This is a genomic window from Planotetraspora phitsanulokensis (assembly GCF_016863295.1).
GTDB classification, from domain to species: Bacteria; Actinomycetota; Actinomycetes; order Streptosporangiales; family Streptosporangiaceae; genus Planotetraspora; species Planotetraspora phitsanulokensis.
The window spans coordinates 55145-112684 of record NZ_BOOP01000013.1 but is presented as its reverse complement, the minus strand read 5'-3'; the positions used below and the strand labels follow the sequence as shown (position 1 = coordinate 112684).

The window sequence follows — 57540 nt, the reverse complement described above, 5'->3', positions numbered from 1 at the left end:
ACATCGCCAGGGAGTCGGCCTGCGCCGAATCGGACGGCATCGAGCTCGCCAGGCTGGTGGAGGACCGGCTGGTCAACGACCCTCCGCCGGACACCAACGGGTCCCGCCCGCCGGTGAAGGAGAGCGGCTGGCTATGTAACGGGGCACGGTCACCGCAGGTGGGAACCGTACAGGCCATGGGAAAGGCCAACCGGTGGGCGCCGCCGCTGCAGAACGCCAAGCGCGGCCACTCCATCTTCGTGGACGTGGAGTTGTGGGACGAGAACGGCGGGAAGCGCACATGGTCGTGCCCGTTCCTGGCCGCGGTCTGGCAACTCCTGCGCCTCGGGCTGCTGCGCACGGACGGACGGCTCCCGCTCCGGCCGGTCATGCGTGAGGACGCCTTCCCCGACGACTGGGAGTCCCTCCCCGCCGTCATGCAGTTGAACCCGGCAGCGGCGCCGTTCAGCGCGTACACCACGTTGTCCGTTCTCTCTCCTCGTTTCCTGCCCGTCGAACTGGCCGTGCGCACGATCCTGAGCCAGGTGGCGGTGGACGGCGACGTCCTGAAGCAGGTGGTCGCGCGAAGCGGCGGCGAGGGCATCCGGCTCGAAGAAGAGCTCGTGGATCGCATCTCCTACGTCTTCACTTAGGAGCCTTCGAGCTGATGCTTGTAATGGGGGAAGTACACACCGGGCTGCTGCAGAACTCCGGGGAGATACCCGAATCGACCTGCCGGGACGTGCTCCAGCTCCTCTCCGGCGAGAGGGTGCGCGTCTCCCGGCGGCCCATCGTCTACGCCGTGTCGCCGGATCTGCTGACCGGAGTCGACTGCCGCCTGCCGTCGGCGTCACAGTCGCGGATCAGGGGGGCCGGAACGGTTCTGTCCCGTTCCTCCATCACCGGCGGGCGGGTCGTGCAGGGTTCCTCACACACCCGGATCGAACGCAGCGGATCCGACCGCAGGCAGCCGTGGTCGCACTACCTCGCCCGGCCGGGCGTGGTCGAGGCGCTCGGCAAGGCCAAACCCCGGGACCTCGCCGACGGGTTCGCCGAGGAACCGTCCGCGGACGGTCTCGACCTCGGCGCCATCAGCGCACGTTTCATGGACGTGGTCCAGTCGTCCCCGCTCCTCGACAGGCGGGCGCCGTTCAAGATCGCGCGTACGCGGCTCCGCTGGGTGGCGGAGCCCGGCGAGCCGGCCATCCACTTCACCCTGCACTCCGATCAGATGCGCACGGTGCGGCTCGTCCACACCGGCGAGTTCACTCCCGCCGTCGTCGACCTCTGCGAGGACCTCGCGCTGCACGACTGGCTGCTGACCGCCCTGCTGGTCATCATCGAACGCGCGCGCATCGGCGGCACGCCGGGGCCCGAGGCGGCGGCCAAGCTCGCTCCCGCGGTGGACCACCTCCTGCATCTGTGGATGCCGTCGGCCCGAGTCGACGATCTGCTGAGCCCCTACTGGGAGAGCCTCGACCGGCGCCCGGGATTCACTCGTCAGTGGCAGTCACTGGTCGACCGCGTCCGCGACCAGCTCGCTGTCCACACGTTGGCCTTCTTACGAGAGAAAAGCGGGGGCGGGGCCCGGTGACGGTGAAGAGCAAGCTGACGCGCGAGATCATGCCGCCTACCCTCAGGAAGATCCTCATCACGGCGGCGGTCGGGGTCCCGACCTATTTCGTGACCGACGACAACGGCCCGTTCCTCAGCGCCGGCGCGGAGCCCCAGGCGTGGGGTCTCATCCTCACCGTCCTCATCAGCGCCGTGGTCACCGTCGTCCAGTACCTCATCGACGTCGACAAGCAACTGGAGGCGACCCGCCGCGAGGTCGTGGACGGCCTGTCGAGAATCAACGAGGCGACCGAGCTGTTCGGGCTGGTGGAAGCGTCGGCCGTACAGACCGACGTGGTCACCCAGCTCGTGCGCAACGCCACGAGGGTGGACAAGGGGATGCCGGCGCTCGTCCAGGCGTTCGCCCAGACGGAGATCGCCAGAATCTCCACGCTTCTGCGCGAACTCGGCGAGGGGAACGTCATCTACGAAGGCGAGGACCGCGACTGGCTCCTCGGCCTCACCGCGAACACGCGGCGCAGCCTGGACGCCCTGAGCCTGAACATGGTCGACCAGGGGATCACCGAGTTCGACGGCGGGTTCTGGACCACCGACGCCGGCCAGCGCTACCTGGAGGCGCAGCGGGACCGCATCCGCGAAGGCGTGCGCATCCGCCGCATCTTCTTCGTGGATCGTTCCGAAGTGGAGTCGGAGAAGTTCCGCCGCATCTGCAAGATGCACTCCGAGATCGGCGTACAGGTGCGCGTGCTCACGCCGGACACGCTTGTCACGCCGCTGGGACTGTTCGACTTCATCGTCTTCGACGACGTCGTCAGCTACGAAGTGACTCCGTCTCCGCAGGTGGGTGAGATCACCACGCACACCTTCGTGCACACCCTCCTGGTACTCGAGCCGCCGCAGGTGAAGCGGCGGACCGACCGGTTCAGTGAGCTGTGGGAGCTGTCGTCTCCGCTGGCGTAGCCGGGACGAACTTCCGGTCGGGCCGGCAGATGCCGAGGAGCTTGCGCGTCTCCGCGTCGACGTCATGGCGGATGAGGGCCGAGACCATCTCCGCCGTGACGGGCGCGAGGGTCACGCCGAGGCCGCTGTGGCCGGTGGCCGCCAGGACCCGCTCATGGGCGTCGACGAAACCGATGATCGGCATGTGATCCGTGCTCCCCGGGCGCAGCCCGGCCCAGCGCTTCTCGATGGGCCAGCTCGCGGCGGCCGGCATCAGCGCCGCCACACCCCGCATGATCTCGTCGCGCGCGCGGTCGGTCACCTCCGCCTCGCTGACCCGCGGCTCGTAGGTGACGCCGACGGCGACTCTGCCGTCGTGCCGCGGGACGAGGTAGGGGTACCCCTCGTAGCCGTCCTCGATGATCTCGGTGAAGACGTGGTGCCGCAGCGGGTATTCGGTGGCTCCGGGCGGCCGCATGTCGAAGGCCTCGCCCTTGATCGGGAACAGGTGCTCCCTGAGCTCGGGCAGGAAGTGCGCGCTGTGATGCCCGGCGGCCACCACCACGGTGCCCGCCGAGATCCGCGAGCCGTCGGCGAGCTCGACGTCCACACCGTTCGGCGTCGACACGAGGCCGGTGGCGCGCGAGCCCAGCCGTACCCTGACGGGAGCGCCTCCTGCCGTCAGCGCACCGCCGAGGGCGACCATGAGCTCGCGCGGGTCGAGCGCCAGCTCTTCGGGGAGCAGGAATCCGCCGACGACCGCGTCGCTCAGCAGCGGCTCGAGCTCCTTGGCGTCGGCGGCGGTGAGGCGGACGACGGCGAAGGGCGAGTTCTTCCACTGCGGCAGGACGTCGGTCTCCAGCCGCGTCATCGCGTCGTCGTCGAGCGCGACCTGGATGTCGCCGCCGTCCAGCACATGGACCGCGGCGCCGGAGATCGAGGTGAGCTCGTCGAGCCATTCCTGGTACATGTCGCGGCTGCGCTTGATGACCGTGCTCAGCGGGCCGAGGCAGGCGGGTTCGGTCTGCGTCAGGATGCCGCCCATGGCCGCGTCGGAGGCGCCGAGGCCGAGGCGATCCCCGGCGTCGACGAGGACGACGCTGCGCCCTTCAGAACCGAGGCGGTGAGCGATCGCGCATCCGATCACACCACCGCCGATGATCGCGACATCGCAGGTTTCAGGCAACCCGGGCTCCTCAGTGCTTCCGCGCGATCCCCTCGCTTCGACGGTAGGCGAGGCAGCGCCGTTCTAGAAGGTCACAGACTCGTGGCCTTGGTGGGTCACTGTACCGCGCGGGAATCTTGAAAGCGCGGAAAACGGAGCGAGTTCCCGCTGCGCCGAGACACCTTCGCCGCGGCCGCGGGCGCGTTCGTAAAATGGGACGCCTGACGCGCCGCCCCCGGCCCGCGCCTCGTGACGGACCTGCTCCGATGGGAGGGAGCCGACATGGCGAAGACAGCGATTGTCACCGGAGGGTCGTCCGGAATCGGACGAGCGCTCGCCGTCGAACTGCTCCGCCTCGGAGTCGACGTCACCATCGCCGACATCGCGGACGCCGACTCCACCGCCCGTGAGCTCGGCTGCGCCGGCGCCCGCCTGGACGTCACCGACGCGGCCGCCGTTGAGGACCTGGTCAGAGGCGTCAAGGCGGACCGGGGACGGCTGGACTTCCTGTTCAACAACGCCGGCATCGTGGTCGCGGGCCGGACCGACGAGCTGACCCTCGACCACTGGAACCGCATGATCGACGTCAACCTGCGCGGGGTGGTGCACGGCGTCCACGCGGCATACCCGATCATGGTCGAGCAGGGCTACGGGTACATCGTCAACACCGCCTCCCTGGCCGGGCTGATCCCCGCACCGCTGATGTTGCCGTACACGACCACGAAGCACGCCGTCGTCGGACTGACCCTGGCGCTCCGGGTGGAGGCGGCGGCGCACGGGGTCAAGGTGAGCGCGATCTGCCCCGGCTTCGTCGACACCCCGCTCCTCGACCACGCCAACCCGGGCCTGCCGCAGACCGAGATCGGCCGCCTGGCCAAAACGATCGGCGCCAGGGTGCAGAAGCGGCTCTACCCTCCCGACGCTGTGGCACGCGATGTCATCCGCGGCATGGAACGCGGCCGGGCGCTCATCGTGATGCCGTCGTTCGCCAGGCGGGCGTGGAGTCTCGTACGGCTCTCGCCTGACCTGGCCGTCCGTGTGACCCGCCAAGCCGCCCGCCGAGCCCTCCCCTGACCGCGATCCGCAGTGTTCGTGATCATTCATAGCTTCGGCGGGGGCAGGGCGTCGTCCCGGGGAAATCACCGGGGAGGGCCGGACGCCGACCTGCCCAGCCCTCCACACGGCTTCGAAATTTTCGGATCTTTCCCGAATGTTTCGTGACCCGGAGAATAAATAAGCCGAACTACACCGTCAAGGGGCGCCGTGGGAGCGATCCCACCGCGCTATCCCGTCGCACCGGCCCTACCCTGCGGGAAGGCCACCGAAAGTTTTCGGATACGCTCTGACTCATGCCAGCAAAAAGGCGGGTGACGATCGCCCTCATCGCACAAGAGGCCGGGGTCTCCGTACCGACCGTCTCCAAAGTGATCAACGGGCGTCCCGAGGTCGCCCCGGACACCCGGCAGCGCGTCGAGCGTCTGCTGCACAAGCACGGCTACCAGCGCAGGACCGGACAGGGCGACGGGCCGGTGGGCCTGCTCGACCTGGTCTTCGCCGAGATCGAGAGCCCGTGGGCGATGGAACTGGTCCGGGGCGCCGAGGCCGCCGCCCACGAAGCCGGCGCAAGCGTCGTCATCTCGGTCCTGCACACCCACGCCGGCCCCGGACGCGACTGGCTGGAGCGCATCGCCGCCCGGCGGACCGACGGAGTGATCATCGTCGGTTCCCGGCTCTCCGTCCGGCAGCAGGGGCAGCTCAGCGCCCGTTCGATCCCGTTCGTCGTCGTCGACCCGGAGGGCGAACCGGCCTCCGGCGTGGCGTCCGTCGGCGCCACCAACTGGCACGGCGGTCTGGCCGCCACCCGTCACCTTCTCAGCCTCGGCCACACGAGGATCGGCATGATCGGCGGGCCGGCCGACATGTTGTGCAGCCGGGCCAGGATCGACGGCTATCGCGCGGCACTGGAGACCGCGGGCCTCGGCATCGATCCCGAACTCATCAGGAACGGCGACTTCCTCGTCAACTCCGGCCATGTCCAAGCCCACAACCTGCTGTCGCTGCCCGAGCCGCCCACCGCCATCTTCGCGGGAAGCGACCTGCAGGCGTTCGGCGTGTTCGAGGCCGCCCGCCAGCGGGGCCTGCGCGTACCCGAGGACCTGAGCGTCGTCGGCTTCGACGACCTGCCCCTCGCCCGGTCGGCATGGCCGCCGCTGACCACGGTCCGGCAGCCGCTCCAGGAGATGGCCGCCCTCGCGGCCCGCATGGTGCTCGCGATGGGGCGCGGAGAAGGGTCCGAAGCCCCCCGCGTCGAGTTGGCGACCGACCTCGTCATCCGCGAAAGCACCGAGCCGCCTCGCTGACGATTCCCTGAGGACCACAGAAAACCCTCGGAAATCCCCTCAGCTCGGGAAACCCGCCGATAGGCGATTCCCGCCGCTTAGACGCCTCGCTCGTACGGCCATGGCCGTACAAGCGGGGCACGAGGGAGGGACCGCCGGAAGCGGTGGCCGATCGGAGCGGGAAAATCCAGGGCTTCCGGCCGACGTGTTCCGGCTCGTCCAGCTTCATTCGCGTTCGATCCCTTTGCTCAGACCGTGTGCTGTTCGCGCTATCGTTTCTGCAAAATTGCAGGGTTTTCGTGAAACGAGGCTGACGGTTGCAGGGCGTACGAGGAGCGGCCGTCACGGCGTTTGTCGCAGCACTTGTTCTGACTCTTCTCGGCATTCCGGGCGCACAGGCGGACGCGCATGCCGCGCGGATCGTAGTCGCTCCAACGCCGCAGGTCACCCCCACGCCGCACGTCACCCCGACGCCGCAGGTCACACCCCGGACAACCGGCCCAGCCTCAAGCACGGCCACGCCTCAGGCCACCAGCAGCGCGGACCGGACCGCACGCCCGAATACGCGGACCGCTCAGACGATGCCCAAGGCGACCGGCACCGGCACCGCGACGCAGGCCCGTGTAGAGCAGCGGCCCTGCCCCCTGCGGCTTCCGGCGGGAACCATCTGCGGCGTCCTCGTCGTCCCCGAACGGCGCGACATGCCGTCCGGACGGACCATCAAGGTCGGCTATGCCGTCCACTACGCGGAGGGACCCGCCCGCAAGGCCGACCCGGTCGTCTACATGGGCGGCGGACCGGGTGCGTCGTCGGAGCAGGTGATCCCGTTCCTCGCGGGGATGCTGCCCGACCGTGACGTCGTCGCGATCGAGCAGCGCGGCGATCGCTACTCCGAGCCGCGCCTGCAGTGCCCGGAGATCGCCGAGAGCCTCGTCCAGGTGCTCCAGACCACCGGCCAGGCCGCGCAGGAGAGCGCGCTGCTGGCCAAGGACGGCCTGGCCTGCCAGGCCCGCCTGGCGCAACAGTCCTCACTCGCCGGGTACCGGACCTCCGAGATCGCCGCCGACGTTGTCGATCTGCGCAAGGCGCTCGGCTATCCGAAGTGGAACCTGCTGGGCGTCAGTTACTCCACCCGTGTGATGCTCCAGGCCGCCGCCAAGGACCCGCAGGGCACCCGGAGCGTGGTGCTCGACTCGCTGGTCCCGGGCCGGGTCGGACCGGACGGCGACGGCTGGCCCCGGCTCGCCGCGACCATCGCGAAGCTGGACATCACCACCCGATTCGACGCGATGGTCGCGCGGCTGAACGCGCAGCCGGTCTCGCTCCGCACCCGTGACCCGCTCACGGGCGGTGAGGTCACAGTTGTCCTCGACGGAGCTGATGTGGCCACGATCCTGGCGGAATCCCTCCAGGAGCCCGGAGTCATCCCGATCATCCCCGCGCTCGTCGACGGCGTCGCCGACGGCCGTACCGGGCTGCTTCAGCCCCTCGTGGACGGCGTGGGAGACGAGCTGTCGTCGCACGAGTGGGGCCTCTACTACGCGGTCAAGTGCCAGGACCAGCCGCCTACGGCAACGAAACCGGGTATCCGGCCGCTGTTCACCGACGCCGCGGACGCCGCGGTGTGCTCCGCGTGGCCCGTGCCCGAGAAGACGACGGCCGCCTCACCCCCGACCGGTACGGCCGGCACGAAGTCCGGCACCAGGTCCGGCTCAGGCGGTAAGACCACCGACCGCGCGAACACGTCCACAGGAAAGGGCACGACCGGCAACGGCGGCTCCGCGACCGGGACGGGCACTCCCCAGGGCGGCACCCAGGGCCAGACGACTCAGAGCAAGTCTCCCCAGGGTCAGACGCCCCAGGGCAAGACTCCTCAGGATCGGACTCCGAGGACCCGCACGACACCCGGAACGACCGGAACGACCGGATCCGGCACCACGCGAACCGGACGAGCGGGCAGGACCAAGACTCCTCGCCTGCCACGGACACCCACGCGCAAGCCGGGCCTCAGCGCGCCGGTCCTCGTCGTGGGCGGCCAGTTCGACGCCACGACCCCTCCCGAGGCCGCCCGCGAGATCGCGCTGCGCACGCCGTCCGCGCGCTTCGTCGAGTTCGCCGGGGTGGGCCACGGAGTGTTGTTCAGCAGCCATTGCGGCCAGCGTACGATCGCGACGTTCCTCGACGACCCCGCCGCCGGCGCGCCCTGCGACCCGGCGGAGGCCCCCCGGCCGATGGTCCGGCCCGGCACGATCCTCCTCACCTCGTCCGCGTACGAGATCGCGAAGCACCCCATCCTGCTGGTTCCGCTGGCTGGGTTCGCCCTCGTGTCGGTTCTTCAGTTGCTGCTCGGGCTGGTGGCGCTGGTCCGCCGCCGCGGCGACTGGCTCGCCGTCCTCGGCGGCCTGCTGGGGCTGGCGTTCGTCGTGCTCGTCGTCCACAGCGTGCGCGGCTTCGCCGTGACGACGTTGTCGATCGGCCTGCCGGAGGAAGTCCCCTGGTACGGACTGATCGCCGTCGTCGCCTGGCTGGTGTCCACCGTGTCCGCGTTCCGGCTGCGGGCCCGGGCGTTCGCGATCCTCCCGTGCCTGGCCGGACTGGCTTTCATCACCTGGATGTACGGCTGGGTGTTGGCGTAGCGCCTCAGGACGACGATCGCTCCGGAGTCCATACACGCGTAGGGCGCCGGCTCGAGTTCGTGCATGATCACGCTCGGAGTTCACCCTGGTCGTACGGCATGCCGCCGAACCTGTACATGATCACCTCTGGGGGTTCATGATCACGCCCGAGAGGTGGGGTTAAGGGGGGCTTAAGGGAGGATCAAGAGCATAACTATCAGGAAAGTTTCTTTATAGAGAGCATTGACTCGCCTGGTCATACCGGCTTACTTTCCGATCAACCCCTGGGGGCGGGGTGTTGTCATGACTGGCACTTCGCCTATCGGAGGTGGCCCTGTGCGCCTGCGCTCAGCAGCAGCAGCGGGAGCGGCGTCGCTCGCTCTCATCGCCGGGATCCTGACCGGCGGCATCGGCGGCGCGGCAGGCGTCGCCAGCGCCGCCGTGGACAACGAGACCTGCCGCCCGGACGGGCTCTACCGGACTCCGGGGGTCGACGTCCCCTACTGCCTCGGCTACGACGAGAACGGCAGGGAGAAGAACGGCACCGACCACCAGCGGCGCATCATCGGCTACTTCACCGGCTGGCGTGACGGCGCCAACGGCCAGACGCGCTACCTGGTGAACGACATCCCCTGGGGCAAGGTCACCCACATCAACTACGCGTTCGCCCACGTGGGCCCGGACAACAAGTTGTCGGTCGGCTCGAACACCACGGCCAACCCGGCGATCGGCGAGACCTGGCCTAGCGTCCCCGGCGCGGAGATGGACCCCGCCTACGCCTACAAGGGCCACTTCAACCTGCTCAGCAAGTTCAAGAAGCAGTACCCGGACACCAAGACGCTCATCAGCGTGGGCGGCTGGGCCGAGACCGGCGGCTACTTCGACGACGCGGGCGACCGCCAGTCGAACGGCGGCTTCTACTCGATGACCGTCAGCCCCGACGGCTCGGTCAACCAGGCAGGGATCAACACCTTCGCCGACTCCGCCGTGGCGTTCCTCCGGACGTACGGATTCAACGGGGTCGACGTCGACTACGAGTACCCGACATCGATGAAGGACGCGGGCAACCCCCTGGACTGGACGATCGCGAACGCCAAGCGCGCGAGCCTGATGAAGGGCTACGCGGCGCTGATGAAGACCTTGCGCCAGAAACTGGACGCCGCCTCGGCCGCCGACGGCAGGTACTACCTGCTCTCGGTCGCCGCGCCGTCCTCCGGCTACCTGCTGCGCGGGATGGAGACCTACCAGGTCACCCAGTACCTCGACTACCTCAACATCATGTCGTACGACCTGCACGGCGCCTGGAACCGGTTCGTCGGCCCCAACGCGTCCCTCTACGACGACGGCAAGGACGCGGAACTCGCCGCGGCCGGGGTCTACACGACGTCCCAGTACGGCGGGATCGGCTACCTCAACACCGACTGGGCCTACCACTACTTCCGCGGGTCGATGCCGGCGGGCAGGATCAACATCGGCCTGCCGTACTACACCCGCGGCTTCAAGAACGTCACCGGCGGCACCAACGGACTCTGGGGGACGGCCTCCAGCTCCACGTGCCCGGCCGGCGCGGGCCTGACGACCTGCGGCGACGGAGCGGTCGGCATCGACAACCTGTGGCACGACCTGGACACGGCGGGCAAGGAGTCCCCCGCGGGCTCCAACCCGATGTGGCATGCCAAGAACCTCCAGCAGGGGATCCTCGGCGACTACCTGCCGTCGTACGGGATCCCTGACACCGCGCTGACCGGCTCCTACACCCGCAACTACAGCGCGGCGCTCGTCGCACCCTGGTTGTGGAACTCCACCAAGAAGGTCTTCCTGTCCACCGAGGACGACCAGTCGGTGGCGGCCAAGGCCGACTACGTGGTGTCCAAGGGCCTGGGCGGCACGATGATCTGGGAACTCGCCGGCGACTACGGCTGGAACGCGGCCAAGGGCCAGTACGACCCCGGCTCGACCCTCACGACGGTCCTGTACGACAGGTTCAGGACGGCCGCGCCGTACGGGAACACCCGGGCGACCACGCCGATCCCGAGCCAGAAGCTGGACGTGTCGGTCGAGTTCCGCGACTTCGCCCTCGGCGACAACAACTACCCGATCAACCCGAAGATCCACATCACGAACAACTCGTCCGTGACCCTTCTGGGCGGCACGGAGTTCCAGTTCGACTACGCGAACTCCGCTCCGGGCAACGCCGCCGACCAGTCCGGCTTCGGCTCGTCGGTGATCAGGAAGGACCACACGGCGGCGAACAACGTCGGCGGGCTGAAGGGCGACTACAACCGGGTCTCCCTCAAGCTGCCGAGCTGGCAGACCCTCGCGCCGGGCGCCTCCGTCGACGTCGCCTTCGTCTACTACCTGCCGACCTCGACCCCGTCGAACTGGACGGTGACGTTCGGCGGCGCCACCTACGGCCTCCTTCAGGACTACGCGCGCGGCGGCACGGTGGTGACCCCCTCGCCGTCCCCGACGGCCTCCCCGTCGCCCACAGGGTCCTGTACGGCCGCCGCCTGGTCCGCCACGCAGGTCTACACCGGGGGCGGCCTCGTCTCCCACAACGGCCACACGTGGCGGGCCAAGTGGTGGACACAGGGCGAGACCCCAGGCACGGCTCAGGTCTGGGAGGACCAGGGCGTCTGCTCGGGCGGGACCCCCACCCCCACGCCGACTCCCACACCCAGCCCCACGCCGACCCCCACTCCCACTCCCACGCCGACACCCACGCCGACACCCACGCCGACGCCGACGCCGACGCCCACCGTTCCCGGCACGAGTCCCGCCTGGGCGGCGGGGACGGCCTACGCCGCCGGAGCCAAGGTGACCTACGGCGGTTCGACCTACCAGTGCCTGCAAACTCACACGGCCATCACCGGCTGGGAGCCCCCGAACGTCCCCGCCCTCTGGAAGTGGCTCTGACCCCACGGCATGCCCGCCACGACGGGTGACCCACCCTGACGGCGGGCGCACGCCCTCCGGGCCGTGTGAGACCGGTGACGCTCACGCGGCCCGGAGCCCCCCGGCCGGTGCCCGGCGATCCCACGGCGGATCGCCGGGCATCGGCGTTCCCGGCGACGGCGCCGGGCCCCTGGCCCGACCGCGCACGATCAGTGGGACCATGGCTGGAACCCACGACTCACCCACATTCACCCGAATTCACGAAGACTCACCGGGTCTCGCCGAGGCCCGCGAAGCGGAGGTCGACTCAGGTGTTCCAGGTCGCGCGTGCCGGGACGTCCGGCCGCAGCCCGATCATGCGCGTGGCCGCCGTCGCGTTGGTCGCATGTGCCGCCACCCTGCTGATCGCGACGCCCGCGCGGGCGCACAACGTGCTGATCGGCAGCGATCCCCGGCAGGGTGCGGTGCTCGCGACGATGCCCGGGAAAGTGACCCTGACCTTCGACCAGGCCGTCCGGCGCGACTTCGCGCGGATCGCCGTGACGGGCCCCGACGGAGCCCGCTACGAGCAGGGCGACGTGGGAGTCAGCGGCAACGGCATCTTCGTCGCCCTCCGCGGCCAGGGTCCGTCGGGGACGTACTCCATCGGCTACCGGATCGTCTCCAACGACGGGCATCCCGTCACGGGCACCGTCTCCTTCGCCGTCGGGAACGCCACGACCGGCCAGACCGGTGCGAGCGGCGGTCTCCCCGGCCCCGGGACGACCATGGGACCCGCGACGGGCGGCATCGTGGCCTCCGGGGTCGCACCGCCCGTGAGCGCCTCCAGCGGCGCCTGGGTCTGGGGCCTGCTCGCCGCCACCGCGGCGCTGCTGGCCCTGGCCGCCTTCGGGCTCATACGTCACGACCGTCGTGTGGGGAGCGGCGCATGACGACGACGGCCACCCAGCGGCGGGAGCGAGGCGGCGTCCCGGAGACGTCCCGGTCCCGGTTTCCCGTCGCGGGAGCCTCCGCGGCCGGGCTGCTCGCCGTCCTGATCGCGACGTGGGCCACACGGCCGGGTCCGGCGGAGGGGATCCCCATGCCGAGCGGGCTCGTCGAGTACGGCCTGCCGGTCGCCCGGCTCGTCCTCGACCTGGCCGCGACGGGCGCCGTCGGCCTGAGCCTGCTGCCCAAGCTCCTCGGCTTCGACGACCCGGAACGGACCGAGCCGATCGCCCGCAGGGCCAGGCACTGGGCCGTGATGTGCGCGCTGATCTGGTGCGCCGCCGCGCTCGTCGCCACGATCCTGAGCGCCGCCGAGGTCCAGCCGGGCGAGTTCCCCGACGTCGCCACCTATGTCGACCGCATCGGCTCCGGTCAGGGCCTCATCATCAGCGCGTCCTGCGCCCTGGTCAGCGCGACCGTGGGCATGCTGGCCGTGCGGTTCGGCGAGAAGGTCCCCGCGGAGCTGCGCGTGCTCGTCGCGGCGTTCGGCCTGCTGCCCCTCCCCGTCACCGGCCACGCCTCGAACTGGTACTGGCACGACCTGACCATGGTGTCGATGGAGCTGCACGTCATCGGGGCCGCCGTCTGGACCGGCGGCCTGGGGGCGCTCGCCGTGCTGCTGGTGCGCGACCGCGGGCTCCTCGCCCGCACTCTTCCGCGCTTCTCCCGGCTCGCCACGGTGGCCCTGCTCGTCGTGGGTCTGTCCGGCGTGTTCAACGCCGTGGTCGAGTTGCTGCTCGCGCCCGGCCACAGCTTCCCCGAGTCGCTGGTGACCACGCGGTACGGCTGGCTCGTGGTGGCCAAGACCGTGTTCGTCGTCGTGATCGCGCTGCTCGGCGCCAACATCCGCTGGCGGCTGATGCCCGCCGTCACCCGGCAGGCGCCCACCGCGTTCGCGGCGTGGGCGGCGTTCGAACTGGCCGTGATGGGCCTCGCCTTCGGCGTCGCGGTGGCGCTCACGAGGGCGCCCATCGCCTGACACGCGCCGTCAGGCGTTCACCGCCTGACCGCGCCGTCTGGCGCTCACCGCCTGACGCCACCGTCTGGCGGTGATCGCCCGACGCTCGTCACAGGGCCGGCGGCGCGCCCCACCCGAGGCGGAAACGGCGGCAGCCCGGCAGGCGTGTGGCCTGCCGGGCTGCCTGCGCCGGTGGTCTGCGCCAGCGCGCTACTGGTCGGTTCCGTCGGACGCGGATGCCGTACCCGCGTCACCCGCGGGCGCGGTGGTCGGCACGGGCTCGGCCTCCATCGCGCGCGGCGAACCCTCCCCCGTGTCCGCCCCTGTGTCGGGCCCAGCGCCGGCCCCTGTGCCGGTCCCCGTTTCCGCGGGCGTCGCCTCCTGGGACGCGGCCGACGCCTGGCGCCTGCCCACGAGCCACTCGGCGACCAGCCACGCCGCCGCCAGGAGGGCCGCGGTCACCGGCCAGGACGCCGCCGCGTACGGCGGAGCCTCCAGCAGCCGGTCCTGGACGGCGAGCCCTCCGTACACCCCGGCCGTCACGAGCACCGCGCCCAGGACCGGCCTGAAGTACGGGATCCGCACGAAGAAGGCCAGGTCGACGGCGAGCCCGGCGAGCAGGAAGAAGAACGGGATCGCCGACGGCGGGAAGGTGGCCCCGACGAGAAGCGGCCACACCAGGCAGCGGTAGGCGATGTAGAGCGCCGCGAGCGACGTCGCCGTCCAGCGCTTGCCGACGATCAGCCGCGCGACCACCAGGATGATCATCCCGGCCACGCCCGCGTAGACCGGGTAGACGTAGTCGGGCACCGGCAGCGAGAACTTGAAGATCATGGGGCGGTCCACCGCGCGGCCCATCTGGTTCGCCGCGAACTGGAGCAGGCTCGGCTCGGCGTACGGCTGGCCCCGGTCCCAGGAGGCCAGTTCCAGCACGCCGTACTCCTGGTGCTGCTCAGGGAAGTGCACGTTCTCGAAGAAGAACGTGAAGAGCACCCCGAGCACGACGGTCCGCCGCCGATCGGTGATCACGCCGTACGACGCGGCCCCCAGGTACCAGCCCCGGATCACACCGGCGATCATCAGGGCGGTCCCGATGAACAGCAGGGCGTGTGAGGGGCTCCAGGCCGTGATGTCGAGGCCGTTGACCCGGTGGTTGATCAGGTCCAGCGGGATCGCGATGAGGAAGATCCCCGTGCCCCACTGGATCAGCCGGGAGGCGAGGCGATCGACGCCGTACCCCGTGTACCAGTGCACGATCGCGAGGCCCACGGCGATGACCGTGCCGACGGTGTTGAGCATGTGCGGGGGGGCGAGGTCGTCGCGCAGCCACTTGAAGTGCCACGAGACGTCCCAGGTCGACCCGAGCACCTTCAGGACGAACGCCGCGAGCCAGCCGAGATAGAGCACCCTGAACAGATCGGCCGGGGTCTGCCTCCCCGCCTCCCCCCTCGTCCAGTAGGGGAGCGCCCACGCGATGACGCGAGCGGGGACCTGCTTGAGCGTCGTTCCTGTCGTCACGCGCGAAATGATGCCGGTCCGCCGGTTGTGGGCGCAATCGGGGATGTCCCGGAGAAGTCGCCCCGGAGGCCTCGCGCGGGCGCCTCGCATCCCCGCGAGCAGCGGGCCAATGGGACGCCGTGGCTCGATCGATACCCGGGCGGCCGAAAATCCCGGCTCGCGCGGATCGATCTCCTCTGATCGCTCAGTAGCATCGCGATATGACGTTTCCGGGCGGGCGGCGGGCCCTGACTGCCGTGGTCGCGCTGGTCCTCGTGGTCGTGGGCTGCCTCGCATGGGCGTTGTGGCCCTCCGGGAAGCCGGTCCGGGGCCAGGACACGGCCATCTCCGTGGTGGACGGCCCCGCGGACGACCAGCGGGTGACCCTCGACGCCACCTTCTTCCCGCCCGCCACCGGCGGGAAGGCCCCCGCGGTGCTGCTGGCACACGGCTTCGGAGGGAGCAAGCAGAGCGTCCGCGACCTCGCCGTACGGCTGGCCGGGCGGGGCTACGCCGTGCTCACCTGGTCGGCCCGCGGATTCGGCCGCTCCACCGGTGAGATCGCGCTGAACTCCCCCGACTACGAGGTCAAGGACGTCCGCCAGCTCGTCGACTGGCTGGCGAAACGTCCCGAGGTGCGCCTCGACGGCGCGGGCGATCCGCGCGTCGGAATCGCGGGCGGCTCGTACGGCGGGGCCATCGCCCTCATGACCGCGGCCTACGACAGCAGGATCGACGCGATCGCCCCCGAGATCACCTGGAACGACCTCGCGGACGCGCTCTTCCCCGACGCGGGCGGCAACGGCCCCATCAACGGCGTCTTCAAGAAGATGTGGGCGGGGATCTTCTTCAGCTCCGGCGGCAGCGGCCTCGCCCCCGACGGCGGCCTCGACGCGCAGGGCCTGGCCGGGCTGTCCGGGCCGTCCGGCCCCGCCCAGGCCCTGACTCCGCAACAGGTGCAGTGCGGGCGGTTCCTCCCGGCGATCTGTGACATGTACCAGACCGTCGCCTCCACCGGACGGGCCACGCCCGAGGCCATCAACCTGCTGCGGCGGTCCAGCCCTTCCTCGGTGCCGGACAAGATCCGCATCCCCACGCTCCTGATCCAGGGGCAGCGCGACTCGTTGTTCCCCCTCGGACATGCGGACGCCAACGCGCGGCAGATCGCCGCGACCGGCGCGCCCGTCGAGGTGGCCTGGATCAACGGCGGGCACGACGGCGGCGACAACGAGCCCGACTGGGTCTTCGACCGCACGGCCGACTGGTTCGACCGCTGGCTCAAGAACGGCCCCGGCTCCACCGCGACCGGCACGGGCACGAGCGCGAACGCGGGCGCGGGCACGGGCACGGGCACGGGCACTGGGACAGCTAGCACGAGGACGGCGGGCGCGGCCGCAGGCGCCGCGGCCTTCACCGTGAGCCGCGACGGCGGCCGCGACCCCGGCACCCGCCAGACCGTGCTCGTGCACGCCACCGCGAACGGCTATCCGGGGCTGTCCGGCACCACCAGGACGACGGTGCGGCTCTCCGGGCCCGAGCAGCAGATCGCGAACCCTCCGGGCGGCTCGCCCGCCTCCATCTCCTCGGTCCCGGGGTTCGGCAGCCTGCTCCGCAGCGGTGGGGGCCTCGGCGTCTCCCTCGACATTCCGGGCCAGGCGGCCGCGTTCGAGTCCGCTCCCCTGACCGCCCCCGCGCACGTCACCGGCAGTCCCACCGTCCAGGTCAAGGTGTACGGCACGGGCGAGGCCACGTTGTTCGCCAAGCTCTACGACTCCTCGGGCGGACCGGTGGCCGTGCTGCCGTCCAGCCTGGTCGCGCCGTTCCGGGTCACCGCGACCGAGGAGGGCACGCCGGTCACCGTGACGCTTCCGGCCATCGACAGGACGTTCGACGCCGGCCATCGGATGCGGGTGGTGATCTCGGCCACCGACCTCGGGTTCAGCACGCCGGCGACGCCGGCGGTCTACCGGATCGGGCTGGCCTCCCCCGAGCTGACCGTGCCCGCCGACCCGGCGCTGGTGACTCCGGCGACCGGCCCGGCCTGGTGGACCTGGGCCCTGCCGCTCGCGGCGACGCTGGCCGCGGCGGTCCTCGTCCTGACCCGGCGCGCCCGTCCCGCCAGGTCCACCGCAGACCGCCCCGACCTGGCCGACGTCCCGCTGGTGATCACCGGACTGGGCAAGCGGTACAGCAACGGCGAGAAGGCGGTCGACGACCTGTCCTTCCGGGTGGAGCGAGGGCAGGTGCTCGGCCTGCTCGGCCCCAACGGCGCCGGCAAGACCACGACGATGCGCATGCTGATGGGGCTCATCCTCCCCGACGAGGGAGAGATCCGGATCTTCGGGCATCCGGTGGTGCCCGGCGCGCCTGTGTTGTCCCGTCTGGGGTCGTTCGTGGAGGGGCCCGGCTTCCTCCCGCACCTGTCGGGGCGGGCCAACCTCGAGCTCTACTGGCAGGCCACGGGACGGCCGGCCGAGGACGCGCACCTGGAGGAGGCGCTGGAGATCGCCGGTCTGGGGGCAGCCCTGGAGCGCGCGGTGCGCACCTACTCCCAGGGGATGCGGCAGCGGCTGGCCATCGCCCAGGCCATGCTCGGCCTGCCCGACCTCCTGGTCCTCGACGAACCCACCAACGGGCTCGACCCACCCCAGATCGCGGAGATGCGCAAGGTGCTCAAGGCGTACGCCCAGGGCGGCCGTACGGTGATCGTCTCCAGTCACCTGCTCGGCGAGGTCGAGCAGACCTGCAGCCACGTGGTCGTCATGCACCGCGGACGGCTGGTGTCCGAGGGACCGGTCGACGGCCTGCTCGGCGCCTCCGCGTCCTCCAACGGCTCCGGCCACCGCCTCGAGGACGTCTTCCTCGATCTGATCGGAGAGAGCAGATGAGCGTCCCCGTGAGCCCCGCCGCCGGCGAGGACGCGCTGGGCTACGCCCGGGGGTACGCGCCCGGGCGGACCCTGCCGCTGCGTGTTGAGATCGTGCGCCAGTTCAGGCGGCGCCGGACGCTGGCGATGTTCGCCCTGCTGCTGGCCCTGCCGTGGGTGCTCGTGGTGGCCTTCCAGTTCGGGCCGGGATCGAACGGCGGCAACTCGCTCAGGTTGTCCGACCTGGCCACCGCGGGCGGGCTGAACTTCGCGGCGTTCGCGCTGTCGGTGTCGGCCAGCTTCCTGCTCGTCGTCGCCGTCGCCCTGTTCTGCGGCGACACGGTGGCGAGCGAGGCGAGCTGGTCATCGCTGCGCTATCTGCTGGCCGCGCCGATCCCCCGTGACCGGCTGCTGCGCCAGAAGCTGATCGTCGCGCTCGGATACTCGGCGGCCGCGGTGACCGTGCTGCCGTTGATGGCGCTGCTGGCCGGCACGCTCGCGTTCGGCTGGCACGACATCCGGGTGCCGGGCACCGGCGAGATCATCGCGGCCACGGACGTGCTGCCCAAGTTCGCCCTCGTCATCGGGTACGCGCTGGTCAGCCAGCTCGTGGTCGCGTCGCTCGCGTTCCTGCTCTCGGTCAGCACCGACTCCCCTTTGGGCGCGGTCGGGGGCGCCGTGGGACTGGTGATCGTGAGCAGCATCCTGCAGGCGGTCGAGGCCCTCGGCTCGTTCCGCGAGTTCCTGCCCACGTTCTGGAACACCGCGTGGCTCGACGCGCTGTCACCCCAGCCGGACTACAGCGGGATGATCAAGGGCGTGTCGGTGTCGGTGACCTACTCGGTGATCCTGATCGCGTTCGCCTTCCGGCGCTTCCGCCGCAAGGACGTGGTGTCCTAGACGCGATGTGCCGCGGCCGCCGGCGCACGAGCGTGCGCCGGCCGTTGCGCGGGGAGCCGCTTCGGGGAGGGGCCTACTCCCAGTGGGGCGGGCGATCCTCCAGGAAACGGGAGTCGTCGGAACCGGGGCTCCATTCGCCCCAGCCGAGATCGGTGTCGTCACTGGTCTGGTCGGGAAGCACCGGCAGTCCCTCGTCGAAGAGGTCCACCGGACGCAGGTCATCCGGATGCTGCTCAGTCACGGTCCAATGCTATCCGGCCGTGTCGCCGGGGCGCGGCCGGACCGGTCCTCCTCTTCAGGCCGGACCGCTCCCAGCTTGAGACCGGACGCTCCCCCGCACCCGGTGACCGCGGCGGCCTGAGCGGGCCCCTCTCCGGGCGGGAGCGGCGCCGGACGGTGCCGAGTCGGTCGTCCCGTGCGGGGGCGGGGATCCGGACCGCGCGTGGGGTGTTTTTCCCCCGGGGCGGAAACCTCGCGACCGCACATCCGGACATCTATCGGTCGCCAAAGGTACGATGCGGGAACAGACAGCACGCCGGACGATCCCCCCGTGAGGCGGCATGGCAACGCCATCAGGATGGCGACGAGAGGGCAACCTGCCCACCGAGCTGACCAGCTTCGTGGGCCGCACGCGCCTACTGGCTTCGCTCAGGCAGCGACTTCAGGAATCCCGGCTGGTCACCGTGACCGGGATCGGCGGAGTCGGAAAGTCGCGGACCGCCCTGCGCATCGCCCACCAGATTCGCGGAAAGTACAAGGACGGCGTCTGGTACGCCGATCTCGCCCGGCTGCAGGACCCGGGCATGGTGCACCACGCGATCACCTCGGCTCTCGGCATCGCCGACCAGTCGTCCAGGGACGAGGCTGACACGCTGGCCGAGTGGCTGGCCGACCGCGAGCTCCTGCTGATCCTGGACACCTGCGAGCACCTCGTCGAGGCCTGCGCCCGTCTGGCCGACCAACTGCTCGACCGTGCGCCCAACCTGCGCATCATCGCGACCAGCCGCCGATCGCTCAACGCGCGCCACGAGTACACCCTGGCGGTCCCGCCGCTGACCGTCCCCAGCGACGACCCGGCGGACAACCCGTACAACAACGAGGCCGTCGAGCTCTTCAGCGAACGCGCCTCCGTCGTCGTGCCCGACTTCGTGCTCGACGAGGACAACGTCGTCGCCGTGGCCGAGTTGTGCCGCCGCCTCGACGGCATCCCGCTGGCCATCGAGCTCGCCGCCGTCCGTCTGCGGACGTTGTCGGTCGAGCAGATCCTCGCGCTGCTGGCCGACCGGTTCAGCCTGCTCGCCGGGGCCAGCCGTACGGCGTTGCCGAGGCACCAGACGCTCCGCGCGGCCATCGGCTGGAGCCACGAGCTGTGCGAGCCCGCCGAGCGCCTGCTGTGGGCCCGGCTGTCGGTCTTCTCGGGAGACTTCGAACTGGAGGCCGCCCGATCGGTGTGCGCGGGCGACAACCTCGCGCCGGCGACCATCGCCGACGTTCTGTCCGGCCTGGTCGACAAGTCGGTGCTGCTCAGCTTCCCCACCGCGGCCGGCCAGCGGTACCGGCTGATCGACACGCTCCGGCAGTACGGCGGGGAGTGGCTCGACAAGCTCGGCGAGACGGCCCAGCTGCGCCGCCGCCACCGCGACTACTACCTCCAGCTGGCCGAGCGCAGCGAGAAGTCGTGGTCGGGCCCGCGGCAGGTGCACTGGTACACCCGGATGCGCCAGGAGCACGACAACATCCGCATCGCCGTCGACTACTGCCTGACCACACCGGGTGAGGCGCGGATCGGCCTGGAGCTGCTGTCGTCGCTCTGGTTCCTGTGGGTCGCGTGCGGGTTCGCCAGAGAGGGCGCCCTGTATCTGGAGCGGGCGCTGAAGAACTGCCCGACCCCGAGCCAGGAGCGCTGCAAGGCGCTGTGGGTGCTCGCCTATCTGCGCAGCGCACAGGGCGACATGGCGGGCGCGCTGTCCGCTGCCGAGGAGTGCAGCACCGACGCCGTCCAGGTGGGCGACTCCGTCGCGGTCCTGCTCGCCACGAAGATGCAGGGCACCGCCGCCATGCTGCAGGGCGACGCCAAGAAGGCGACCGCGCTGCTCGGCGTCGCCATCGAGTTCCACCGCGGCGGACGCGAGCTCAACCCCGGCCTGCTCCCGGCGATCGTCGAGCTGTCGATGGTCCTGCTCTCCCAGGGCGACTTCCTGGAGGCGGAGACCCTCCTGGCCGACTGCCTCAAGGTCTGCCAGGAGCGCGGCGAGCTGTGGCTGCGGTCCTACGCCTGGTACGTCACCTCGCTCGTCCGGCGCGCGACCGACCGCCGCGACGACGCGCTGTCGGCGTGCAAGGAGGCGCTGCGCATCAAGCGCCACTTCCACGACGTGCTGGGCGTGGTGCTCTGCGTCGACCAGCTGGCCGGGCTGAGCCTCGACCTCGGCTGGCCCGAGCGCACGGCGTTCCTGCTGGGCGCGGCCCAAGCCAACTGGAAGACCTTCGGCCTGCCCCTGTTCGGATCGCCGTTCTTCACGACCGAGCACGAGCAGTGCGTGAAGGAGTGCAAGAAGGCGATCGGCGACGCCGCCTATGACGACGCCTACGCCGAGGGAGCGCGGTTGAGCCTGAGCGACCTCATCGAGTACGCACTGGACGACTTCGACGATTTCCGCGCTCCCAGCGACTGACAGCGGTCAGACGTCGAAGTACCTCGAGCTGGTCAGCGAGTAGTCCACACTGCCGCTGATCCAGTACTCGAGGCCGCGTGCGTAGGCCGTCACCGCGGGCGAGCCGAGTGACTCCAGGACCGGCCCGAGCGTCACCATCTCGGCGACGGCCTGGTCGCGCATCTGGCCGATCCGGTCCATCGCCTCCTGGACGGTCCGCCCGGTGTGCCCGGACAGGACGCTGACCAGGTTGTTGCGGACGTTGACGCCGCTCTGTTCCTTGGCGTAGGAGATGAGGTCGTTGTCCCACACGACGACGTCGTTGGCGTGCTCGGTCATCGCGTGGACGGCGGGGTGGCGCCACTCCGCGGGAGTCAGCCGCTTTCCGGCCGCCACGTCGATCAGCGCGAACACGGTGAGCATCGCGCCGGTCCTGCGCCGCATGAAGATGTAGTCGCCGACCGTCGGGACGACGTCGTCCTCCCGGTTGGCCGCCTCCCACACCTGGGCGAACAGGTAGTCCTTGGTGACGCTTCGCCACCGGTCGAGTTGGTCGGGGCCACCGTGGTCGGCGATGCGCGCCTTGATGTCCAGCAGTGCCCGGGCGAAGGGGTTCTCGATCTGATCCGTGCCGCGGTCTCCGGGGAGGTCGTCCACCACGACGTACAGCTGCGGCAGGGCTCGTGCGATTTCGGCCGCGCGCCTGTCGGATTCGCAGAACGCGTCGTCGAACGCGAACAGCCAGACGCACCAGTCGGTGACGAGCTGGCACAGTTCCTGGGACGCGTACGGGTACGTCCGCGCGCCCAGCCATCCGTACGCGGCCCGCCGGTACACCTCCAACTGCTCCGGATCGTCGACCATTCCCGAGGTCGCAAGCCACGCCAGCGTGTCTCTGTCGACCTCGTCCACATGCGGATTCACTGCACTCGGGAAGGGGCAGGTGAGAGAGGGGATGCGGATCGGTTCCCTGCCGATCTGCTTCACAGAGGGAGTCGCCATCCGCCAAGCATGACCATTTGGGCAATAGAGCGCTAGAGCGGCAGCATTTTCGGAAATTTCGGCCCCCGACCTCAACGTGGCCCTAACATCCCCACGATGTCGGAACTCCCGAAGAACCGGGCAGTGTCCAGCGCGGACGGCGTGCCGGCGGCCGGATCGGCGCCGGCGTCCATCAGCGCCCGAATCACCTCCGTCTCCTTCTTGAAGACGGCTCCGGCGAGCGGCGTCTGCCCGCGGTCGTTCGCGAGGTCCGGGTCGGCGCCGCGTGCGGTGAGCGCGCGGACGGTGGCCGCGTGCCCGTGGTAGGCGGCCAGCATGAGCAGCGTGTCGCCCTTGTCGTTGCGCAGGTTGACCGGCACTCCCGCGTCCACGTAGGCGCACAGGGCGTCGGTCTCCCCTGCCCGTGCGAGACCGAACAGCTTGGTGGCGAACGCCTCAAGCTCCGGATCCGGCTCCATACCGACCATTGTCCCCCGGTAAGGTCACCTCCATCACGCGGAATCCAGGCGGGTCCCCAGCGGTTCAGTAGGTAATGGCAAGTCCCCTTGAGAAAGGCTGGAACACGGTGTTCGACCCCACGGATCTTTACCGGCTCGACGGGGACGTCCCTGAGCTGACCGATCCGGTGCTGCTGTACCACTTCGAGGGGTTCGTGGACGCGGGAGGAGCCGGCAGGCTGGCTCTCGGGCACCTGCTCGCCGAGCTGGAGCACCGAGTCGTGGCGACCTTCGACGTGGACCGCCTGCTCGACTACCGCTCCCGCCGTCCCGTGATGACCTTCGACTCCGACCACTGGGTCGACTACGACAGCCCCGAACTGGTGGTCTATCTCACCCGGGACGTGACGGGAACGCCGTTCCTGATCATGACCGGCCCCGAGCCCGACCGGGAGTGGGAGCTGTTCACCGAGGCCGTCGGCATGCTGGCCACGCGGCTCGGCGTCGGCAGGCTCGTCACGTTGCACGGCGTCCCGATGGGCGTCCCCCACACCCGCCCGCTCGGTCTCACCTCGCACGGCAGCCGGCCCGAGCTCATCGTCGGCCAGCCGAGCCCCTTCGGCCGGGTGCAGGTCCCGGGCAGCGCGGCGGCTCTGATCGAGTTACGCCTCGGAGCCAAGGGCCACGACGCCGTCGGCTACGCCGTCCACGTCCCCCACTATCTCGCCCAGGCCGAGTATCCCCAGTCGGCCGTCGCGGCCCTGGAGGCGGTGACACGCGCCACCGGGCTCGTCTTCCCCATGGACGGCCTCCGCGGCGCCGCCGAGGAGACAACGGCCGAAATCGAGCAGCAGATCAGCGCGTCCACCGAGTTGTCAGGCGCGATCCAGGGCCTGGAGCAGCAGTACGACGCGTTCCAGTCGGGAACCGAGCGGGAGAACCTCCTCGCCGAGAGCACCCCGATGCCGACGGGTGACGAGCTGGCCGCCCAGTTCGAGGCATTCCTCGCGGAACGCGACGACCACGACAACTGATCCATTCCACATAAGGTGAGTTCATGCCGACCTCTGAGATCCGCGTCGGGCTGATCGGCTACGGCCCGGCGGGATCGTTCTTCCACGCGCCCCTGATCGCCGCGACCCCCGGGTTGCGGCTTTCCGCCGTGGTGACCCGCGACTCCGCCAGAGCCGAGCAGGTACGGCAGGACCATCCCGATGCGGAGGTCGTGGAGTCGGCCGACGATCTGTGGAGCCGTTCGGACCTGGTCGTGATCGCCTCGCCCAACCGCACGCACGTGCCGCTGGCCCAGGAGGCGATCAAGCGCGGCCTCCCGGTCGTCGTGGACAAGCCGCTCACCGGGACCGCGGCGGAGGCCCGCGACCTCGTACGGCAGGCCGGGGACCGCGGGTCGATGTTGACGGTCTTCCAGAACCGGCGGTGGGACGGAGACTTCCTGACGATCCGCCGGCTGCTTCCCGAACTGGGCGACGTCCACCGCTTCGAGTCGCGGTTCGAGCGCTGGCGGCCGGTCCCCAAGGGGGGCTGGCGCGAGATGGGCGGCCCCGACGAGATCGCGGGCGTGCTCTACGACCTCGGCAGCCATCTGGTCGACCAGGCACTGCAGTTGTTCGGGCCGGTCTCGCACGTCTACGCCGAGAGCGACGTCAGGCGGGCGGGGGTGCGGGCCGACGACGACGCGTTCATCGCGCTGACCCACACCGGCGGGACGCGCTCGCATCTGTGGATGAGCGCGGTCACCGCGCAACTCGGCCCCCGGTTCCGGGTGCTCGGGTCCCGGGGCGCGTACGTGAAGTGGGGTCTCGACCCGCAGGAGGAGCGGCTGCGCGCCGGCGAGCGGCCCGGGACGCCCGGTGTCGTCTGGGGCGCGGATCCGTCCGAGCGCTGGGGCTCGCTGGGCGCCGACGGCGACACCCGCACCGTGCCGACGGAGCCGGGAGCCTACCCGGAGTTCTACGCCGGCGTGGCGGCCTGTCTGCTGGAGGGCGCGCCGCCGCCCGTGGCCCCCGAGAGCGCCGCCGAGACCGTGGCCGTGCTGGAGGCGGCTGCCCGTTCGGCGGCCACCGGGTCCACCGTGGTCATGAAGCAGGCCGACCCGGCCTGAGGCGGGCTCGGCCCCCGGATCCGGTTCACGCCCGGATCCGGTCGCGGCCGGGAGCCTGGTTCAGGCCAGGAGGCGGGTGCGCATCGCCTCGGTGTCCGCGTCCGTCCAGCCGTGGCCTCCGAGCCAGTCGAGCGGGCCGCCGAACCTGTCCTCGAGGGTGGCGAAGAACTGCGCCATGTACTCGGGCCGGGGAACGTGGCTGTCGGCGGGCTTGCCGTCGAGGTCGGACCGGTAGGTCTCGCTCGCCCGCAGCCGCGCGAGGATCGCCTCGATGCGCTCGCCCGTGGCCGCGTAGTCGGCGATGATCGCCTCCGTGGTGACCCCGGCCACGGCCAGCGCCAGCGCGCTCACCACGCCGGTGCGGTCCTTGCCCGCGGCGCAGTGGACCAGCGCCATGCCGTCGTCCTCCGCGAGCACGCGCAGCGCCGCCACGACGGAGTCGGGACGGTCCCGGAGGTAGCCGTAGTAGTAGCCGGTGACCCGCAGCTCGGCGAGGGCCGCCTCGTCCCTCTCGTCCTGCCACGGCAGCGCCCGGCTGTCGAGGGTGTCCGCGTCGACGTCGGTGAGACGGCCGCCCTCGGCGAAGAGGCTGAGGTGGTGGATGCCGAGATCGGCCACCTGGCTGAGCGGGCCGGGGCCCTCGAGGCGGACCTCGGTGTCGGACCGGAGGTCGACGACGTGCCTCAGCTTGAGCTCCCCGACCAGCCGGGTGACATCTCCGCCGGTCAACCCCTGAAGGTTGTCGCCCCGCAGGATCCGTCCGAACCGGGTGGTTTCTCCGTCGACGGTGGGGAGGCCGCCGAGGTCTCGTACGTTGACCGCACCTTCCAGAACTATCCAACGCTCATAGGTGTTCATCGCCTATGAGCCTATCTGCCGGAATCTGTCGCCTGCGTGATCGCCCCATGAACGTCTGCCCGCCCGCCCGGGCCGTGTCCCCGCCGTCGAGGTGGCCCTGGGCGAGGCCGGGGAGGCACGTTCACTCTGCCGCCGGCCGTACGCCGTCGGGCCTGAGCTCACCCCGGCGACCGCCGAGGAGGCGTCGCCGTACCGGACCGCTGATCACCATCCCGGCTTCCGGGACCGCGCGGGCGGGCCGGTCGAGGATCGCCTGGCCGAGCGTCAGGCCGCCTCCGATCGCCAGACCGATGGCGGCGGCCTGGCCGATGGCGAGGAATCCCGGCCCGGCCTGGCCGTGGCTGAGTTGCAGCAGGCCCTGGTAGATCGTGTAGCCGGGAGCCAGCGGCACGATGCCCGCGACGGTGTGCAGCAGCGCCGTGCCGTTGGTACGCCGCGCGAAGGCGTAACCGCCGAGCCCGACGACGACCGCGGCGACGGCGGTGGCCAGAGGCGGCGGGAAGCCGCACTCCTGCGTGAGCACCAGGTAGACCGTCCAGCCCACGGCCCCCGCCAATCCGGCGGTGAGCATGTTCCAACGCGTCGCCTGGACGCAGAAGGCGAAGCAGACGCAGACCATCATCGCGGCCGGGACCTCCACCGGAAGTCCAGCCCATCCGTGCGGCGCCAATCCGTCCGGCTGGACCTGGGGGACGCGTAGCCCGGCGCGCACCGCGGCGTACAGGACGGTTCCCACCCCGGCCACGATCGCGGCGACGACCACGGCGGTCTCCATCGCCCGTGCCGCGGCCGTGACCAGATAGCCCGCGATCGCGTCCTGCACCGCGCCGACGAACGACAGCCCGGGCAGCAACATCGCGATTCCGCCCGCGACGACGAGCGGCGCCTGGGTCGTCCCGCCGGAGACGAAGAGCCCGGTCGCGACGGCGGTGGCGACCGCTCCGCCGAGGACCGCCTGGTGGAAGGCGGGGACACCACGGCGCGACAACCGGCGACCGGCGCGGTCGATGAACGCGGTCACCCCGGCGGCGGCCAGAAAGACCTCCGGCCCGCCGCCCAGCATCACGGTGAAAAATCCGCCGAGGCACGCCCACGACAGGGTGACCTGCCACGCGGGATGGGCCGGCCGCGCGGCCTCGATCTCACCCAGGCGGGCCGAGGCCTCGGCCATGTCCATCCGCCCGCCTCTGATCTTCTCGGCGAGGCGGTGCAGGGCCTCGATGCGCGCGTAACCCAGGACGGCGGCGCGAACCACCCTGATCTCGGTCAGCGGCACGGCCCGCGGCCCGCTTCGGTAGGACAACACGATCGAGCCCGAGGTGACGTCCGCCGCGCAGTTGCGCAGCCCGAGGGCCTCGGCGACCTCCGTCATCGTGGCCACAACGTCAGCCGAGGGCGCTCCGCTTCTCAGCAACAACTCGCCCATGCGCAGGACGAACAGCATGATCTCGCTGGCGTCCTCGCCCGCCGGAGCAGGAGGCTCCCCGGGGGGCCCTGAGGGCCCGTCCACAACGGTCATCGGCTCGCGGTCTCGTCCAGGAGCCGCCGGAGCGCCACGAACCCGCTGTCCGCACCGTCCCGGGTGGCGGCGAGGCCGGTCAGCAGGCCGAGCACGCCCACGTTCACCGATACCGCCCGCCCCTCCGCCATGGGCTCGTCCAACCCATCACCGAACTTACGCATTTAGGTCCAAATTGGACCAATGATACATAAAATGGCGATTTTCCCAATGAGTCGGCGTCACGGACGCATGGCCCGTTCGAGCACGTCCTGGGCGCGCGACACCCCGCCCTCGTTCTCGAGGCTCCGGTAGATCGCCAGCGCCTGCTCGACCGGCTCCCGAGCCTCCTGCCGCCGTCCTGCGTCCACGAGGGCCTCGCCGAGGGTGCGCAGACTGCGAGCCAGCCACCAGCGGTCGCCGAGATCCTCGAAGTCCTTCACCGCGCCGCGCAGGGCCACGACGGCCTCCGGCGTACGGCCCAGCCGGGCGAGCACCTGGCCCTCCGACAGGCCCGTCCGCGCCACGCCCCAGGAGTCGCCGAGCTTGGCGAGCTGCTCCTTGGCCCGGCGCATGGAGACGTACTCCTGCAGGCCGTTCTGGGGGTCGCCGATCTCCCCCGCCGCCCGCAGGCACCGCGCCTCCTCCCACTCCTCGTGCCGGTCGCGGAAGGCCCGGATGGCGAAGCGGAGGGCGTTGCCCGCCAGGATGAACTTCCGCTCCGCCTCCATGGCCTCTCCGGCCGCCAGGTGGGCGCGGGCCTCCGCGGCCAGCACCTCGCCGAGAACGCGCTGGGTCTGGGCCTCCGAGTAGCGGTTGCCGTCCGCCTGGAAGACGCCGAGCGAGTCCTCCAGCAGCTTCCTCGCCTCACCGTGCCGCCGCTGGGCCAGTCGGAGCTCGGCCAGGTTGCGCTGGGTCCTCGCCTGCCACCACTTGTCGTCCTCGGCCTTGAAGGCCGCGATGGCGTCGATCAGGTGGCCCTGGCCGCGGTCGAGGTTCCCGTCGCTGAACAGCGACATGCCCACCGACCGCGTGGCCCGTGCCGCCCACCAGGACTCGCCGAGGCCGGTGAAGATCTCCAGCGCCCCCTCGGCGTCGCGCCGGCCCTCCGCCGGCCGGCCCATGCCCCCCAGGACGGCCGACCGCTCCATGAGCGCGATCCCGAGCGCGCGGGGGTCGTCGGCCCGCGTCGCGGCCTCGCAGACGACGTCGGCCACCACCTGCCAGTCCGACCAGTACGCGCGCAGCGAATGGCAGAGCGAGCAGAACGCCCTGCCGGTCCCCCACGCCAGGTCCCAGAGCTCGGCCGCCCTCGCCATGTGGATCGCGGACAGCAGCGCCACGCGCTCGGAGGCGAACCACTCGGCCGACGACACCTCGGCCTCCGACTCGGGCCGGTTCGTCACCGGCCCCCTGCGCGTGCCCCTGCGGCGCCAGTCCTGCGGCCACCGGTCGGTCGCGGCGGCCTCCGCGCGGCGGCGATAGCCGTACAGGACCCGCTCGATGGCCGCGCGGCGGTGGCTCTCCGGCTCCTCCTCCATGGCGAGCTCGCGGGCGAACAGGCGCACCAGGTCGTGCAGGCGGTAGCGCATCTCCCCCGTGCCGTCGCGCCCGGAGCACTCGGCCAGCTGGGTGTCGACCAGCGCCTCCAGTTGGTCGGCGCCGTCCAGCACCGAGGTGTCGAGCAGGTCGCCGGCCACCCAGCCCTGCACGTCGGGCGCGGTCAGCAGGCCCATGAGCCGGAGCAGGCGGCGCTGGACGTCGGTGCAGTCCTCGTAGCTGAGCTGCAGGGAGGCGCGGACGCTCTTGTCGATCCGCCGCCCGACCTCCAGGTGGTCGAGGCGGCGGCGCTCGTCACCCAGCCGGTCGGCCAGCTCCTTCAGCGACCAGTTCTCCCTCGTCGACAGGCGGCCGCCGCAGATGCTGATGGCGAGCGGCAGCCGGTCGCACAGCCGCACGATCGCGAGGGCGGAGTCGAGATCCCCCGCCACCCTGTCGTCGCCCGCGAGCCGGGCGAGCAGCTCGACGCCCTGCGCCTCGGTGAACGCTCCGAGCTGCCGGTCGTGACGGTTACGCAGGAACAGCGGCTGGCGGGAGGTCACGATGACCGCGCACCGGGGCTCAGGCGGGATCAGCGCCTTGACGTCGTCCCCGTTCTGGGCGTTGTCCAGAAAAATCAGGATCTGGCGGTCCTTGGTCCAGGTCCACCAGAGCTTCTGCAGCTCGGCGAGGCCACCGGGGTCCGTGGTGAGCCGGACGCCCAGGGCGCGCAGGAACCCCAGCAGCACGTCCTCCGGCCCGGCGGTGCCGTCCGGGCCGCGCAGGTCGAAGTAGAGCTGGCCGTCGGGAAAGGCGCCGATGATCTCGTGGGCGAACTTCGTCGCGAGCGCCGACTTCCCCACCCCGCCCTGGCCGTAGATCGACACCACCAGCGGCGAGTCGTCCCTACGGTCGGCGAACTGCTCACGCAGCTCGGCGAGGGCCTCCCCGCGCCCGGTGAAGTGGGCGATGGCGGGCGGAAGCTGGGCGGGAGGCGGAACCGCCTCGGGACCGCGCCGTACGGCCGGCTCCGCCTGCCGCGGCTCTGCGGTCACCCAGGCCAGCGCTCCGACCAGCACGGCGGAGACCACGGTGATCGCGACCCGGGCGCTGATGGGGAGCGTCCAGATGTTGAGGGAGGTGCCGAGCGCGCTGGCGACGGCGGCGATGAAGCCCGCGGCTGCCGGGCCCGCGATCGACTGCCGTCGCCGAACGGGAAGTTTGTCATCGTGCCTGGACCGGCGCATCCGTCGCGTCCTTCAGGGGCTGGGGTGTCAGGGCGTCGTCGACGATCGCATCTCACCCGCGATTCAAGCAGAATCGATCTACCTGTGCGCACCCGCGTGGCCATCCAGTCTCGCGTTGTCAAAACATCGGTAAGGTATGGCACCGCAGACGCTCTTCCCGCCGCGGGAGTCTTCCGCGGTCACATGTAGTGGAGGAACTGGATGGCACGGCCGGTTCACCGGTTGTCCGCGGTGTCCCTGGCACTCGCGGCGTCCATGATCGCGAGTGTGGTGGCCGCGGGCGCCTTCGCTCCGGCCGAGGCCCACCGCCGGGACGACGCGCCGACACCCGACCCGTCGCCGACTCCGACGCCCACACCGTCGACGCCCATACCGTCGACGCCCACACCGCCGGCGCCCACGCCGACCCCCCTGCCGTCCACGGCGACCCCGACCCCGCCCCCCGGTGACGAGCACCTGGTCGGCACCTGGTCGGCGGCGACCACCCGGGTGACCACGGCGGTCGGCGGCCAGACGGTCCGGATGGTCGTCCGGGCGAGCCTCGGCGGATCAGGGGCGCGCGTCCACCTGTCCAACGTCTTCGGCTTCGCTCCGGTGACGTTCGCGGACGTCCATCTCGGCGTTCACGGCTCAGGTGCCAAGGTCCGCGCGGGCACCAACCGCCCGGTGACGTTCGACGGCGACACGTCGGTGACGGTCCCCGCCGGGCAGAGCGTCTGGAGCGACCCGATGCCCGGGAAGGTCACCGGCGGCCAGGACCTCGTCGTCAGCGTCCACCTCCCCGACTACGTCCACGGCGTGACCGGCCACGACCGCGCCTTCGCGACCACGTACATGTCCGGTCCGGGCGACCACGCGGCGGAGGAGTCCGCGAAGGGGTACACCTACACCAGCAACCAGTGGTTCTTCGTCGACCGCGTCGCGGTCGGCACCGTGCCCGCGATCGGATCCGTCGCGGTGCTGGGCGACTCGCTCACCGACGGGACGGGGCAGGCGAACGACGCCAACCGCCGCTGGACCGACTATCTGCACCGGCGGCTGGCCGCCGGTCCCCGGCCGACGAGACTCGGCATCCTCAACGCGGGGATGGCGGGCAACCGGATCCTGCGCCCCGCCGTCGGCCCCAGCGGCATCGCCCGGTTCGAGCGCGACGTCCTTTCGCAGCCCGGTGTCCACACGGTCGTGGTCTTCGAAGGGATCAACGACATCTCCCGGGGGTCGTACGACTCGGCGAAGCCGCTGATCGACGGCTACAAGAAGCTGATCAAGGCCGCGCACGCCGAGGACCTGCGGGTGGTCGGCGCGACGCTGACCCCGTTCCACGGCTTCGGCAGCTGGACCAGGCAGAAGGAGCGGATCCGGCAGCAGGTCAACCGGTGGATCAGGACCAGCGGCGCCTTCGACTCCGTCGTCGACTTCGACAAGGCCGTCCGCGACCCCGGGTCTCCGCAACGGCTCGCCCGCGCGTACGACGACGGCGACCATCTGCACATGAGCGACGCCGGTCGCCGCCGGCTGGCCGACGCGGTGCCGCTGCGGGTGCTCTGAGTCCCGAAGAGCCTGGCGCGATCGCTACGGTATGACCATGGTCGCCCCTCTGGCCCCCGACGACCCGACCACTCTCGGCGCGTTCCGCCTGTCCGGACGCCTCGGGGAGGGCGGTCAGGGGGTCGTCTACCTCGCTCACGACGCCGCCGGCGAGCCCGTGGCCGTCAAGGTCATCAAGACCGGCCTCGATCCGGCCGTCCGCACCCGCCTCGCCCGCGAGCTGGACGCTATGCGGAGCGTGGCCCCCTTCTGCACCGCTCGCGTGCTGACCGCCGAGGTCGACCGGAGCGAGCCGTACATCGTGAGCGAGTACGTCGACGGGCCCTCCCTGCAGCAGCGCGTCGCCGAAGGCGGTCCGCTGCGGGGCGGCGAGCTGGAGCGGCTCGCGGTCGGCACCGCGACCGCGCTGACGGCGATCCACGCGGCCGGGATCGTGCACCGCGACTTCAAACCGGGCAACGTCCTGCTCGGCCCGGACGGCCCGCGCGTGGTCGACTTCGGCATCGCCCGGCAGGGCGAGAGCGAAACGATCACGGCGGGGCCGATCGGCACGCCGGCCTACCTGGCCCCCGAGCAGATCGCCGGAAGCCCGGCGAGCCCCGCGTCCGACGTCTTCGCGTGGGGCGCCACCGTCGTCTTCGCCGCGACCGGCCACCGGGCGTTCGGCGGGGACCACGTCGCCGCCGTGCTGCACAAGATCATGACGACCGACCCCGACGTCACGGGAGTCCCCGCTCCCCTCCGTGCGACGGTCGGGCGTTGCCTGGCCAAGGACCCGGCGGCACGGCCCACGGCCCGTGACCTGCTGCTCAGCCTGGTCGGATCCGCTCCCGACCCGCTCGTGGCAGGGGTGGCGGCCGCGGACGGCGGAGCCCACGGGGGCGTGCGAAGCGAGCCGGACGGGGACCGGACCCAGCCGCGGCGGGCGGACGGGCAGCCCATGGCACACCCCGCGAGCCCCCCGGAGGTCATGCCGGCGGGACGGCAGGACGTGGCCGCGCCGCGTGACGTGCCCGGTGGACCGGAGCCGCTGAGCACCGAACCCGGCGGCACGCGTCGCGGCTCGCGCACCCCGTTGATCGCCGGGCTGGCCGCGCTCGTGGCGGCCGTGGCGGTCGCGGCGGCGTTCCTTCTGCCCGGGCTGGTCACGCCGTCCGGCACCGGCGCGACGTCCGGCTCCACGACCCCCGCGGGCGCCCACAGCGCGGCCACTACGACGCAGGATCCCGCGACGCCCGGCACGGACGACCCCGCCGGCACGGACGACCCCACGGACTACGGTTACACCCCGGACCCGGGTGACGACCCGGACGACGGCGGCACGGGCGCGACCGTCCCCGCCGCCTTCGCGGGAACCTGGCGCGGGCACATCACCCCGACTCCGGCCGGCCTGACGGGCGAGTACGACGTCGAGATCGACCTGAAGGCCGGCGAGGACAAGGGAACGTGGAAGGAGCCGGCCAACTCCTGCGAGGGCACCCTCGCGCTCACCGAGGCGACCCCTTCCGCGCTGACCTTCGACCTGGTGGACGCCGGGCAGTGCATACCCGGCACCGTCCACCTCGAGCGCAAGGGCGGCGGCCTCTCGTACCGGTGGAACGACGCGCTAGGCGCGCTGGAGTACAACGGCGACCTGACCAAGGCGGGTTAGGCGCCCGCGCCCCGGGCATCGAGGTGTCCGAGCACCGGGGCCGGTTCAGGCGTCCCGCGTCCCCGTGGCCGTTTCGGCTGACCACCCCCGGCGGCCTCCTCAGGGAACCTCGCCCCGATGACCGCCTCAGGTGTGCCCCGGCGGTCAGCCGAGCCGGGTGACGAGGTCGGTGAGACGGTCGACGACCAGATCGGCTCGCTCCGCCTCAGGACGGGCGGCGTGGAGGAACCCCCACGGGCCACGGCGCAGGAGTGCGGCCCGCATGCCCGCCCTCATCGCGGGAAGCACGTCGTTGTCGAGTCGGTCGCCCACGTAGAGGATCTCCTCGGGCGCGCGCCCGGCCACCTCGGCGACCTTGGCGAAGAATTCGGGCTCCGGCTTCTCGACCCGCCAGCCCGCCGAGGTGTGCACGCCGTCCACGGGCAGGTTCATCGCGGTGAGCGCGTCATAGGCCTGCGGCGGCTGGTTCCCCGCGACGATCAGCTGGTATCCGGCGTCGCGGAGCGCGACGAGAGCGGGCCGCACGTCGGGGTAGAGGTCGTCCTCGTCGAAGTTCTCCCGCAGGCCGTCCGGATCGTCGGCGTGCCAGGCCGCGATCTCCGCACCGAGCTCGAAGCCCGGCCGGACCAGTTCGAACGCGTCGCGGAGCGGGCGGTCGAGAGCGGCCATTCCGCCGATGAGCCCCACGAAGGTCCCCCGGGGGACCCCCAGCCTGTCGGCCCAGCGCGTCCAGATGCGCGTCTCGTCGATCAGCGTCTCGCCCACGTCGAAAACCAGCGCCCGGATCACAGCCGTTTCCTTTTCATTCGTCACCATTTCGTCACTATCGCGGCCACTCTAGGGGGTGGTCTCCTCACCGTGGTCCACCCGTCGTAGAGTCCCCAATCGTGAGCAGAACGCGGTACGCCCTGAATGGCATGGTCTGCACGGTCGACCATCTCGCATCCGCCGCTGGGGCAGCCGTCCTCGATCGGGGCGGCAACGCGGTGGACGCCGCGATCGCGGCCAACGCCGTGCTCGCCGTGACGTCTCCGCACCTGTGCGGACTCGGCGGCGACCTTTTCGCCCTCGTCCACGACGGGTCGTCCGCCCACGCGCTCAACGCGTCGGGCCGATCGGGCTCGGGCGCCGACCCGGACCGGCTCCGGGCCGAGGGCCACGACCGCATGCCGCACCTCTACGACATCCGGTCGGTCCCCGTGCCGGGGTGCGTCGACGGCTGGTCGGCCCTGCACGAGCGGTTCGGACGGCTGCCGCTGCCGGAGATCCTCGCCCCCGCGATCCGCCACGCCACGACGGGCTTCCCCGCCTCGCCGCTCCTGGCGCCGGGCGGCGAGTTCATCGGCTCGCTCACGGGCGCGGGCGACTTCGCCGCGGCGAGGCGCACAGGTGATGTGATCCGCCGTCCCGGCGTCGCGAGGACGCTGGAGGCGATCGCCTCAGGGGGCCGGGCCGCCTTCTACGAGGGCGAGTTCGGCGAGGGCCTGCTCGCGCTCGGAGCAGGCGAGTACCTTCCCGAGGACCTGACCCGGCCGAACGCCGACTGGGTGGAGCCCATCCAGGCCGAGGCCTTCGGCCACCGGATCTGGACGATCCCGCCGAACTCGCAGGGCTACCTGCTGCCGCTGTCCCTGGCGATCCTCGACAAGCTCGACCTGCCCGACGATCCCGCTGACCCCCGGTGGGCGCATCTCCTCGTCGAGTCGGCCCGCGCGGCCGGCCACGACCGGCTCGACGTCCTCCACGAAGGGGCCACCGCACCCCTGGACTCGGCGGACGCCAGGCGCGCGATGATCGACCCCGAGCGGCGCACGCCGTTCATCGACCACACCGCTCCGGGCGACACCACGTACCTGTGCGTGGTGGACGGCGACGGCATGGGCGTCTCCCTCATCCAGTCGAACGCGGCGGGCTTCGGCAGCCTGATCTTCGAACCCGCCACCGGGATCAACCTGCACAACCGCGGCATCGGCTTCTCGCTCACGCCCGGCCACCCCGCCGAGTACGGCCCGCGCAGGCGGCCGCCCCACACGCTCTCCCCCGCGCTGATCACCCACCAGGACGGCTCGCTGCGGTCGGTCATCGGGACCATGGGCGGCGACGCCCAGCCGCAGATCCTGCTGCAACTGGTCACCCGGCTGCTGCGCCACGGCCAGACCCCGGGGCAGGTCATCGGCGCCCCCCGGTGGGCGCTCGGCGTCGACGGCGCCGACACCGGCTTCGACACCTGGCGGCAGGAGGCCGTCGTCGAGGTCGAGGACGGCGGGCCGTGGTCCGAGGGCCTGCGTGAGCACGGCCACCCGGTCACCGCGGTGGAGTACGGCTCCAACTTCGGCCACGCCCACCTGATCGACGTCCTGCCCTCGGGCGTCCTCGCCGGAGCCGCGGATCCGCGTGCCCTGATCGGCGCCGCCCTCGGCCGTTAGGCCGCTCAGATCGCGTCGATGGCCTTGCGGATGCGCTTCTCCGAGACGGGGGCGGGCGTGCCGAGCTGCTGCGCGAAGAAACTCACCCGCAGTTCCTCGATCATCCACCGGATGTCCCGTACGGCCTGCGCGTCCCGTTCCGCGGGCTTGAGCCGGTCGAGCAGGTCGCGATAGTCGTCCTCGACGTCGTGCACCCGGTGCATCCACTCACGGTCGCGGTGCGGGTCGTCGGGCAGCTTCTCCAGCCGCCGCTCGACCGCCCGCAGGTAGCGGTGCAGGTCGGGGAGCTTGTCGTAGCCCGTCTCCGTGACGAAGCCCGCGTAGACGAGCGCGTCGAGCTGCTCCCTGATGTCCGCGACGGAGTCGGCCGGACCGCGAAGGACGGTCTGCACCGAGTGCCAGGTGGCCAGGATCCGCTCGACCCTGGCGACGACCTCCTCCGTGGTGGCGAACAACGACGCGCGCACGTGGTCGTGCAGCCGCTCGAACCCGGCCTGGTCCCAGGCCGGTCCGCCCGCCTCGGCGATCAGCGTGTCGGCCGCGCAGGCGGTGCAGTCGTCGAACAGCTCGGCCGCGCCGCCGTGCGGGCTCCGGCTGAGCACGAGCTTCTGCGCGGTGCCCAGCCCGCGCAGGATGGCCTTGGCCGGGCTGACCGTGTTGAGCAGGACCAGCCTGCGGGTGCCCGCCCACATGGACCGCCGCTGCTCGGCCTCGGTCTCGAACATCCGGACCGCCACGCTGCCGGTCTCGTCGGCGAGCGCGGGATAGGCGCGCAGCCTGCCCCGCTCGAAGACCTTCGGCAACGTCCCGATCGTCCAGGTCCGCAGGCCCGTGCGCTCCAGGTCGTCGGCCGCCTTCGACAAGGTGGCGCGCAGCCGGGGGGCCAGTCTGCGCTTGAGCGCCTCGAGGTCCTTGTCCTCCGCGACCGGCCGCTTACTGTCGTCGACCACCCGATAGGTGATCCTCAGATGGTCGGGCACCTGGTCGGGGGCCCACGCCTCGCGGGGGATGGTCACGCCGGTCATCCGGTGCAGCTCCCGCTCCAGCGTGTCCAGGATCGGCTCGCTTCCCGGCTCCGCCCGTTCCAGTACGGCTTTCGCGAAGTTGGGGGCGGGCACGAAGTTTCGCCGCAGATGCTTGGGAAGCGACCTGATGAGCGCGGTGACCAGTTCCTCGCGCAGACCGGGGATCTGCCAGTCGAAGCCCGCCGGGTCGACCTGGTTCAGCACGTCGAGGGGGATGTGCACGGTGACGCCGTCGGCCGTGCTCTCGGGGGCCTTCTCGACGACGGCGGCCTTCTCGACGGCGGCGCCCGGCTCGAACCGGTACGTCAGCCGCATCCGCTGCCCGCTCTGCCCCCACGAGTCGGGATAGTCGCGGGCGCTGACCCCCGCGCCCGAGTTGACCAGCATCTCGGGCGTGAACGTGAGCAGGTCGGGGGTCTCGCGCGAGGTCTTCTTCCACCAGCTGTCGAAGTGACGCCCGGAGACCACCTCGGGAGGGACGCGGCCGTCGTAGAAGTCGAACAACGTCTCGTCGTCGACGACGATGTCCCGGCGCCTGGCCTTCTCCTCGAGCCGCTCGGCCTCCTTGAGCAGCTTGCGGTTGTCGTGGAAGAACTTGTGATGGGTCCGCCAGTCCCCCTCGACCAGGGCGTTGCGGATGAACAGCTCGCGGCTGAGCTCCGGATCGATGCGGCCGTAGGTGACCTTGCGTTCCGCGACGATCGGCACACCGTACAGGGTGACCTTCTCCAGGGCCATGACGGCGGCCTGGTCCTTCTCCCAGTGCGGCTCGCTGTAGGTCCGCTTGATGAGGTGCTGGGCGAGCCGTTCGATCCACTCCGGCTCGATCTTGGCGTTGACCCGCGCCCACAGCCGCGAGGTCTCGACGAGCTCGGCCGACATCACCCACAGCGGCTGCGCCTTCGCCAGGCCCGAGCCGGGGAAGATGGCGAACCGCGCGTTGCGCGCGCCGACGTACTCGGTGATGGGCCGGCGCGGCCCGTCCTGTTTGCGCTTGGCCTCGAGATCCTTGACGCCGATGTGCGAGAGCAGGCCGCTCAGCAGCGACTGGTGGATCCGCTGCGGGTCCGCGTCGACGCTGTTGGGGACGATGCCCAGGGTCTTGGCCACCTGCCTGAGCTGGCTGTCGATGTCCTGCCACTCCCTGACGCGCAGGTAGTTCAGGAACTCCGCCTTGCACATCCGGCGGAACGCGCTCGACGACAGCGCCCGCTGCTGCTCACGCAGGTAGTTCCACATGTTCAGGTACGTGACGAAGTCGGATTCCTTGTCGGCGAAGCGCCGGTGTTTCTCGTCGGCCGCCTGCTGCTTGTCCGCCGGTCGCTCGCGGGGGTCCTGGATCGACAGCGCCGCAGCGATGATCATCACTTCGCGCGAGCAGCCGTTCCCCTCGGCTTCGAGCACCATGCGCGCCAGGCGGGGGTCCACGGGGAGCTGGGCGAGCTTGCGGCCGAGAGGGGTGAGCTTTCCGTCGCCGTCGGCCAGCGCCCCCAGCTCCTGGAGCAGGTTGACGCCGTCCCTGATCTGCCTGCTGTCGGGCGGCTCGACGAACGGGAACGCCGCGATGTCGCCCAGCCCCAGTGACGTCATCTGCAGGATGACGCTCGCCAGGTTCGTACGGAGGATCTCCGGGTCGGTGAACTCCGGCCGCGAGACGAAGTCGTCCTCCGCGTAGAGCCGGATGCAGACACCGTCCGAGGTCCGGCCGCAGCGCCCGGTGCGCTGGTTGGCCGACGCCTGCGACACGGGCTCGATCGGCAGCCGCTGCACCTTGAGCCGGTGGCTGTACCGCGAGATGCGCGCCGTGCCGGGATCGATGACGTACCGGATGCCGGGCACGGTGAGCGAGGTCTCCGCGACGTTGGTCGCCAGCACGATCCTGCGGCCCCGGTGCGCCTGGAAGACGCGGTGCTGCTCGGCGGCCGACAGCCGCGCGTACAGCGGGAGGACCTCCTCGTCACGGCCCTTCAGCGCGTCCGCGGTGTCCCTGATCTCCCGCTCGCCGCTGAGGAAGACGAGGATGTCCCCGGGGCCCTCGGCGCACAGCTCGTCGACCGCCTGCACGATGGCCTGGGTCTGGTCGTCGTCCTCCTCGACGGGCCGGTACCGCACCTCGACGGGATAGGTCCGGCCGGACACCTCGACGATCGGGGCGCCCTCGGCGCTCCCGGGAGGGGCGAAGTGCCGGGAGAAGCGCTCGGGGTCGATGGTCGCCGAGGTGATGACGACCTTGAGGTCGGGGCGCCGGGGCAGGAGCTGCTTGAGGTATCCGAGGATGAAGTCGATGTTGAGGCTGCGTTCGTGCGCCTCGTCGATGATCAGCGTGTCGTACTGCAGCAGCAGCGGGTCGGTCTGCATCTCCGCCAGGAGGATGCCGTCGGTCATCAGCTTGACGAGGGTTCCGTCGCTGGAGTGGTCGGTGAAGCGGACCTTGTATCCGACCGCCTCCCCCATCGGGATCGACAGCTCCTCGGCGATGCGCTCGGCGACCGTGCGCGCCGCGATGCGCCGGGGCTGGGTGTGCCCGATCAGGCCGTGGACCCCGCGGCCCAGTTCCAGGCAGATCTTGGGCAGCTGCGTCGTCTTGCCCGAGCCCGTCTCGCCCGCGACGATCACGACCTGGTTGTCGCGGATGGCGGCGAGCAGGTCGTCCTTGCGCCGGCTGACCGGCAGTTGGGGCGGATAACTGAGAGACGGCACCGCCTCACGGCGGGCGGCGACCTTCGATTCCGCGGTCTGGATGTCACCCGCGATCTCGTCGGCGATGGACCGGCGTGACGCGCCGTCACGCACTTTGCGCATTCCGTCGAGACGGCGGCGGAGCCTGCGCTGGTCGCGCAGCATGAGGCCGGGCAGGCGGCCCTGGAGATCAGCGAGCGTGTTCATTCCATGCTCAAGGATAGGCAACCGCCCCCACCGCTTCGCCAGCTAATTTCCGCCGGCGACTTCGCGGGCGGGCCCGACGGGGTCGCGCGGGAGCGACCGGATCACTGTGCGGCCCTGCGGAACCGTCCCGGGCTCAAGCCGTAGCAGCGGGTGAACCACCGGGTGAGGTGGCTCTGGTCGGCGAACCCGGACAGCGTCGCCACCTCGCCGAGGGGCAGGCCCCGCGCGATCAGCCGGCGGGCCGTGCGCAGGCGCAACTGCCGCTGGTAGTCGCTGGGCGGCATGCCGTACACCGAGGTGAAGGCGCGATAGACGGCGAACCGGCTGTGACCGGTGACCGCGGCCAGGTCGTCGGCGGTCACGTCCGCCGGCACGGTGTCGCGGAGGTGCTCACGGGCCCGTTCCGCGATCCGCCTCACGTCCTGCGAGGTGGATCGGGCGGGCCGCCACGGCCGTCCGGTCGCGCGCCGGACGATCGCGAAGACCGCGCCGGCGAGCAGTTCGTCGCGGCGCAGCCGGTCGGCGCCGCCGAGCAGCGCGACGCCGAGCGCCCGCAGGCGCCGGGCGAGTACGGGGTCGTCGACGACCGGATGCTGGAACAGCGGCAGGCCGACGGGACGGTCGGCGGCGTCGGCGAGCATGCCGGCCATCAGCGAGGGGCCGATGTGGATCATCCGGTAGGTGAAGCCGAGTTCGTCCGCGGCGTGCCCGTCGTGCGGGTCGTCGGGGTTGAACGCCATGATCATGCCTGACGCGCTGGTGTGCGCCGACCCCCGGCAGGTGAACGACTGGGCGCCCTCCTCGGTCACGCCGAAGGAGTAGGTGTCGTGGCTGTGCCGGTGGTAGACGTGCCGGGCGAAGTGGGCGTGCATCGCCTCAACCGGCTGGTCGGCGGAGCGCCAGTAGGTGGACCAGTCCTGAACCACCCGTCCATTGTGCGGACACGCCGCCGGCGCGGCCAACCCCCGCCCGGGGGCGCACGAGCGTTCAAGACCCGGTACGGCGGGGCGGGCCAGCATGGGGCCATGCGTTTCGACACGAAGATCGGCATCGCGGTCCGCGGCGACCTCGAGGTGTGGCAGAAGCTGAACGTGACGGCGTTCCTGGCGAGCGCGGTCGCCGGCGGGGTTCCCGAGGTGATCGGCGAACCGTACGAGGACGGCTCGGGCACCGCCTACCTGCCGATGTTCCGCCAGCCCGTGCTCGTGTACGCCGCGGACGCCGACGGGCTCGCGCGCGTGCGTGAAGGGGCCGTGACGCGCGGCCTGGACACCGCCGTCTACATCGAGGAGATGTTCAAGACGGGCCACGACGTGGACAACCGGGCCGCGGTCCGCGCGGTCGCCGCCGAGCAGATGTCCCTCGTCGGGCTGGCCGTCCACGGGCCGAAGAACGCGGTCGACAAGACGCTCAAGGGCCTGCCGCTGCACCCGTGACCGGCCCCGCGCACCGGTTCAGGACCTCCGCAGGCGGGCCGGCTGGTACTTGTAGCCGACGTTGCGAACCGTCACGATCCGCCCGGCGTGCGGGCCCAGCTTGCGCCGGAGCCGCAGGACGTGGACGTCGACGGTCCTGGCGCCCTCGTCGCCGTACCTGTCCCAGATGGCGGACATCAACTGCCGGCGGTTGAAGACGCGGCCCGGCGCCGAGCACAGGTAGTCGAGCAGTTCGAACTCGCGGTAGGTGAGCTCGATCTCCACCCCGTCCACGCGGACGGCGCGGGAGGCCCGGTCCACGACGAGATCCTCCACCGGCGCGGGTGCCCGGCCCTGGCGGGAGACGTGGTCGCCGCGGCCGGGGTGAGCGGGAGCGGGGACCGGGGCGATCTCGTCAGACGGCGCCGTGTCCTGAGGAGCCCGCGCCGTGTCCTGAGCGGCCCGCACCGCGTCCAGAGCGGCCCGCGCGGTGTCCTGAGGAGCCCGTGCCGCCCTCCCGTCCGGCAGGCCGGCCCCTCGCGGCGGCCTGAGTCCCTCTACGGACGGCGATCCGCCGTCCAGCGGGACCATGTAGCCGACGATCACGAGCGCGGCGTCCGCCCCCGGCATGGGGAGCACGCCGAGCACGGTCCCCTCGTCCGCGGGTGCCGGGTCGTGACCGGGCTCGCGCTGATGCGCGACGAAATCCATCACGTGTGACATCTCGTGGTCTCTCCTTGCCTGAAGCATGTCCGGACGGGGTGATCCCGGCGATCGACAGGCGGCGCCGCGGACGCGGAGCGGATCGATGTGACGACGCTCGGTCAGCCCTCGCCATGAAGCCATGAAGGCATCGTGACGGATAATTCCCCGTTATTCAAGTAGGAATTAAGGGCTTAGTGCTCCCGAGTCACCGCGGCCATGGCCGCTCCGATGATGCCCGCCTCGTTGAGCAGTACGGCCGGCACGACCGGGGTGTCGCCCAGATCGATCAGCGGCAGGAACTTGTCGGCCTTCTTGCTGACGCCGCCGCCGATGACGATCAGGGAGGGCCACAGCAGGTCCCGCATGTGCAGGAGGTACTCCTGGACATGCTCGGCCCACTTCTCCCAGCTCAGTTCGTGCTTCTCGCGCACATGATCGGAGGCCCGGTGCTCCGCCTCCTTGCCGCGGATCTCGACGTGCCCGAACTCCGTGTTGGGCACCAACCGGCCGTCGGCGAACAGCGCACTGCCGATGCCGGTGCCGAAGGTCAGCACGAGCACGGCGCCCGAGCGGCCGCGGCCCGCGCCGAAGGCGACCTCGGCGACGCCCGCCGCGTCCGCGTCGTTGAGCAGGGCGACGCCGGAGCCGAACAGCTCCTCGCCCTTGACCCCGATCCACGATCGGTCGACGTTGGCGGCGGTCCTGATGACGCCGTCCAGCACCACCCCGGGGAAGGTCAACCCCACGGGCCCCGTCCATGAGAAGTGCTCGATGATCTGCCGTACGACCGCCGCGACCGCCGCCGGCGTCGACGGCTCCGGCGTCGGGATGCGCAGCCGCTCCCGCGTGAGCTCGCCGGCCGACGTGTCCACGGTGGCGCCCTTGATTCCAGAGCCGCCGATATCGATGCCCAGCGCTTCCATCGCTACCTCCCGAGTTTCGCCGATCAACGCTACCCGCAGAGCGACGTCGTAAGCATGCCGCACGGCTGGGGCGACCACTCAGCGTGTCACTCCTGGGGGCACTGGGTAGCGAGGTAAGGAGGAATCACCACGAGGGGGACAAAATGATCCATACTCTCCACCGAATGGGCGTCCGCTCCCACATGATGTACACGGCCGGCATCGCGTCCATCGGCCTGACGGCCGCCTCGTGGTTGCTGTCGAAGCGGTACGAACGGGCGGGCGTGAACCGGGCGGACCACTGGGGCCTGTTCGTGGGCGAGTGGGCGCCGACGTTCTTCGCGATGGGCGTGGCCCTTCGCATGGAGGAACTGCGTGAGGGCGGGGAACGCCGGCCGAAGGAGCGCGGGGCGGAGGAATGGGAGGACCCGAACATGGAGCGGGGGATCCGCACGCCCTCCCGCGCGGGCGTCTAACCGGCGGCCCAACGGCGGGCGAGGTCGCGGCGTGGCTGCGTGGCCGTCCCGCGCGGGCGCACACGACGCGTGTCCTCGCCGTCGAGGGGAGGTCGGGGGCGGGCAAGTCCACCTTCGCGGCCGCCGTCGCCGCCGCGCTCGGCGCCGCGACGATCCGGATGGACGACCTCTACGACGGCTGGGACGGCCTGGCCTCCGGGATGGACGCGCTGCTCGAATGGGTGCTGCGCCCCCTCGCCTCCGGCGGGCCCGCGCGCTGGCGGCGCTACGACTGGGATCGGGGCGGGTACGCGGAATGGCATGAGGCCCCGCCTTCGGCCGCCCTCGTCGTCGAGGGCGTCGGATCCGGCGCCGTCCGGGCCGCGCCCTACCTCAGCGGCCTGGTGTGGCTGGAGGCGGCCTCCGGCGTGCGCAGGGCCCGGGCGCTGGCGCGCGACGGCGACGTCTACGCACCGCACTGGCGGCGCTGGGCACGCCAGGAGGACGAGTACTACGCGGCCGATGACGTGCGGTCACGCGCCGACCTGATCATCGACACCGGCTGACCGGCGAGCGTGGCGCCGTGGAGGGGCGGACGGCGGAGTTAGGCTCACTCAGGTGACCGATCTCGCGGAATTCGCCGGCCTCGTCTCCGGTGACCACGGCCTCTGTGTGGTCTCGACCCTGCGCCCCGACGGTGGCATCCGCTCCTCCGTGGTCAACGCGGGGGTACTCGATCATCCGGCCACCGGCCAGTCGGTGGTCGGGTTCGTCGCGCGGGGAACCGCCCGGAAACTGGCGGACCTGCGGGCCAGGCCGAACGCCACCATCGTGGTGCACAGCGGCTGGCAGTGGACGGCGGCGGAGGGCGGGACCGACCTGGCCGGGCCCGACGACCCGCTCGCCGGGATCGACGCGGAGGGACTCCGGCTTCTGCTCAGGAAGATCTTCAAGGCGGCGGGCGGTACCCACGACGACTGGGACGAGTACGACCGGGTCATGGCCGAGGAGCGGCGCACCGCCGTCCTGCTGACTCCTCGGCGCGTGTACTCCAACCCCTGACCTGCAGGGGAACACCCGATCGAACGGACGCCCGCAGTGGCCGAACGGCCCTGGCACCCGGGACCTCCGCCCCCTGTGCGCCGAGCCGTCCTCCGGTGAAATGGCGGTGGGGGCCGCGTCACCGCCGCGAGGGGGGCTGATCATGCACATGAAGGTGCGGGACGTCATGTCCAGGCAGGTCGTGTCCGTCAACGGCTGCACGTCGTTCAGGGACGTCGCCGAGGTGCTGCTCACCTACGGCGTGAGCGCCGTGCCGGTGGTGGACGGCGAGGGCCACGTGCTCGGCGTCGTGTCGGAGGCCGACCTGCTCCACAGGGAGGAGTTCAGGGAGCAGTTCTACGGTGAGGGCTACCGCCCTCCCGTGCGCGTGCGGCTCCGTGAGCGCGTCCGCTCGCCCTCCAGAAACGTCGCGGCCAAGGCCCGGGCCGAGACCGCCGCCCAGTTGATGACGGCGCCCGCCGTAACGGTCAGGCCGCACACCAACGCCGTGAGCGCCGCCAGGCTCATGAGCGAGCACGGCGTCAAGCGGCTCCCCGTGGTCGACGACGACGGGCGGCTCGAGGGCGTGGTCAGCCGTACCGACCTGCTCAAGACGATCGTCAGGAGCGACGAGGAGGTCGCCCGCGAGATCCGCGACGACATCGTCGAGGGTGCCCTGTGGGCGGACACGTCGCACGTCCACGTGGCGGTCTCCGACGCGGTGGTCACGCTCAGCGGCACGGTGCCCCGTCGTGGCGACGTCATGACGCTCGTACGGATGACCGAACGCGTCAACGGCGTCGTCGACGTGGTCGACCGGCTGACCTGGGAGCGTGACGACACGCTCGAGAACGAGTGACGCGAACGACGACGGCCGGTCAGGCGTGTCAGGGCCGGACCACGGCCACCGGGCAGTGGGCGTGGTGCAGGACTCCCCTGCTGACCGATCCCAGCATCACCGACCCGAGCGCGCCCCGGCCGTGTGAGCCCACCACGAGCAGGTCCGCGGCCTCGGAGGCGTCGGTCAGCGCGTCGACCGGGTGCGCGCACACGACGTCCTCCATGATCGTCACGTCGGACTGCCGCCGCCAGGGCGCGAGTTTCTCCGCCGCCACCTTGTGCTGGGCCTCGCGCACCCCGTCGATGTCGTAGCCGATCTCGGGGGCGAGCGCGTGCACCGGCAGCTGCCACGCGTAGACCGCCCGGAGCGTGCTGCCGCGGGCCTCGGCCTGCGCGACCGCGTAGGCGATCGCCGCCTCGCATTCGGCCGAGTCGTCGATGCCGACGACCACCTCGCCGTGCGTGTCCTTCCATCCGGGACGCACGACCACGACCGGGCCGTGCGCCTGACCGGCGACATGGGTGCTGACGGAGCCGATCAGGATGCCGGTGAACCCGCCCAGTCCGCGGGTTCCGAGCACGATCTCGGCCGCCTCCTTGGCCTTGTCGCGCAGGATCTTGGCGGGCAGCCCCTCGATGATCTCGATGCTGACCGGCACGTCAGGCTGGCGCTTGTTGGCCACCGTCTCGGCCTCGGCCAGCGCCCGCTCGGCGTGCATCGTCAGGGGGTCGCCCGCGGTGGTGGGGAACTTCACGATGCCGTACGCCCAGCGGTCGACGACGGACACCAGGCGCAGCGGGCGCCTCTGACGGGCGGCGTCGTCGGCCGCCCATTCCACGGCGGCCAAGGCGGCGGGTGAGCCGTCGGCGCCGACGATGATCGGATCAGGCATGGGCTTTCCTTCCTTTCACCTGGCGTTCCCGCGCGGGTCCGGCCGTACCGGGCCGAAAGTCCCTTCCGGCCGCGCCCGCCCCGGAGAGATGCTGAGTCGGGGGTGTTCGCCATGGAAACCAAGCGATGGACGGTCGAGGTCTTCCTCACCGAGGACGAGAACGACGACGTCACCACCGCGACCGCGGTGCTGTACACCGACGCGGGACGCAGGCACGAGAGCGTCGCCCATGCCCGGCGCAATCCCTCCGACCGCCCGGTGCCGGAGATCGGCGACGAGCTCGCCGTCGGCCGGGCGTTGTCGGATCTGGCGGCGAAGCTGATCGGCGACGGCGCCGAGGACGTGGCCCAGATGGCCGGAGCGGTGTCGCGCGAGCGCCGCTGACGGCGTCCCGGTCGTGGGCGGCATGCTCACAGGAGCGGGCCGGCGCCACGCCGGCCGGCGATGAGTCCTGCTGCGCCCATCTCCCGGGCCAGCCACGCGAGCGCGGCCGTCCCGTCCCGTAGCCCGTCGTGTGCGCCACCCCCCACCGTCGCGGCTCCGCCTGGAACCCCGTCGAAAATCGCTCCGGTCTCCGCCGTCACCCCCGGTGCAGGAGCGCCGTCGGCCCCGGAGGCCGCAGGAGTCGCGTTCGCCGCCCCGGCGCCGTCGCCCGCCGCCCTCTCCGGATCACCGGCCGGTACGGCTCCCGCGGCGTCAGAGCCGTTCGAGGCCGCCAGGACGCTCGGCCCCGCGGCAGCGCCGGGCGTGCGCCCGGGACCGGCGGGGAGCCCGTTGGCCGGCATCATCCCGTCCACCTGCGCGGGGCCGTTCATGACGGCCATGCCGGCCGGCGACGGCGCGAAACCGTCCTGCGGGGCGTAGCCGTTCATCGGCGCGGTGCCCGCCGCGGGACCCGCTCCGGCCGCCTGGGCGTGCCCTGCCCCGCCGGTCTGATCCGCACCCACCTGATTGGGGCCCATCTGATTGGGGCCCATCTGGTTCGGGTCGGCCTGAGCCGGGCCGAGCGCCGTCAGCCCCGCGAGGACCATCTCGGCGGTGAGCTCGACGGACCACCTCCGCACCTCCTCGGGCTGCGGCGTCACCTGGGTGAGCGCCGGGCCCAGAGCACGCAGCACGTTCGGCAGCCCCGCCCCCGTCCGGTACGGATCACCCAGGTCGAGCGCCTGGCAGCTGGACCTGATGACGTGGAAGAGCCGGTCGACGCGGCGGGCGTCGCGCCGGACGTACGCGTGACGGAAGTCCTCATGATGGGCCAGCACGAGCGCGGCCAGCCCGGTGACGTGCGGCGCGGCCATGGACGTGCCGTCCCAGGCCGCGTAGGTCCCCGGAGGGACGCACGACGGCACCGCGACTCCGGGGGCGCACACGTCAACCTCGGGCCCCCGGCAGGTGAACAGAGGAGAGAAGTAGCCCTCCCCCGTCACCGGTCCCCGGACCTCGGCGGCGTGCCCGGTGCCGTCGGGGAACGTCCCCAGTTTCCCGATCGCGGCCACGGTCAGCACGGTCGGCAGAGTGCCGGGGAAGCACACGGAGCCTCCGTCGCTTCCGGCGGCGACGACGCAGGCCACCCCCGCCCGGCGCGCCTCGTCGATCTTCGCGGCGACGAGCCGCGACGGATGGCGGCTGCCGAGGCTGAGATTGATCACGTCGATCCGCTGGTCGATGCAGTAGTCGAGCGCCTCGATGAGGTCGCTGAAACGGCCGCCCGGGAAGATCTTGCAGGCGTGGACCTCGGCCTCCGCGGCGAATCCCACGATCCCCCGGCCGTCGTCCCCGCCCGCGATGATCCCGGCGCAGTGAGAGCCGTGATGGGCGGTGTCGTCGGCCCAGCCGTCGGGCTTCCCACCCGCCAGGTCGATCCCGCACGTCACCTGTCCGATGAGGTCGGGATGCTCGGTCGCCGCCCCCGAGTCGATTATCGCGATCTTGGCTCCCGCGCCTCTGAGAGCACGTGGGAGGCGGTCGAGATCCATCGCCGTCTGCCCCCAGCCGAAGACCTGCCGTCCGGGGAGTCCTTCGAGCCCTTCGGACAACGTCTCCGGCTCGATCAGGTTCTCCCGGCTCGACGAAAGGGCCGGGCGCTCCACGTACACGCTCCAGTGGCCGGATCGCGGGGTGACGAGGACGCTGACGATCGACTCCGCCGTCTCGCCCGCCATCGTGACCGTGGCACGGCCGTCCGGCCCGGTCACCGCCTGCGCGGGCAGCCCGGAACCGGTCAGCACGACGACGGCGCCCGGCACCGGCGCGCCCGCGGAGTCCCGCACCAGGAAGGCGAAGGTGCTCTCGATCCCCAGGGGCGGCGCGGCCGGCGCCGGTTTCCTCCTTCGGGGCGGCACCGGCACCTCGCTGTAGGTCAGCAGCCGGTCGCGCTCGATGTGCAGCTGCGGCAGCCGCCGCCGCAGCTCCGCCGCGTGCTCGGCGGTCATGTCCACGACCACGACGGAGGGGAAGGGACGGCCTCCCGCGCCCGGCTCGCCGGACCTCGCCGGGAGCCGCCGGCGCACGCCGACCTCGGGATCGCCCTCGAGCAGCCGCAGCAGCCCGTCGGCGTCGAGGACCGCGCCGGTCGCTCCCGCCTGCGGACGGGCCTGGGGCGGAGGCAGCGCGACCATGTACCGCAGCGGGCGCGGCAGCACCGGCTGCGGGCCCTGCCGCGACGTCTGCCGCGACCGGTTCGCACCCGTCGGGCGCGACTGCCCGCTTCCGTTCTTGGGCTTGTCGTCAGTGGTCACTGCGTCCCGACTTTCCCCAGCTCAGGCTGGTCTACTGGCCGCACCCCCACGGCTCGGCCGAGGTCAGGCGAAGGGCCGGGTCACCGGAGCGGCGGACCAGTGACCGGCGTTGATGCTGTCGAGCACCGACTGGATCTGGGCCACGCACGCCTCGTGCTGCCCGGCGCGGTAGAGCTGCACCGCCCGCACGACCAGAGGCACGACCCCGGCGACCTGCGGCGCCTGTGGAACGGTCGCCTGCAACCAGGCGTAGAGCTGCTGCAGGCTCATGGCGCAATGCACCTGCAGGAGGCCGGACGGTCCGGGCGACCCCGGGTCCGGCGTCGTCGCCGGACCCGGGGCCGCATCCGTTCCACCCGAGCCGGCGCCGGGCCTGAGCGGCCCCTCACCGATCGAGTCCACCTCATGTCCTCCGCTCAGAACCCGGAGCCGGCGGCCACCGGTACCTGCTGGTGGGACACCTGGCCGGCCTGGCCGAACGGGACCGGCACCTGCTGGTGCGGCGCCTGGCCGAACGCGACCGGCACCTGCTGCTGCAGGTGGTGCAGGACGGCCTGAGCCGGCTGCTGGAAGGGCTGGGCCTGGCCGAACGCCAAGGCCACCTGCTGCAGCGGCTGCGGCAGGTGCTGGGCCATCTGCTGTGCCATCTGCTGTGCCGCCTGCTGTTGGGCGGCCTGCTGGAACGGCGTCACCTGGCCGAGCTGCTGGAAGGCCGCCTGCTGAGCGGCCACCTGCTGGAACTGGATGCCGTCGAGGATCTGCCTGACGACTGCGGCGCCGTGCCGGGCGCCGATGTGAGCGACCTTGTTCCAGAAGGTGGCCGGGCTCAGGACGTGTTCCTGGGGCAGGACCTGCTCGTCCTGCGGCGCCACGGCCCCGAACGGCGACATCTGCTGCAGGGCCTGAGCCTGCTGCAGAGCCTGAGCCTGAACATGTGCCTGCTGCAGGGCCTGGGCCTGAGCCTGCGCCTGCTGAAGGGCCTGGGCCTGAGCGTGTGCCTGCTGCAGGGCCTGAGCCTGCTGCAGCACCTGGAGCTGTTGAAGCGCCTGCAGGTGCGGCGCGTTGATCGAGGATGCCGGGGACATCTGACCGAGGTGCTGAGGAGAGAACTGCTGGGATCCGAATCCCAGCGGCATGGCCATGGACGTCGGGTTCATCGTCGTGAACGTCATAGTGTCTCCTTCGAGCCAGGTAGGTCTGGCTCATCGCCCATGCGATTACATAACGTGACAATTCAGACACGCAATGCGAAGAGCGTAATGATATGACTAAGCCTGAATTGATCCGCTTTGTCGCTGCTCGATGAGATCAACACGAAGATCCCGGAAGGCCTCGCCGGTCACCCAGCGTCACCATGTGGAGGAAGCGCCGATGAACGACCTGCCCATCTGCCTGACCTGCGGCGTCCAGTACGCCGGCCCGCGTGAGGACTGCCCGATCTGCGAGGACGAGCGGCAGTACGTCGGCTGGGACGGCCAGCGATGGACCTCCCTCGACGAGTTGCGCCGCGCGGGGCATCGGGCGCGGATCGAGGAGGAGGGCCCGGGCGTCGTCGGCGTCGGTACGGACCCGGCCACGGGGATCGGCCAGCGGGCGCTGCTGGTCCGTACACCCGCGGGGAACGTGTTGTGGGACATGGTGACCTACCTCGACGACGACGTCATCGGGCAGGTGCGCGACCTCGGCGGGGTCAGCGCCATCGCGATCAGCCACCCGCACTACTACGGCACGATGGTCGACTGGGCCCACGCGTTCGGCGCACCCGTCTACATCCACGCGCTCGACCGCGAATGGGTGGCGCGTCCCGACGACTCGGTCGTCTTCTGGGAGGGCGACACCCACGTGATCGGCGACGGCCTCACCCTCGTCAACGCCGGCGTCCACTTCGCCGGCGGGCAGGTGCTGCACTGGCGCGACGCCCCGGGCAGCGCCGGCGCGTTGTTCTCCGGCGACATCCTGCAGGTCGTCAAGGACCGCCGATGGGTGGGCTTCATGTACAGCTACCCGAACCTCATCCCGGAGCGGCCACGCACAGTGCGCCGGGCCCTGTCGCTGCTGGAGCGGTACCCGTTCGACCAGGTCTACGGCGCGTGGTGGCGGCACGTGGTGCGCACCGACGGGTCGGAGGCCGTCCGCCGGTCCGCGGCGCGCTACCTCGACTTCGCCCTGGACGACGCGCCGCTCGAATGACCGGCCGGTCAGAAGCCCAGGTCGGAGAGCCCGGGGTGGTCGTCGGGCCGTCGGCCGAGGGGCCAGTGGTAGGCGCGCTCGGACTCCTCGATGGGCAGGTCGTTGATGCAGGCCAGCCGTACGCGCATGAGGCCCAGCTCGTCGAACTCCCAGTTCTCGTTGCCGTAGGAGCGGAACCAGTTGCCGCTGTCGTCGTGGCACTCGTAGGCGAATCGCACGGCGATGCGGTTGCCGCCGAAGGCCCACAACTCCTTGATCAGGCGGTAGTCGATCTCCCGGGTCCACTTGCGGCGCAGGAACGCGACGATCTCGTCCCGGCCGGTGAGGAACTCCGAGCGGTTCCTCCAGCGGCTGTCCGTCGTGTAACCGAGCGCCACCTTCTCCGGATCGCGTGAGTTCCAGGCGTCCTCCGCCAGGCGGACCTTCTCCACGGCCGTCTCATGGGTGAAGGGCGGGACCGGAGGGCGAGTCATGCGTGCTCCTGGGTGCGCTCGGGATGACCGCCCGCGCCGCACGTGGCCAGGCTCGGTCCGGCTGACGGACAAAACGCCCGCTCACCGGCCAACGTATCCCCCGGCGGCCACGCGTCCCGGCCGTACCCGCTCAGGGACCCGCAAGGTTTCGGCCAAGGGCCGCCCCGCGGCCGTTCAGTAGCGGCCCAGCCGGGCGGAGGTCTCGGCGACCAGTTCGAGCAGGGCCGGCTGCACGTCGGGACGGACCCGGAGCAGGTCCTCCAGTCGCACCCGCCACGCACCGATCTCGGGGAGTGTCGCCTCTTCACGCTGAAGGCGCGCCCGCGTCGCGGCGAGGCACACCTGGTAGGTGCGACCGAGGTTCGACTCGATCATCTCGCTGAGCCACCAGTAGGCGTCAGCGCCGGACGCGGCCACGAAGGCGCGTGCGCCTTCCCACGCCACACGTTCCTGATGGATGACATCCATGGCTGGAAGGTACGCCCGCCGATCAGGCCGTGCAATGGTCCGCCGGACCCTCGTTCGGCGGCGGGAGACGCGGGTCCGGCGGCCCGCGCGATCACCTTTCTCCAGCCTCCGGGACCTCGACCGACGGGGAGTTGGCGCCGGGGACCAGCAGCCGCGGCGTCCCGGTCCCGTCGGCGGGGACGGCCCACACGTCGTTGACTCCGTCGCTGCGCTGCAACCCGTAGGCCACGGTGCGATCGTCGAGCCAGATCGCCTGGTCGTCCACGCTGCGGGTCTCGCCCGTCGCGACCACCCTCTTGCTCGCCAGGTCGAGGACCGACAGCCGCCATCCCCGGGCCGGGTCGCCGTCGACGGCCGACTTGAACGCGACCCGCGTGCCGTCCGGCGAGAGCGAGGGGCACTCGACGCCGTCCGCCACGGTCCTGAGCGTCTTCGCCGCGAAGTCGCCCTCGGCCAGGTAGCGGTGGCCGGCCGTCGCCACGGTGGCGTAGAACCGGTTGTCGTCGCGGGTGAAGGTGACGCCCCACACGTTGAGGTCCGCCGCCCGGTTCGGCCTGCCGTCGACGACGGCCGCGAACTCCTCCACCGAGGTGGCCAGCCGGCCGGTGCGGGTGTCGAGGATGCCGGCCCGCGTGGAGAACTCCCCGCCCGCGTAGGAGTCGCCGCTGACGAACAGCGTCCAGGCGATCATCCGTCCGCTGTCGGACACGCGCAGCCGGTTGGGGAAGCCGGTCAGCTCGATCGACCGCCGCTCGCGCATGCCGTCGTCGAGCACGGACAGGCGGGTGGCCCCGAGTGCGCTCGCCGGCCGGAGGCAGGCCACCGTGCCCGCTGCCGCGTACGCGCGGTCGCAACGTTGCGAGGTGACGATCCGGGGGCCGCCCGGATCGTCGAGTGAGACGGCGGCCAGCATCCCGTTGTCGAGCATCTGCAGCCTGGGGCCGTCCGCGCGGATCACGCCCGATCCCCCCGCTCCCCGCCCCGGGGCCCCCGGCCCCGCGGCCACCGGTGTGCCGGACGGGGCGACGACGATGGCGACGACCGCCACCGCCGCCAGCAGGACGGCCACGGCGGACGCGATCGACACCCTCGCGCGCAGGCTCAGCCCGCCGCCCCCACTGGACGCGCCGGCGCTTTCGGGCAAGCTCGGATCACTCATGATGTCGCCTCCGTTCCGATCGGCCGCCGGGTCTGCCCGGACAGCAGCACCGCCGTCGCCGCGATCGCGATCCCCGCGGCCAGTACGGCGAGCAGGCACGCGACGCCGGTCCCCCACAACTGCCATGCCAGGCCGAACAGGACCGACGACCCCAGATAGGCGACGGCCTGGCCGGTCTGCACGAGCGCCAGCCCGGTTGTGCGCAACCGTTCGGGCAGCAGGGGCGCCGCCAGCGCCATCAGGATGCCGTCGGTGGCGGCGTAGAAGAGTCCGTAGAGGCCGAGCACGGCTACGACGAGCACCGGCCCGCCGACCGGCCCGAGCAGTGCCAGGTACACCAGGATCAGGGCGCCGTAGCCGCAGAGCGTCACAGGGAGCCGGCCCACACGGTCGGCCAGGACGCCCAGCGGGGCGGCGAGCAGCAGGTAGGCCAGGCTCGTCCCCACGGCGAGCAGCGGGAACCAGCCGAGCGACAGGTCCTCCCTGCGCTGGAGCAGCAGGTAGACGAAGCCGTCCCCCACCGTGGCCAGACCGAGCAGGCACGCCGCGGCGAGGAGCCTGCGCACGCCGGAGATGCGCAGCAGGCCGGCGGCCTGCCGTACCGACACCTGTCCCCCGGACCGCTGCGGGGCCGAGGCCGGCCCTCCGTGGTCCCGGACGAACAACGCCAGCACCACCACGGCGAACGCGGCGACGCAGAAGCTGGTGACGAACACGGCGTCGTACCGCTGCCCGGCCATGGCGAGCACGGCGAGTGCGACGAGGGGGCCGAGGAACGCCCCCACGCTGTCCATCGTCCGGTGCACGCCGAAGGCCCTGCCCAACTGGTCCGGCGGGGCGGACAGGGTGATCAGCGCGTCACGCGGAGCGGTGCGCAGGCCCTTGCCCGCGCGGTCGGCGGCGATCACCAGGCCGATGGCGGTCACCGATCCACCCGCCGCGATCAGGCCGAGCTTCGCGATCGCGGACAGGCCGTATCCGACGCCCGCGACGGCCTTGCGCCGCCGCACCCGGTCGGCCAGATATCCGCCGACGAGGCGCAACAACACCGTGGCACCCGTGTAGGCGCCGTCGATGACTCCGTAGGCGGCGGGGCTGAACTGCAGGCCGACGACGAGGTAGACGGGCAGGATCGCGGTGACCATCTCCGAGGAGATGTCGGTGACGAGGCTGACGGTGCCGAGCGCGAACACGTTGGCGCCGACGGCCGTCCATCTGCTCCGGCCGATCCGGCCGCCGGGCGCGGCCTGCTTCTGCCGGCCGATCGTGGACAGGTACACGGGCGTGCACACCTTCCCGAGTTGGGGGGATGCCGCGCCCGGTGTGCGGGGAGCACGCCGGGCGCGGCGCCGTACGGCCGGGATCAGTGGCAGGAGTTGGTGCCGCTGTCGGTGAAGGTCTTGCCCGACTGAGGCACGAACTGCCAGGTGTAGCTGTTGGAGTGCAGGGTGAACTTCAGCACGCCGAAGGTGTTGTTGTTCCGGACTTCACTGTTGGGCTGGATCGTGCCGAAGTTGTACATTCCGGCACCTCCGGTTCCCACGACGAAGTGCCGGATGCCGCGGGCGTTGTCGAGCTGCCCGCTGGGGTTCATCGGCGCGAACCGCTCGTACTGGTGGTTGTGACCGGTGACGACCACCTCGGCGTTGTTGTCGTACAGCGCCTGCACCAGCGGGCCGACGGAGGTCGTGGGCGCGTGGTTGGACCCCGAGGTGAAGCGGGGGTGGTGCCACATGGCGAGCGTGCACGGCCGGGTGTTGGCCGCCAGGTCGGCGCGCAGCCACTGCTCCTGAGCCGAACCGGCGTTGCAGCCGCCGATCGAGGAGCAGTTGGAGTTCAGCGCCACGATGTGCCAGTTGCCGAGGTTGTAGGAGTAGTAGCCCTTGCCCTGCTCTCCCGCGGCCGACCCGAAGTAGCCGAAGTACCCCGAGGCTCCCGAGGTGTTGTACTCGTGGTTGCCGGCCACCGGACGTGTGCGTGCCTTGTGCCGGCCCCAGGTGGGCGCGTAGTAGTTGTTGAAGTCCGCGGTGGAGCCGTTGTCGTAGGCGTCGTCGCCGGCGGTGAAGACGGTGCCGGGGATGCCGTCGAGCAGGGCCGCCGTGGCGGTGTCACCGGAACCGGAGTTCGCGATGTCGCCCGCGCCGACGAGGACCGGGTCACCGGACGGCGGCGTGGTCGTGGGGGTGGGCGTGGGGGTGGGCGTGGGGGTGGGGGTCGAGGACGTGCCGGTCGTGACGACCAGCTGCGGAGCGGTCGACCCCGATTCACGCGAGTCGAAGTCGGCGCCGTCGCTGCTCGACGAGGTGACGCCGATGCTGAACGTGCCGTTGCCCTTGACGTAGGAGGTCACGTCGACCTCGTACCAGGAGTTGCGCACGACCGAACCGACGGAGCCGAGGGTCGCGCCGTCGATGGCGGGCTGGTTGGCCCAGGTCACCCCGGTCTCCGACCAGGTGGTGTTGCTCATCGCCTTGTAGGTGCCGCCGCTGGGGCTCTCCGCGCCGGACACGTCGTCGGTGTGGACGCGCAGCTTGGCCCCGGTGACGGTTCCGCTCACGCCGGACACGGTGAATTTCAGGAACATCCGCTTGACGGGCGAGTTGTCCACGCCGAGCTGAGCCGAGGTGCCGTAGTTGGTGGTGGTCACGGAGTTGTCGACATAGGTGTCCGCGACCGGAGTGAAGGTGGCGGTCGCCGCCGACGCGACCGTGGCGTCGCCCAGCACCGCGACCGCGGTGCCGGCTGTCACGCTGACGGCCGCGAGGAACGTCGCGATCGTGGCCTTGCGCCTCAACATCGTCCAGGCCCTCCCATTATTGACTTGTGGTTACTGGGGGCCTTTCGGACGGTAAAGACGAGTCCCGACACCGCGATGACACACGATGGATGACCCGGTGGCCGCCTGGTGAACGGCTGAAGATCGCCTGAATCTCCGCTGTGAGACGGCCACGGTCCGCCGCGACGAACCCGTCTCTACAGGGGGAGCCGGGAGATCCTCTTCGAGCGGCCGCCCCGGCATCAGGCCATGTGCGATGTCGTCCGTCTGGTGAGCGGGCGCGCACATGTTCGGGCGTTTGCGACTATCCTCCCGTTCGCCGCGAATGCCGATCCTGCGCCGAGGAGCCCGATGACCGCCGCCGAATCGCCGGACGCCACCACGGTCCCGCCGGGGCTGACCCATGAGCGGATGGGCATGTTCACCGACGCGGTCTTCGCCATCGCCATGACCCTGCTCGTCATCGAGATCCCCCGCCCTGAGGGGCTCTCCCGCCGGGGCGACGCCGACCGCATGGCGATGGCCCGCGAGCTGTGGCACTTCCTCGGCGAGAACGCCGGCATCTTCCTGGCGTTCCTCATCGCCTTCCTGGTGCTGTGGGCGACCTGGCGCCAGCATCACCGGCTGTTCGACCAGATCACCGGCATGAGCCGGTGGATGTTGCGCCTCCACATCCCGTTGCTCATCCTCGTGGTGCTGCTGCCGTACCCGACGGCCCTGATCGGCGAGTCCTCGCTGAACCCGCTGTCGGTGACCCTCTTCGCCGTCGCGGAGGCCGGCCTGCTGTTCTGCCAGGCCGGCCTGAACCTCGCCGCCGTGCGCGGCGGGGTAACCAAGCCGGGCACGGACATCTTCCACCTGCGGGTCATCGCGCTGACACTGACCGTGAACGGCGCCTTCTGGCTGATCACGGCCGCGCTGAGCTGGGTGATGGACGGCGTCCCCTACCTCTGGGTGCTGACGCCCCTCATCATCCTCGGAGGGCACCGGGCCGGGCGCCGGCTCCTCACCCCCTGACGCCGGTCAGCCCGCGCGCTCCTGCGCGACCCTTTCCCGTACGGCCGGCACGACCTCTTCGGCGAACCTGCGGAGCTGGACCTCCTGGTCCCCCTCACCCCAGAAGACGAACGTGTCCATGCCGTAGCCGACCGCGACGTCGGTCAGTTCCTCGACCCACTGGTCGGCGGGGCCGTTGAGGAAGCCCGAGGACGGGCCGTCGGTGATCGTGCCGTTGACGTTGTACAGCCGACGGATCTCCCTCGGCTCGCGTCCCGCCTCCACGGCGGCCTCATCGATGCGCGCGTTGAAGCCGGGCAGCAGTTCGGGCGACGCCCAACTGCTCGAGGGCAGCCAGCCGTCCGCCGTCCTGCCGGTGAGCGCAAGGGCCCTGGGCCCGCGCACGCCGAGCCAGATCTCGATGGGATGCGCCGGGGCCGGGCCGGGCTTGGCGCCCTTCAGCCGGTAGTGCGAGCCCTCGAACCGCAGGGCGGGCTCGGTGCTCCAGATTCCCCGGATGACCGTGATCGCCTCCTCCAGCGCGCCGATGGCCTCCCCGGGCGTACGGCGTGGCCCGCCGTACGCCTCGATGGCGTCCCAGAAGGCGCCCGCCCCGAGGCCCAGCTCGGCCCGCCCGCCGCTGAGCAGGTCCAGACTCGCGGCCGACTTGGCCAGCACCGCCGGCGGGCGCAGAGGCAGGCTCGCGACGTCGGGAAAGACCCTGATGCGCTCGGTGCCAGCCGCGATGACGCTGAGGAGCGTCCACGTGTCGACATAACGACGCTGATAGGGATGGTCCTGAACGCCGATCAGGTCGAGCCCAAGCCGGTCGGCCGCCTGCGCGGTCCTCAGCAGGGGATCCCCGGCGTTCGGCACGAGGA

General features: G+C 71.3%; 49 protein-coding genes (2 of these 49 only partly in view). 25 read left to right on the top strand and 24 right to left on the bottom strand.

Translation table 11 applies throughout. The annotated features are described in order from the left end of the window. The 3 genes in view from Pph01_RS16200 to Pph01_RS16190 are tightly spaced (at most 23 nt apart) and all read left to right on the top strand, a layout consistent with a single transcriptional unit that may run on beyond the window. A protein-coding gene (locus Pph01_RS16200) for an SCO2522 family protein (protein ID WP_204073914.1) crosses the window boundary here: on the top strand, positions 1–632 show its 3' portion. Its footprint begins 325 nt before the window's first position; only the last 632 of its 957 coding nucleotides appear in the window; the start codon falls outside the window, past its left edge; it ends in the stop codon at positions 630–632. A gap of 23 nt (positions 633–655) precedes the next feature. After that, the gene (locus Pph01_RS16195) at positions 656–1573 is read left to right on the top strand and encodes an SCO2521 family protein (RefSeq protein ID WP_204073913.1); all 918 of its coding nucleotides are present in this window, start codon (positions 656–658) and stop codon (positions 1571–1573) included. Continuing rightward, positions 1570–2514: a hypothetical protein gene (locus Pph01_RS16190; protein WP_204073912.1), complete on the top strand. Its 945-nt coding sequence runs from the start codon at positions 1570–1572 to the stop codon at positions 2512–2514. Before Pph01_RS16195 ends, Pph01_RS16190 begins: the two co-directional genes overlap by 4 nt. On the opposite strand, the gene Pph01_RS16185 is transcribed toward Pph01_RS16190, so the two are convergent. Further along, complete coding sequence (locus tag Pph01_RS16185) at positions 2477–3679, bottom strand: NAD(P)/FAD-dependent oxidoreductase (protein WP_204073911.1); 1203 nt, start codon at positions 3677–3679, stop codon at positions 2477–2479. The two genes, Pph01_RS16190 and Pph01_RS16185, sit on opposite strands and share 38 nt — an antisense overlap. 261 nt (positions 3680–3940) lie before the next feature. On the opposite strand from Pph01_RS16185, the gene Pph01_RS16180 reads away from it, so the two are divergent. From Pph01_RS16180 to Pph01_RS16155, 6 genes are all read left to right on the top strand, one after another. After that, a complete protein-coding gene (locus tag Pph01_RS16180) occupies positions 3941–4732 on the top strand; it encodes an SDR family NAD(P)-dependent oxidoreductase (RefSeq protein ID WP_204073910.1) in 792 nt (263 codons plus the stop codon). 275 nt (positions 4733–5007) lie between these two features. Next, positions 5008–6018 (top strand): LacI family DNA-binding transcriptional regulator, encoded by a 1011-nt coding sequence (locus Pph01_RS16175; RefSeq protein WP_204073909.1) that lies wholly within the window; start codon positions 5008–5010, stop codon positions 6016–6018. Positions 6019–6578: 560 nt separating this feature from the next. After that, positions 6579–8633, top strand: a complete 2055-nt coding sequence (locus Pph01_RS16170; RefSeq protein ID WP_204073908.1) for an alpha/beta hydrolase — start codon at positions 6579–6581, stop codon at positions 8631–8633. 315 nt (positions 8634–8948) lie between these two features. Next, a complete protein-coding gene (locus tag Pph01_RS16165) occupies positions 8949–11528 on the top strand; it encodes a chitinase C-terminal domain-containing protein (RefSeq protein ID WP_275412836.1) in 2580 nt (859 codons plus the stop codon). 290 nt (positions 11529–11818) lie between these two features. Beyond that, positions 11819–12439: a copper resistance CopC family protein gene (locus tag Pph01_RS16160; RefSeq protein WP_204073906.1), complete on the top strand. Its 621-nt coding sequence runs from the start codon at positions 11819–11821 to the stop codon at positions 12437–12439. Next, positions 12436–13473, top strand: coding sequence for a CopD family protein (locus tag Pph01_RS16155; protein WP_204073905.1), 1038 nt, complete (start codon positions 12436–12438; stop codon positions 13471–13473). Before Pph01_RS16160 ends, Pph01_RS16155 begins: the two co-directional genes overlap by 4 nt. Positions 13474–13662: 189 nt before the next feature. On the opposite strand, the gene Pph01_RS16150 is transcribed toward Pph01_RS16155, so the two are convergent. Further along, the gene (locus tag Pph01_RS16150) at positions 13663–14970 is read right to left on the bottom strand and encodes a hypothetical protein (RefSeq protein ID WP_204073904.1); all 1308 of its coding nucleotides are present in this window, start codon (positions 14968–14970) and stop codon (positions 13663–13665) included. 200 nt (positions 14971–15170) lie between these two features. On the opposite strand from Pph01_RS16150, the gene Pph01_RS16145 reads away from it, so the two are divergent. After that, positions 15171–17837: an alpha/beta fold hydrolase gene (locus Pph01_RS16145; protein WP_204073903.1), complete on the top strand. Its 2667-nt coding sequence runs from the start codon at positions 15171–15173 to the stop codon at positions 17835–17837. Next, positions 17834–18715, top strand: coding sequence for an ABC transporter permease (locus Pph01_RS16140; protein ID WP_204073902.1), 882 nt, complete (start codon positions 17834–17836; stop codon positions 18713–18715). Before Pph01_RS16145 ends, Pph01_RS16140 begins: the two co-directional genes overlap by 4 nt. Positions 18716–18788: 73 nt before the next feature. Here Pph01_RS16140 and Pph01_RS16135 read toward each other — a convergent pair whose 3' ends face one another. Continuing rightward, positions 18789–18956 (bottom strand): hypothetical protein, encoded by a 168-nt coding sequence (locus tag Pph01_RS16135; RefSeq protein WP_204073901.1) that lies wholly within the window; start codon positions 18954–18956, stop codon positions 18789–18791. 319 nt (positions 18957–19275) lie between these two features. Here Pph01_RS16135 and Pph01_RS16130 point away from each other — a divergent pair, with 319 nt between their 5' ends. Next, complete coding sequence (locus Pph01_RS16130) at positions 19276–21390, top strand: ATP-binding protein (protein WP_204073900.1); 2115 nt, start codon at positions 19276–19278, stop codon at positions 21388–21390. 6 nt (positions 21391–21396) lie between these two features. Here the strand turns inward: Pph01_RS16130 and Pph01_RS16125 are convergent, their stop codons facing one another. Together Pph01_RS16125 and Pph01_RS16120 are read right to left on the bottom strand one after the other, a co-directional pair. Beyond that, a complete protein-coding gene (locus Pph01_RS16125) occupies positions 21397–22371 on the bottom strand; it encodes a 4-epi-cubebol synthase (RefSeq protein ID WP_204073899.1) in 975 nt (324 codons plus the stop codon). A gap of 71 nt (positions 22372–22442) precedes the next feature. After that, complete coding sequence (locus Pph01_RS16120) at positions 22443–22829, bottom strand: ankyrin repeat domain-containing protein (protein WP_373315666.1); 387 nt, start codon at positions 22827–22829, stop codon at positions 22443–22445. 107 nt (positions 22830–22936) lie between these two features. Between Pph01_RS16120 and Pph01_RS16115 the strand changes: the two genes are divergently transcribed. After that, complete coding sequence (locus tag Pph01_RS16115; RefSeq protein WP_204074105.1) at positions 22937–23842, top strand: PAC2 family protein; 906 nt, start codon at positions 22937–22939, stop codon at positions 23840–23842. Positions 23843–23865: 23 nt separating this feature from the next. Then, on the top strand, positions 23866–24930 hold the full coding sequence (locus tag Pph01_RS16110) for a Gfo/Idh/MocA family oxidoreductase (RefSeq protein ID WP_204073897.1): 1065 nt from the start codon (positions 23866–23868) through the stop codon (positions 24928–24930). A gap of 60 nt (positions 24931–24990) precedes the next feature. Here Pph01_RS16110 and Pph01_RS16105 read toward each other — a convergent pair whose 3' ends face one another. The 4 genes from Pph01_RS16105 to Pph01_RS16090 form a co-directional block, all read right to left on the bottom strand. Then, positions 24991–25788: a tyrosine-protein phosphatase gene (locus Pph01_RS16105; protein WP_204073896.1), complete on the bottom strand. Its 798-nt coding sequence runs from the start codon at positions 25786–25788 to the stop codon at positions 24991–24993. Between the two features lie 121 nt (positions 25789–25909). Next, positions 25910–27307: a threonine/serine exporter family protein gene (locus Pph01_RS16100; RefSeq protein ID WP_204073895.1), complete on the bottom strand. Its 1398-nt coding sequence runs from the start codon at positions 27305–27307 to the stop codon at positions 25910–25912. Further along, the gene (locus tag Pph01_RS16095; protein WP_204073894.1) at positions 27304–27471 is read right to left on the bottom strand and encodes a hypothetical protein; all 168 of its coding nucleotides are present in this window, start codon (positions 27469–27471) and stop codon (positions 27304–27306) included. Before Pph01_RS16095 ends, Pph01_RS16100 begins: the two co-directional genes overlap by 4 nt. Positions 27472–27528: 57 nt before the next feature. Then, positions 27529–30072: an ATP-binding protein gene (locus tag Pph01_RS16090; protein ID WP_204073893.1), complete on the bottom strand. Its 2544-nt coding sequence runs from the start codon at positions 30070–30072 to the stop codon at positions 27529–27531. 201 nt (positions 30073–30273) lie between these two features. Between Pph01_RS16090 and Pph01_RS16085 the strand changes: the two genes are divergently transcribed. Both Pph01_RS16085 and Pph01_RS16080 read left to right on the top strand, forming a co-directional pair. Beyond that, entirely contained in the window at positions 30274–31620 is a 1347-nt protein-coding gene (locus tag Pph01_RS16085) for an SGNH/GDSL hydrolase family protein (RefSeq protein WP_204073892.1), read from the top strand. 37 nt (positions 31621–31657) lie between these two features. After that, a complete protein-coding gene (locus Pph01_RS16080) occupies positions 31658–33271 on the top strand; it encodes a serine/threonine-protein kinase (protein WP_204073891.1) in 1614 nt (537 codons plus the stop codon). Between the two features lie 144 nt (positions 33272–33415). On the opposite strand, the gene Pph01_RS16075 is transcribed toward Pph01_RS16080, so the two are convergent. Next, positions 33416–34060, bottom strand: a complete 645-nt coding sequence (locus tag Pph01_RS16075) for an HAD family hydrolase (RefSeq protein WP_239116740.1) — start codon at positions 34058–34060, stop codon at positions 33416–33418. 98 nt (positions 34061–34158) lie between these two features. Between Pph01_RS16075 and Pph01_RS16070 the strand changes: the two genes are divergently transcribed. Beyond that, positions 34159–35697: a gamma-glutamyltransferase family protein gene (locus Pph01_RS16070; protein ID WP_204073889.1), complete on the top strand. Its 1539-nt coding sequence runs from the start codon at positions 34159–34161 to the stop codon at positions 35695–35697. A gap of 5 nt (positions 35698–35702) precedes the next feature. Here Pph01_RS16070 and hrpA read toward each other — a convergent pair whose 3' ends face one another. After that, complete coding sequence (gene hrpA, locus Pph01_RS16065) at positions 35703–39608, bottom strand: ATP-dependent RNA helicase HrpA (RefSeq protein ID WP_204073888.1); 3906 nt, start codon at positions 39606–39608, stop codon at positions 35703–35705. Between the two features lie 101 nt (positions 39609–39709). Further along, positions 39710–40534, bottom strand: a complete 825-nt coding sequence (locus Pph01_RS16060) for an AraC family transcriptional regulator (protein WP_239116739.1) — start codon at positions 40532–40534, stop codon at positions 39710–39712. A gap of 99 nt (positions 40535–40633) precedes the next feature. On the opposite strand from Pph01_RS16060, the gene Pph01_RS16055 reads away from it, so the two are divergent. Then, positions 40634–41044 (top strand): DUF2000 domain-containing protein, encoded by a 411-nt coding sequence (locus tag Pph01_RS16055; protein ID WP_204073887.1) that lies wholly within the window; start codon positions 40634–40636, stop codon positions 41042–41044. Positions 41045–41062: 18 nt separating this feature from the next. Here Pph01_RS16055 and Pph01_RS16050 read toward each other — a convergent pair whose 3' ends face one another. Together Pph01_RS16050 and ppgK are read right to left on the bottom strand one after the other, a co-directional pair. Further along, the gene (locus Pph01_RS16050; RefSeq protein WP_204073886.1) at positions 41063–41746 is read right to left on the bottom strand and encodes a winged helix-turn-helix domain-containing protein; all 684 of its coding nucleotides are present in this window, start codon (positions 41744–41746) and stop codon (positions 41063–41065) included. Positions 41747–41919: 173 nt separating this feature from the next. Further along, the gene (gene ppgK / locus Pph01_RS16045) at positions 41920–42651 is read right to left on the bottom strand and encodes a polyphosphate--glucose phosphotransferase (RefSeq protein WP_204073885.1); all 732 of its coding nucleotides are present in this window, start codon (positions 42649–42651) and stop codon (positions 41920–41922) included. 164 nt (positions 42652–42815) lie between these two features. On the opposite strand from ppgK, the gene Pph01_RS16040 reads away from it, so the two are divergent. The 4 genes from Pph01_RS16040 to Pph01_RS16025 all read left to right on the top strand — a co-directional run bounded on the left by Pph01_RS16040 (position 42816) and on the right by Pph01_RS16025 (position 44985). Then, positions 42816–43106, top strand: a complete 291-nt coding sequence (locus tag Pph01_RS16040; RefSeq protein ID WP_239116738.1) for a hypothetical protein — start codon at positions 42816–42818, stop codon at positions 43104–43106. Beyond that, positions 43049–43651, top strand: a complete 603-nt coding sequence (locus Pph01_RS16035) for a nucleoside/nucleotide kinase family protein (protein ID WP_239116737.1) — start codon at positions 43049–43051, stop codon at positions 43649–43651. The genes Pph01_RS16040 and Pph01_RS16035 overlap by 58 nt, the downstream gene beginning before the upstream one ends. A 52-nt stretch (positions 43652–43703) precedes the next feature. Further along, on the top strand, positions 43704–44147 hold the full coding sequence (locus Pph01_RS16030; RefSeq protein ID WP_204073884.1) for a pyridoxamine 5'-phosphate oxidase family protein: 444 nt from the start codon (positions 43704–43706) through the stop codon (positions 44145–44147). A 166-nt stretch (positions 44148–44313) separates the two neighbouring features. Next, positions 44314–44985 (top strand): CBS domain-containing protein, encoded by a 672-nt coding sequence (locus Pph01_RS16025; RefSeq protein WP_239116736.1) that lies wholly within the window; start codon positions 44314–44316, stop codon positions 44983–44985. A gap of 28 nt (positions 44986–45013) precedes the next feature. Here Pph01_RS16025 and Pph01_RS16020 read toward each other — a convergent pair whose 3' ends face one another. Next, a complete protein-coding gene (locus tag Pph01_RS16020) occupies positions 45014–45859 on the bottom strand; it encodes a universal stress protein (RefSeq protein ID WP_204073882.1) in 846 nt (281 codons plus the stop codon). 111 nt (positions 45860–45970) lie between these two features. Here Pph01_RS16020 and Pph01_RS16015 point away from each other — a divergent pair, with 111 nt between their 5' ends. Continuing rightward, positions 45971–46243 carry a DUF1876 domain-containing protein gene (locus tag Pph01_RS16015; RefSeq protein WP_204073881.1) on the top strand — a complete coding sequence of 91 codons (273 nt, stop codon included), beginning with the start codon at positions 45971–45973 and terminating at the stop codon, positions 46241–46243. A 26-nt stretch (positions 46244–46269) separates the two neighbouring features. On the opposite strand, the gene Pph01_RS16010 is transcribed toward Pph01_RS16015, so the two are convergent. The 3 genes from Pph01_RS16010 to Pph01_RS16000 form a co-directional block, all read right to left on the bottom strand. After that, positions 46270–48597 carry a S8 family serine peptidase gene (locus Pph01_RS16010; protein WP_204073880.1) on the bottom strand — a complete coding sequence of 776 codons (2328 nt, stop codon included), beginning with the start codon at positions 48595–48597 and terminating at the stop codon, positions 46270–46272. A 63-nt stretch (positions 48598–48660) separates the two neighbouring features. Then, positions 48661–48867 (bottom strand): hypothetical protein, encoded by a 207-nt coding sequence (locus Pph01_RS16005; RefSeq protein ID WP_204073879.1) that lies wholly within the window; start codon positions 48865–48867, stop codon positions 48661–48663. A 146-nt stretch (positions 48868–49013) separates the two neighbouring features. Beyond that, positions 49014–49769 carry a hypothetical protein gene (locus Pph01_RS16000; RefSeq protein WP_204073878.1) on the bottom strand — a complete coding sequence of 252 codons (756 nt, stop codon included), beginning with the start codon at positions 49767–49769 and terminating at the stop codon, positions 49014–49016. A 199-nt stretch (positions 49770–49968) separates the two neighbouring features. Here Pph01_RS16000 and Pph01_RS15995 point away from each other — a divergent pair, with 199 nt between their 5' ends. Further along, positions 49969–50787 (top strand): MBL fold metallo-hydrolase, encoded by an 819-nt coding sequence (locus Pph01_RS15995; protein ID WP_204073877.1) that lies wholly within the window; start codon positions 49969–49971, stop codon positions 50785–50787. Positions 50788–50795: 8 nt separating this feature from the next. Here Pph01_RS15995 and Pph01_RS15990 read toward each other — a convergent pair whose 3' ends face one another. The 5 genes from Pph01_RS15990 to Pph01_RS15970 all read right to left on the bottom strand — a co-directional run bounded on the left by Pph01_RS15990 (position 50796) and on the right by Pph01_RS15970 (position 55684). Then, positions 50796–51260, bottom strand: a complete 465-nt coding sequence (locus tag Pph01_RS15990) for a nuclear transport factor 2 family protein (RefSeq protein WP_204073876.1) — start codon at positions 51258–51260, stop codon at positions 50796–50798. 174 nt (positions 51261–51434) lie between these two features. Further along, positions 51435–51728 carry a hypothetical protein gene (locus Pph01_RS15985; RefSeq protein ID WP_204073875.1) on the bottom strand — a complete coding sequence of 98 codons (294 nt, stop codon included), beginning with the start codon at positions 51726–51728 and terminating at the stop codon, positions 51435–51437. A gap of 91 nt (positions 51729–51819) precedes the next feature. Further along, positions 51820–52887, bottom strand: coding sequence for a TolB-like translocation protein (locus Pph01_RS15980; protein ID WP_204073874.1), 1068 nt, complete (start codon positions 52885–52887; stop codon positions 51820–51822). Further along, the gene (locus tag Pph01_RS15975) at positions 52884–54167 is read right to left on the bottom strand and encodes an MFS transporter (RefSeq protein ID WP_239116735.1); all 1284 of its coding nucleotides are present in this window, start codon (positions 54165–54167) and stop codon (positions 52884–52886) included. The genes Pph01_RS15980 and Pph01_RS15975 overlap by 4 nt, the downstream gene beginning before the upstream one ends. A gap of 83 nt (positions 54168–54250) precedes the next feature. Beyond that, positions 54251–55684: a CBM96 family carbohydrate-binding protein gene (locus Pph01_RS15970; protein ID WP_204073873.1), complete on the bottom strand. Its 1434-nt coding sequence runs from the start codon at positions 55682–55684 to the stop codon at positions 54251–54253. Between the two features lie 330 nt (positions 55685–56014). On the opposite strand from Pph01_RS15970, the gene Pph01_RS15965 reads away from it, so the two are divergent. Further along, a complete protein-coding gene (locus Pph01_RS15965) occupies positions 56015–56680 on the top strand; it encodes a TMEM175 family protein (RefSeq protein ID WP_204073872.1) in 666 nt (221 codons plus the stop codon). A gap of 6 nt (positions 56681–56686) precedes the next feature. Here Pph01_RS15965 and Pph01_RS15960 read toward each other — a convergent pair whose 3' ends face one another. Continuing rightward, positions 56687–57540, bottom strand: partial view of an LLM class flavin-dependent oxidoreductase gene (locus tag Pph01_RS15960; protein WP_204073871.1) — the 3' portion only. It continues 37 nt past the right edge of the window; the window shows 854 of its 891 coding nt (coding positions 38–891); its start codon lies beyond the right edge, outside the window; its stop codon occupies positions 56687–56689.

Excerpts from the sequence above, each read along its gene's own strand:
- Pph01_RS16195 (WP_204073913.1), top strand. The coding sequence starts at position 656 with ATGGGGGAAGTACACACCGGGCTGCTGCAGAACTCCGGGGAGATACCC.
- Pph01_RS16180 (WP_204073910.1), top strand. The coding sequence starts at position 3,941 with ATGGCGAAGACAGCGATTGTCACCGGAGGGTCGTCCGGAATCGGACGA.
- Pph01_RS16175 (WP_204073909.1), top strand. The coding sequence starts at position 5,008 with ATGCCAGCAAAAAGGCGGGTGACGATCGCCCTCATCGCACAAGAGGCC.
- Pph01_RS16170 (WP_204073908.1), top strand. The coding sequence starts at position 6,579 with ATGCCCAAGGCGACCGGCACCGGCACCGCGACGCAGGCCCGTGTAGAG.
- Pph01_RS16155 (WP_204073905.1), top strand. The coding sequence starts at position 12,436 with ATGACGACGACGGCCACCCAGCGGCGGGAGCGAGGCGGCGTCCCGGAG.
- Pph01_RS16145 (WP_204073903.1), top strand. The coding sequence starts at position 15,171 with ATGACGTTTCCGGGCGGGCGGCGGGCCCTGACTGCCGTGGTCGCGCTG.
- Pph01_RS16140 (WP_204073902.1), top strand. The coding sequence starts at position 17,834 with ATGAGCGTCCCCGTGAGCCCCGCCGCCGGCGAGGACGCGCTGGGCTAC.
- Pph01_RS16130 (WP_204073900.1), top strand. The coding sequence starts at position 19,276 with ATGGCAACGCCATCAGGATGGCGACGAGAGGGCAACCTGCCCACCGAG.
- Pph01_RS16125 (WP_204073899.1), bottom strand. The coding sequence starts at position 22,371 with ATGGCGACTCCCTCTGTGAAGCAGATCGGCAGGGAACCGATCCGCATC.
- Pph01_RS16120 (WP_373315666.1), bottom strand. The coding sequence starts at position 22,829 with ATGGAGCCGGATCCGGAGCTTGAGGCGTTCGCCACCAAGCTGTTCGGT.
- Pph01_RS16110 (WP_204073897.1), top strand. The coding sequence starts at position 23,866 with ATGCCGACCTCTGAGATCCGCGTCGGGCTGATCGGCTACGGCCCGGCG.
- Pph01_RS16105 (WP_204073896.1), bottom strand. The coding sequence starts at position 25,788 with ATGAACACCTATGAGCGTTGGATAGTTCTGGAAGGTGCGGTCAACGTA.
- Pph01_RS16100 (WP_204073895.1), bottom strand. The coding sequence starts at position 27,307 with ATGACCGTTGTGGACGGGCCCTCAGGGCCCCCCGGGGAGCCTCCTGCT.
- Pph01_RS16095 (WP_204073894.1), bottom strand. The coding sequence starts at position 27,471 with ATGCGTAAGTTCGGTGATGGGTTGGACGAGCCCATGGCGGAGGGGCGG.
- Pph01_RS16090 (WP_204073893.1), bottom strand. The coding sequence starts at position 30,072 with ATGCGCCGGTCCAGGCACGATGACAAACTTCCCGTTCGGCGACGGCAG.
- Pph01_RS16085 (WP_204073892.1), top strand. The coding sequence starts at position 30,274 with ATGGCACGGCCGGTTCACCGGTTGTCCGCGGTGTCCCTGGCACTCGCG.
- Pph01_RS16080 (WP_204073891.1), top strand. The coding sequence starts at position 31,658 with ATGGTCGCCCCTCTGGCCCCCGACGACCCGACCACTCTCGGCGCGTTC.
- hrpA (WP_204073888.1), bottom strand. The coding sequence starts at position 39,608 with ATGAACACGCTCGCTGATCTCCAGGGCCGCCTGCCCGGCCTCATGCTG.
- Pph01_RS16055 (WP_204073887.1), top strand. The coding sequence starts at position 40,634 with ATGCGTTTCGACACGAAGATCGGCATCGCGGTCCGCGGCGACCTCGAG.
- Pph01_RS16050 (WP_204073886.1), bottom strand. The coding sequence starts at position 41,746 with ATGTCACACGTGATGGATTTCGTCGCGCATCAGCGCGAGCCCGGTCAC.
- ppgK (WP_204073885.1), bottom strand. The coding sequence starts at position 42,651 with ATGGAAGCGCTGGGCATCGATATCGGCGGCTCTGGAATCAAGGGCGCC.
- Pph01_RS16040 (WP_239116738.1), top strand. The coding sequence starts at position 42,816 with ATGGGCGTCCGCTCCCACATGATGTACACGGCCGGCATCGCGTCCATC.
- Pph01_RS16035 (WP_239116737.1), top strand. The coding sequence starts at position 43,049 with ATGGGAGGACCCGAACATGGAGCGGGGGATCCGCACGCCCTCCCGCGC.
- Pph01_RS16025 (WP_239116736.1), top strand. The coding sequence starts at position 44,314 with ATGTCCAGGCAGGTCGTGTCCGTCAACGGCTGCACGTCGTTCAGGGAC.
- Pph01_RS16020 (WP_204073882.1), bottom strand. The coding sequence starts at position 45,859 with ATGCCTGATCCGATCATCGTCGGCGCCGACGGCTCACCCGCCGCCTTG.
- Pph01_RS16015 (WP_204073881.1), top strand. The coding sequence starts at position 45,971 with ATGGAAACCAAGCGATGGACGGTCGAGGTCTTCCTCACCGAGGACGAG.
- Pph01_RS16005 (WP_204073879.1), bottom strand. The coding sequence starts at position 48,867 with ATGAGCCTGCAGCAGCTCTACGCCTGGTTGCAGGCGACCGTTCCACAG.
- Pph01_RS16000 (WP_204073878.1), bottom strand. The coding sequence starts at position 49,769 with ATGACGTTCACGACGATGAACCCGACGTCCATGGCCATGCCGCTGGGA.
- Pph01_RS15995 (WP_204073877.1), top strand. The coding sequence starts at position 49,969 with ATGAACGACCTGCCCATCTGCCTGACCTGCGGCGTCCAGTACGCCGGC.
- Pph01_RS15990 (WP_204073876.1), bottom strand. The coding sequence starts at position 51,260 with ATGACTCGCCCTCCGGTCCCGCCCTTCACCCATGAGACGGCCGTGGAG.
- Pph01_RS15985 (WP_204073875.1), bottom strand. The coding sequence starts at position 51,728 with ATGGATGTCATCCATCAGGAACGTGTGGCGTGGGAAGGCGCACGCGCC.
- Pph01_RS15980 (WP_204073874.1), bottom strand. The coding sequence starts at position 52,887 with ATGAGTGATCCGAGCTTGCCCGAAAGCGCCGGCGCGTCCAGTGGGGGC.
- Pph01_RS15970 (WP_204073873.1), bottom strand. The coding sequence starts at position 55,684 with ATGTTGAGGCGCAAGGCCACGATCGCGACGTTCCTCGCGGCCGTCAGC.
- Pph01_RS15965 (WP_204073872.1), top strand. The coding sequence starts at position 56,015 with ATGACCGCCGCCGAATCGCCGGACGCCACCACGGTCCCGCCGGGGCTG.